Annotated in this window: 46 protein-coding genes (2 of these 46 running past the window's edge); 23 read left to right on the forward strand and 23 right to left on the reverse strand. The window is 65.1% G+C overall.

Translation table 11 applies throughout. From position 1 onward, the window contains the following. Positions 1 to 1,080: the 5' portion of a chromosome partitioning protein ParA gene (locus tag AUL36_RS00690; protein ID WP_153003757.1), read on the reverse strand. It extends 306 nt beyond the left edge of the window; 1,080 of the gene's 1,386 nt are visible here — the first part of the coding sequence; it begins with the start codon at positions 1,078 to 1,080; the stop codon falls past the left edge of the window. A gap of 413 nt (positions 1,081 to 1,493) precedes the next feature. Between AUL36_RS00690 and AUL36_RS00695 the strand changes: the two genes are divergently transcribed. Next, a complete protein-coding gene (locus tag AUL36_RS00695) occupies positions 1,494 to 2,000 on the forward strand; it encodes a BA14K family protein (protein ID WP_153003758.1) in 507 nt (168 codons plus the stop codon). Between the two features lie 132 nt (positions 2,001 to 2,132). Then, positions 2,133 to 2,612, forward strand: a complete 480-nt coding sequence (locus AUL36_RS00700) for a BA14K family protein (protein WP_062216900.1) — start codon at positions 2,133 to 2,135, stop codon at positions 2,610 to 2,612. A 59-nt stretch (positions 2,613 to 2,671) separates the two neighbouring features. Here the strand turns inward: AUL36_RS00700 and AUL36_RS00705 are convergent, their stop codons facing one another. Further along, positions 2,672 to 4,501 (reverse strand): aminopeptidase P family protein, encoded by a 1,830-nt coding sequence (locus tag AUL36_RS00705; protein ID WP_062216903.1) that lies wholly within the window; start codon positions 4,499 to 4,501, stop codon positions 2,672 to 2,674. A 266-nt stretch (positions 4,502 to 4,767) separates the two neighbouring features. Between AUL36_RS00705 and AUL36_RS00710 the strand changes: the two genes are divergently transcribed. Both AUL36_RS00710 and AUL36_RS00715 read left to right on the forward strand, forming a co-directional pair. Next, complete coding sequence (locus AUL36_RS00710) at positions 4,768 to 6,564, forward strand: acyl-CoA dehydrogenase C-terminal domain-containing protein (protein ID WP_062216906.1); 1,797 nt, start codon at positions 4,768 to 4,770, stop codon at positions 6,562 to 6,564. 30 nt (positions 6,565 to 6,594) lie between these two features. Next, a complete protein-coding gene (locus AUL36_RS00715; protein ID WP_062216909.1) occupies positions 6,595 to 7,803 on the forward strand; it encodes an acetyl-CoA C-acetyltransferase in 1,209 nt (402 codons plus the stop codon). Positions 7,804 to 7,851: 48 nt separating this feature from the next. Here the strand turns inward: AUL36_RS00715 and AUL36_RS00720 are convergent, their stop codons facing one another. Then, entirely contained in the window at positions 7,852 to 8,640 is a 789-nt protein-coding gene (locus tag AUL36_RS00720) for an EAL domain-containing protein (protein WP_062216912.1), read from the reverse strand. A gap of 144 nt (positions 8,641 to 8,784) precedes the next feature. Here AUL36_RS00720 and AUL36_RS00725 point away from each other — a divergent pair, with 144 nt between their 5' ends. Further along, entirely contained in the window at positions 8,785 to 10,986 is a 2,202-nt protein-coding gene (locus AUL36_RS00725) for an FAD-dependent oxidoreductase (protein ID WP_062216915.1), read from the forward strand. A gap of 61 nt (positions 10,987 to 11,047) precedes the next feature. Here the strand turns inward: AUL36_RS00725 and AUL36_RS00730 are convergent, their stop codons facing one another. Then, a complete protein-coding gene (locus AUL36_RS00730; protein WP_062216917.1) occupies positions 11,048 to 12,076 on the reverse strand; it encodes a YihY/virulence factor BrkB family protein in 1,029 nt (342 codons plus the stop codon). A gap of 263 nt (positions 12,077 to 12,339) precedes the next feature. Between AUL36_RS00730 and AUL36_RS00735 the strand changes: the two genes are divergently transcribed. Together AUL36_RS00735 and AUL36_RS00740 are read left to right on the forward strand one after the other, a co-directional pair. After that, positions 12,340 to 12,984 (forward strand): S24 family peptidase, encoded by a 645-nt coding sequence (locus tag AUL36_RS00735; protein ID WP_058600677.1) that lies wholly within the window; start codon positions 12,340 to 12,342, stop codon positions 12,982 to 12,984. Positions 12,985 to 13,054: 70 nt separating this feature from the next. Beyond that, positions 13,055 to 13,843, forward strand: coding sequence for a thermonuclease family protein (locus AUL36_RS00740; RefSeq protein WP_156418212.1), 789 nt, complete (start codon positions 13,055 to 13,057; stop codon positions 13,841 to 13,843). 37 nt (positions 13,844 to 13,880) lie between these two features. Here the strand turns inward: AUL36_RS00740 and AUL36_RS00745 are convergent, their stop codons facing one another. Both AUL36_RS00745 and AUL36_RS00750 read right to left on the reverse strand, forming a co-directional pair. After that, positions 13,881 to 15,542, reverse strand: coding sequence for a lysine--tRNA ligase (locus tag AUL36_RS00745; RefSeq protein WP_244496992.1), 1,662 nt, complete (start codon positions 15,540 to 15,542; stop codon positions 13,881 to 13,883). Positions 15,543 to 15,645: 103 nt separating this feature from the next. Continuing rightward, positions 15,646 to 16,413: a transporter substrate-binding domain-containing protein gene (locus AUL36_RS00750; RefSeq protein WP_244493406.1), complete on the reverse strand. Its 768-nt coding sequence runs from the start codon at positions 16,411 to 16,413 to the stop codon at positions 15,646 to 15,648. A gap of 194 nt (positions 16,414 to 16,607) precedes the next feature. Here AUL36_RS00750 and AUL36_RS00755 point away from each other — a divergent pair, with 194 nt between their 5' ends. Next, complete coding sequence (locus AUL36_RS00755) at positions 16,608 to 18,608, forward strand: glycosyltransferase family 2 protein (RefSeq protein ID WP_192843756.1); 2,001 nt, start codon at positions 16,608 to 16,610, stop codon at positions 18,606 to 18,608. Here the strand turns inward: AUL36_RS00755 and AUL36_RS00760 are convergent. Next, the gene (locus AUL36_RS00760; RefSeq protein ID WP_058600681.1) at positions 18,581 to 18,826 is read right to left on the reverse strand and encodes a DUF2188 domain-containing protein; all 246 of its coding nucleotides are present in this window, start codon (positions 18,824 to 18,826) and stop codon (positions 18,581 to 18,583) included. The two genes, AUL36_RS00755 and AUL36_RS00760, sit on opposite strands and share 28 nt — an antisense overlap. Positions 18,827 to 19,312: 486 nt before the next feature. Between AUL36_RS00760 and AUL36_RS00765 the strand changes: the two genes are divergently transcribed. Next, complete coding sequence (locus AUL36_RS00765; protein WP_058600682.1) at positions 19,313 to 19,768, forward strand: NUDIX hydrolase; 456 nt, start codon at positions 19,313 to 19,315, stop codon at positions 19,766 to 19,768. Here AUL36_RS00765 and fdhD read toward each other — a convergent pair. Continuing rightward, positions 19,763 to 20,512, reverse strand: coding sequence for a formate dehydrogenase accessory sulfurtransferase FdhD (gene fdhD, locus AUL36_RS00770; protein ID WP_062217169.1), 750 nt, complete (start codon positions 20,510 to 20,512; stop codon positions 19,763 to 19,765). The genes AUL36_RS00765 and fdhD overlap by 6 nt on opposite strands. 303 nt (positions 20,513 to 20,815) lie before the next feature. Between fdhD and AUL36_RS00775 the strand changes: the two genes are divergently transcribed. From AUL36_RS00775 to ribB, 3 genes are all read left to right on the forward strand, one after another. Then, entirely contained in the window at positions 20,816 to 21,478 is a 663-nt protein-coding gene (locus AUL36_RS00775; RefSeq protein WP_058634370.1) for a TerC family protein, read from the forward strand. Then, positions 21,475 to 21,930, forward strand: a complete 456-nt coding sequence (gene queF / locus AUL36_RS00780) for a preQ(1) synthase (protein WP_062216930.1) — start codon at positions 21,475 to 21,477, stop codon at positions 21,928 to 21,930. The genes AUL36_RS00775 and queF overlap by 4 nt, the downstream gene beginning before the upstream one ends. A 94-nt stretch (positions 21,931 to 22,024) precedes the next feature. Next, complete coding sequence (gene ribB, locus AUL36_RS00785; protein ID WP_062216933.1) at positions 22,025 to 23,155, forward strand: 3,4-dihydroxy-2-butanone-4-phosphate synthase; 1,131 nt, start codon at positions 22,025 to 22,027, stop codon at positions 23,153 to 23,155. Between the two features lie 411 nt (positions 23,156 to 23,566). Here ribB and AUL36_RS00790 read toward each other — a convergent pair whose 3' ends face one another. Then, positions 23,567 to 24,826: a porin gene (locus AUL36_RS00790; RefSeq protein WP_062216943.1), complete on the reverse strand. Its 1,260-nt coding sequence runs from the start codon at positions 24,824 to 24,826 to the stop codon at positions 23,567 to 23,569. Between the two features lie 620 nt (positions 24,827 to 25,446). Between AUL36_RS00790 and AUL36_RS00795 the strand changes: the two genes are divergently transcribed. After that, complete coding sequence (locus tag AUL36_RS00795) at positions 25,447 to 26,541, forward strand: pyridoxal phosphate-dependent aminotransferase (protein ID WP_062216946.1); 1,095 nt, start codon at positions 25,447 to 25,449, stop codon at positions 26,539 to 26,541. A gap of 49 nt (positions 26,542 to 26,590) precedes the next feature. Here the strand turns inward: AUL36_RS00795 and AUL36_RS00800 are convergent, their stop codons facing one another. Continuing rightward, positions 26,591 to 26,854: a hypothetical protein gene (locus AUL36_RS00800; RefSeq protein ID WP_062216949.1), complete on the reverse strand. Its 264-nt coding sequence runs from the start codon at positions 26,852 to 26,854 to the stop codon at positions 26,591 to 26,593. A 777-nt stretch (positions 26,855 to 27,631) separates the two neighbouring features. On the opposite strand from AUL36_RS00800, the gene AUL36_RS00805 reads away from it, so the two are divergent. Further along, positions 27,632 to 28,879, forward strand: a complete 1,248-nt coding sequence (locus tag AUL36_RS00805) for a porin (protein ID WP_062216952.1) — start codon at positions 27,632 to 27,634, stop codon at positions 28,877 to 28,879. 293 nt (positions 28,880 to 29,172) lie between these two features. Beyond that, positions 29,173 to 29,520 carry a DUF2147 domain-containing protein gene (locus tag AUL36_RS00810; protein ID WP_058636468.1) on the forward strand — a complete coding sequence of 116 codons (348 nt, stop codon included), beginning with the start codon at positions 29,173 to 29,175 and terminating at the stop codon, positions 29,518 to 29,520. 357 nt (positions 29,521 to 29,877) lie between these two features. Here AUL36_RS00810 and AUL36_RS00815 read toward each other — a convergent pair whose 3' ends face one another. Next, complete coding sequence (locus tag AUL36_RS00815; protein WP_062216954.1) at positions 29,878 to 30,585, reverse strand: glutathione S-transferase family protein; 708 nt, start codon at positions 30,583 to 30,585, stop codon at positions 29,878 to 29,880. Between the two features lie 184 nt (positions 30,586 to 30,769). Here AUL36_RS00815 and AUL36_RS23595 point away from each other — a divergent pair, with 184 nt between their 5' ends. The 4 genes from AUL36_RS23595 (at position 30,770) to sbmA (ending at position 34,866) form a co-directional block, all read left to right on the forward strand. Further along, positions 30,770 to 30,928, forward strand: a complete 159-nt coding sequence (locus tag AUL36_RS23595; protein WP_156418213.1) for a hypothetical protein — start codon at positions 30,770 to 30,772, stop codon at positions 30,926 to 30,928. Positions 30,929 to 31,004: 76 nt separating this feature from the next. Continuing rightward, the gene (locus AUL36_RS00820) at positions 31,005 to 32,507 is read left to right on the forward strand and encodes an AMP nucleosidase (protein ID WP_062216957.1); all 1,503 of its coding nucleotides are present in this window, start codon (positions 31,005 to 31,007) and stop codon (positions 32,505 to 32,507) included. Between the two features lie 4 nt (positions 32,508 to 32,511). Beyond that, positions 32,512 to 33,528, forward strand: a complete 1,017-nt coding sequence (locus AUL36_RS00825; protein WP_062216960.1) for an endonuclease/exonuclease/phosphatase family protein — start codon at positions 32,512 to 32,514, stop codon at positions 33,526 to 33,528. A 105-nt stretch (positions 33,529 to 33,633) separates the two neighbouring features. Then, positions 33,634 to 34,866 carry a peptide antibiotic transporter SbmA gene (gene sbmA, locus AUL36_RS00830; protein WP_062216963.1) on the forward strand — a complete coding sequence of 411 codons (1,233 nt, stop codon included), beginning with the start codon at positions 33,634 to 33,636 and terminating at the stop codon, positions 34,864 to 34,866. Between the two features lie 19 nt (positions 34,867 to 34,885). On the opposite strand, the gene AUL36_RS00835 is transcribed toward sbmA, so the two are convergent. After that, on the reverse strand, positions 34,886 to 36,550 hold the full coding sequence (locus AUL36_RS00835; protein WP_062216965.1) for an electron transfer flavoprotein-ubiquinone oxidoreductase: 1,665 nt from the start codon (positions 36,548 to 36,550) through the stop codon (positions 34,886 to 34,888). A gap of 194 nt (positions 36,551 to 36,744) precedes the next feature. Between AUL36_RS00835 and AUL36_RS00840 the strand changes: the two genes are divergently transcribed. Together AUL36_RS00840 and AUL36_RS00845 are read left to right on the forward strand one after the other, a co-directional pair. Continuing rightward, positions 36,745 to 37,602, forward strand: a complete 858-nt coding sequence (locus tag AUL36_RS00840) for a uracil-DNA glycosylase (protein ID WP_058636474.1) — start codon at positions 36,745 to 36,747, stop codon at positions 37,600 to 37,602. A gap of 104 nt (positions 37,603 to 37,706) precedes the next feature. Then, positions 37,707 to 38,957, forward strand: coding sequence for an MFS transporter (locus tag AUL36_RS00845; RefSeq protein WP_062216968.1), 1,251 nt, complete (start codon positions 37,707 to 37,709; stop codon positions 38,955 to 38,957). A 61-nt stretch (positions 38,958 to 39,018) separates the two neighbouring features. On the opposite strand, the gene AUL36_RS00850 is transcribed toward AUL36_RS00845, so the two are convergent. Then, positions 39,019 to 39,966, reverse strand: a complete 948-nt coding sequence (locus tag AUL36_RS00850; RefSeq protein WP_058600697.1) for a DMT family transporter — start codon at positions 39,964 to 39,966, stop codon at positions 39,019 to 39,021. A gap of 296 nt (positions 39,967 to 40,262) precedes the next feature. On the opposite strand from AUL36_RS00850, the gene pepN reads away from it, so the two are divergent. Both pepN and AUL36_RS00860 read left to right on the forward strand, forming a co-directional pair. Beyond that, a complete protein-coding gene (gene pepN / locus AUL36_RS00855) occupies positions 40,263 to 42,911 on the forward strand; it encodes an aminopeptidase N (protein ID WP_062216971.1) in 2,649 nt (882 codons plus the stop codon). A 370-nt stretch (positions 42,912 to 43,281) separates the two neighbouring features. After that, the gene (locus AUL36_RS00860) at positions 43,282 to 45,558 is read left to right on the forward strand and encodes a PAS domain-containing sensor histidine kinase (protein WP_062216974.1); all 2,277 of its coding nucleotides are present in this window, start codon (positions 43,282 to 43,284) and stop codon (positions 45,556 to 45,558) included. Positions 45,559 to 45,739: 181 nt separating this feature from the next. Here the strand turns inward: AUL36_RS00860 and AUL36_RS00865 are convergent, their stop codons facing one another. From AUL36_RS00865 to AUL36_RS00910, 10 genes are all read right to left on the reverse strand, one after another. Continuing rightward, positions 45,740 to 48,721, reverse strand: coding sequence for a bifunctional [glutamine synthetase] adenylyltransferase/[glutamine synthetase]-adenylyl-L-tyrosine phosphorylase (locus tag AUL36_RS00865; RefSeq protein ID WP_062216977.1), 2,982 nt, complete (start codon positions 48,719 to 48,721; stop codon positions 45,740 to 45,742). Beyond that, positions 48,705 to 50,123: a sensor histidine kinase gene (locus AUL36_RS00870; protein ID WP_062216979.1), complete on the reverse strand. Its 1,419-nt coding sequence runs from the start codon at positions 50,121 to 50,123 to the stop codon at positions 48,705 to 48,707. The genes AUL36_RS00865 and AUL36_RS00870 overlap by 17 nt, the downstream gene beginning before the upstream one ends. A 38-nt stretch (positions 50,124 to 50,161) precedes the next feature. Continuing rightward, a complete protein-coding gene (locus AUL36_RS00875; RefSeq protein WP_062216982.1) occupies positions 50,162 to 50,878 on the reverse strand; it encodes a response regulator transcription factor in 717 nt (238 codons plus the stop codon). Between the two features lie 108 nt (positions 50,879 to 50,986). Next, positions 50,987 to 52,510: a Do family serine endopeptidase gene (locus AUL36_RS00880; protein WP_058636481.1), complete on the reverse strand. Its 1,524-nt coding sequence runs from the start codon at positions 52,508 to 52,510 to the stop codon at positions 50,987 to 50,989. A 113-nt stretch (positions 52,511 to 52,623) separates the two neighbouring features. Further along, entirely contained in the window at positions 52,624 to 53,142 is a 519-nt protein-coding gene (locus tag AUL36_RS00885; protein ID WP_062216985.1) for a cytochrome c-type biogenesis protein, read from the reverse strand. Positions 53,143 to 53,144: 2 nt separating this feature from the next. Continuing rightward, on the reverse strand, positions 53,145 to 55,124 hold the full coding sequence (locus AUL36_RS00890) for a heme lyase CcmF/NrfE family subunit (protein ID WP_062216989.1): 1,980 nt from the start codon (positions 55,122 to 55,124) through the stop codon (positions 53,145 to 53,147). Continuing rightward, positions 55,121 to 55,624: a cytochrome c maturation protein CcmE gene (gene ccmE / locus AUL36_RS00895; protein WP_062216993.1), complete on the reverse strand. Its 504-nt coding sequence runs from the start codon at positions 55,622 to 55,624 to the stop codon at positions 55,121 to 55,123. The genes AUL36_RS00890 and ccmE overlap by 4 nt, the downstream gene beginning before the upstream one ends. Next, positions 55,621 to 56,766, reverse strand: coding sequence for a c-type cytochrome biogenesis protein CcmI (gene ccmI / locus AUL36_RS00900; protein ID WP_062216996.1), 1,146 nt, complete (start codon positions 56,764 to 56,766; stop codon positions 55,621 to 55,623). The genes ccmE and ccmI overlap by 4 nt, the downstream gene beginning before the upstream one ends. A gap of 114 nt (positions 56,767 to 56,880) precedes the next feature. Next, complete coding sequence (locus tag AUL36_RS00905; protein ID WP_058636485.1) at positions 56,881 to 57,288, reverse strand: hypothetical protein; 408 nt, start codon at positions 57,286 to 57,288, stop codon at positions 56,881 to 56,883. Positions 57,289 to 57,349: 61 nt separating this feature from the next. Further along, positions 57,350 to 57,671, reverse strand: partial view of an ATP-binding protein gene (locus AUL36_RS00910; protein WP_244496993.1) — the 3' end only. Its footprint extends 1,082 nt past the window's final position; 322 of the gene's 1,404 nt are visible here — the last part of the coding sequence; the start codon falls outside the window, past its right edge; the stop codon is at positions 57,350 to 57,352.

Consider the following 57,671-nt stretch of genomic DNA (forward strand, 5'->3'; position numbering starts at 1 on the left):
GGCGCGCGAATTGGCGCTTTCCAGCGCCGCATCCTTGGCGGCCAGCGCCTTCACCAGCATGTCGCAGCGCGCTTCCATTTCGTTGCGGCCTTTGTCGGCCTCCTGCAGAAGCGTCGCCAGACGACCATTGTCCCCGCGCAGGCTTTCGACGCGGCGCTCCTGCGTCGTGCGTTCGGCCGAGGCTTCCTTCACGGCGCGGTCGGCCGAGCGAACCGTTTCCTCGCGTTCGCGCAACTGGTTGCGCACCTGCGCCAGGATCTGGTCGGTCGCGGCGAGACGCGCGTTCAACGTCTCGATCTTCATGGTGGAATTGGCGCGCTCGGTCTTCAGCGCGCCGAGATCGACCTCGTGCTGCGCGACGGCCCGCTGGCGCGCGGCCTGCTCCGAGACGAGTTGGGCTTCCAGCATCGAGATCGACTGGAGGTTCTGGTCGATCTGCTGTTCCAGCTCGTTGAGCCGGCCGGACAGGGACACGAGTTCGGCGGACTGCTCCTCCGCCAGATTCTGGAGACGGCGGTTCTCGCCATCCAGAATCTGCCGGCGCTCCTCCGTGTCGGAGAGCATCCGCTCGGCTTCGTTCAGAGCCTGCTCGGAAATCTGCGCTTCGGCGCGCAGCGTCTTCACTTCGAGGGACAGCGACTGGTTCTGCTCGACCTCGGCCAGAAGCTGGCGCTCCAGCGCGTTGGCATGGGAGGTGCGCTCGCGCAGCGACAGGCGCTGCTCGTCCAGCATCGTCTCGTTTTCGCGCAGCGTCGCTTCCAGGCGGCCGATCCGCGCGGTGGTGGAGGTCAGGTCCGCCATGGCCTGCGAATGGCGGCCGAGCAGATCGTCCACCTCGCGGCGCAGCGACTGGTTGGCGTCCATCTCCTGCGCCAGGAGGGCGTCGAGTTCGAGAACGCGCGCCTTAGCGTGCGACAATTCGCCGGCGATGGTCTCGACAGGTTCGATCAGTTCGGCGAAATCGTCGGTCAGCGTGCGCAGGTCGCCCAGGCGTTCGGCCATCTCGCCGATGCGCACACGCAGCATCTCGTTGCGCTGGCCGATTCCGTCGAGCGGCGGCATCGAAGGCTGAACGGGCATGCGCTGCTCCACAGGAGGCGCCCTCCTGGGCTGCTGCGGTTGCTGCTGAAACGTCGGTTCCACGGCCTCGCTCTCAGGGGCACCCGGCCGCAGCGGGCCGCGCCGGAAGAGAAAGGTCAAAGGTGACGTCATGGAACGGGACCCCGAAGGCAACGGCTTCTGATCGTGTCTTGCCGCCGATGGCGCGGCGGCGCAATTGGATTAGGAAACCGGTAACAACTTTTTCTTAATTTGTCGTTTTTTGATCTCACCGCCGCGAGTTGACACGAGTTCAAGCGCCGGCGCTCCCCCGCGTTGGCGCGGGCGAATTCACGACAATATGATCGACTGACTTCATAACCGGCGGTCGTTCAGGAACCGTTCAGGCGAAAAGCTGTTCCTTGAGCAAATTCATTGCTTTGCCGGAGTGAACCATGCGTATCGTAAGAATGCTAGGTGGCAAGGTGCTGGCTGCGGCCATCGCGCTGACCATGCTCCCCGCCGCCGTGCCGGCCCAAGTTCCTCTCGTTGGCGTTTCCACCGCCAAGGCCGATCCCTATTGGGGCGGTTATGGTCGCCATCATTACCGGGGCGGACCGGGCTACTACGGCGGCCCCCGCTATTACGGCGGGCAGGGATATTACGGCGGTCCCCGTTATTACGAGGGCGGCCCGCGCTATTATCGCCACCGTCACAACAATGGCGGCGCGGCCATCGCGGGGGCGATCCTGGGCCTCGGCGTCGGCGCAGCTATCGCGAGCGCCAACCAGCCGCGTTATGTTGCCCCACGTTATGCGGCGCCCCGCTACGCCGCGCCGGCTTATGGCCCGCGCCCGTGGAGCCGCGACTGGTATCGCTATTGCTCGTCCCGCTACCGCTCCTTCGATCCGGGCTCCGGCACGTTCCAGCCCTATAACGGCCCGCGCCAATTCTGCCGCTGACACCAGCCTGTCCATCTCTTGCACGGCCGCATCCCTCGATGCGGCCGTTTCCGTTTGGAGCGGGAACCTGGCGGAGCCACGGCGCATTTCTCCAGCGACAGTTTGGCGCAAGCTTTGCACGGAAGGCAGCGAATGTTCGGCTCGAAGGGAATGAACGCGGCGTGTCTGGCGCTTGGGCTCTGGGCCTTCGCCCCATCGGTGGCGTCTGCAGGAGAGTTCGTCGGGATCGATCCCTATAATCGTCCCGTCTATGCGCGGGATGCACAATACCCCATCGTTCCGAGCATTGTCACCGGACCCTATTATCGCAAGACGGTCGGCCAGTTCGGTGGGCCGGGCGTCGCGGGGCCGCTCTACTACGCCACCCCCGCCCCGCCGGTTCCCGGCTTCTATCGCCCCGATCCGCTTGTGCAGGCGGGCGCGGTTCTCGGCTTCGATCAGAACGCAGCGCTTGCCAAGGCCGAATATGGCCCGCAGCCGAACGCGGCCAGCAGCCGCCCTGCCCCCTTCAGCGGCGCTTGGTATCGCTATTGCGAGACGCGCTATCGCAGCTTCGACCGCGAGAGCGGCACGTTCCAGCCCAACAACGGGCCACGTCGCCTGTGCCGATAAGGCAGTCATTCAACGCAAGGCAGCCGAAGCACTAGCGCTACGGCTGCCTTGTTGTCGGATCAGACAGGCAAGGGACGCGTCGCCAGTTCCAGCCAGCGGCGATCCTCCTCGTCATCAAGCTGCGGTGCGATGCGGGCCGCGACCTCGGCGTGATAGGCGTTGAGCCAATCGATTTCAGCTTCGCTCAAGAGCGAGCGAACCACGAGACGGCGATCGATCGGCGCGAAGGTCAGCGTCTCGAACCCATGCATGGGCAGATCGCCACCCTCGATCTCGGCCGCCTCCAGCGTCAGAAGCAGGTTCTCGATGCGAATGCCGAAAGCGCCCTCGCGATAATAGCCCGGCTCGTTCGAGACGATCATGCCCGGCTCCAGAACCGCCACGCCGCGCTTCGAGATGGATTGCGGCCCCTCATGCACGGCCAGGAACGAGCCGATGCCGTGGCCCGTGCCATGGGCATAGTCGCAGCCCGCCTTCCACAGCGCGATACGCGCCAGCGGATCGAGGTCCATGCCCCGCGTGCCCTTGGGAAAGCGCGCGGTGGAAATCGCGATCATGCCTTTGAGAACCAGCGTGAACTTCTGGCGCGCCTCGTCCGGCACCACGCCGATGGCGACCGTGCGGGTGATGTCGGTCGTGCCATCCTGATATTGCGCACCGGAATCGATCAGAAAAATCTCGCCATCGCCCAGCGTCCGGTTCGAGTCCCGATTGACGCGGTAATGCGGCAGGGCGGCGTTCGGGCCGGAGGCCGAGATCGTGTCGAACGAGAGATCGCGCAGCGGCATTCCATCGGCCTCGCCGAAGCGCGTGCGGATCGCCTCCAGCTTCTGCGCGGCGTCGATCTCGGTGATCGAGCCGGCCGGCTGGCGATCGAGCCAGGACAGGAACGAGGCGATAGCCGCCCCGTCGCGCAAATGGGCACGGCGCGAGCCCTCGATCTCGACCGCGTTCTTGCGCGCGCGCGGCAGGCGCGCCGGGTCTTCCTTCTCGATCACGCGGCCACCAACCTTGGTGACGATGCGCGACAGACGATCGGCGGCAAGAGCCGGATCGAGCATTACGGCCTTCTCGTCCGCAAAACGGGCGAGTGCGCCTTCGAGCTGGTCGGGCGCTTCGAGATCGGCAAGGCCGGAGAGATAGGCGCTCGCCTCCCCGTCCAGCTTATCCGCGTCGATAAAGAGGGTCGGCCGCCCGTCCGCCGGGATTAGGGCGAAGGAGAGCGGCAAGGGCGTGTGCGAAACGTCACCGCCGCGAATATTGAACACCCAGGCGACCGAGGAGGGATCGGTCAGCACCGTGGCATCGGCCCCGGCCTTGCGCAGCCCCTCGCGGATCGTCTCCAGCTTTTCGGCGCTCTCCAGACCGGAATAGGCGACCGGCTGCAGCGTGACGCGCCCCTTGGGCGGCAACGGGCGATCCTGCCAGATGCGATCGACCGGATTGTGCGGCAGAAGAACCAGAGCGCCGCCGGCCTCTTCCATCGCCTTTTCCAGCGACTTCACCTCAGCCAATGTATGCAGCCAAGGGTCGATACCGATGCGCAGGCCCTTGGCCTTGTCCTTCAGATAGGCCGCGAGCGGCGTCTCCACCGAGCTTTCGGGCGCAAAGACGGAAGCGTCGATCTGCACGCGCACCTGCACGGTGTAGCGTCCGTCCACGAAGACGGCCGCGCTCGCAGGCAGAACCAGCGCGACGCCGGCCGAGCCTGTGAAGCCCGTGATCCAGCGCAGCCGGTCGGAGGATGGCGGGATATATTCGCCCTGATGCTCGTCGGCTCGCGGGATGACGAACCCATCGACGCCCGCTTCGCGGAGCGCCGCGCGCAGGCGCTCGACCCGCGAAGCCGTTTGCGAAGCGTCGGACCTGTCGTCGAAATCCTGGAACATGGGCGTTTGTCCTCGAACGGGCGGGCTTCCTGTCGGCGTGGGTGCCCCACGCCCTGTCGCCCCGTGTGTTCCAAATCCGCAGGCTCCGCTCAAGCGAAAAGAGCGCAGATGGAGGTGCGAGCGAGGCGCTTGCTCAAAGCGGGGCGCTTGCGAGAGCGAGGTGCTTGTCGGGGCAAGACGCTTGCGCGCTCACGCCAAGCTGGCTATGTTCATACTTACGTTTACGCAAACGTCAAATATCGCCATATCCGGGGAGGAGAATTGCGATGCCGGTCTATCACGCGCCCGTGGCCGATACGCTGTTCGTCATGAACGATGTCTTGGGGTTGGAGCGCTACAACAATCTGCCGGCCTTCGCGGAGGTCTCCCCCGATGTGCTGGAGGCGGTGCTGGGTGAGGCCGGGCGCTTTGCCGAGGACGTGTTCTTTCCCTTGAACCAGTCGGGCGACCGCGAGGGCTGCCACCGCGCGGAGGACGGCTCCGTCACCACGCCCAAGGGCTACCGCGAGGCCTATGCGCGCTTTCGCGAAGCGGGCTGGGGCGGGCTTTCGGCGGAAGCGGCCTATGGCGGACAGGGCCTGCCGCATACGCTGGCGGCCGCCGTCAACGAGTTTCTCTCGTCGGCCAACATGGCCTTCGCCATGTATCCCGGCCTGACGCGTGGCGCCATCGCCGCGCTCCAGCTGCATGGCACGGACGAACAGAAGCAGCTCTACCTGCCCAAGATGGTGGACGGCATCTGGACTGGGACGATGAACCTGACGGAGCCCCATTGCGGCACCGATCTGGGGCTTCTGCGCACCAAGGCCGTGCCGGAGGGTGACGGATCCTATCGCATCACCGGGCAGAAGATCTTCATCTCGGCCGGCGAGCATGATCTCTCCGACAATATCATCCATCTCGTGCTCGCCCGCATCGAGGGCTCGCCCGAAGGCGTGAAGGGCATTTCGCTGTTCGTCGTGCCGAAGTTCCTGCCGGATGCTTCGGGCGAGGCCGGCGCGCGCAACTCTCTCTCCTGCGGCTCGATCGAGGAGAAGATGGGCATTCACGCCAATGCCACCTGCGTCATGAACTATGACGGAGCGACGGGCTGGCTCGTCGGCGAGGCCGACAAGGGCCTGCGCGCCATGTTCACGATGATGAACGAGGCGCGGCTCGGCGTCGGCGTGCAGGGTCTCGCCATCTCCGAAATCGCCTATCAGAACGCGGTCGCCTATGCCCGCGAGCGCATCCAGGGCCGCTCGCTGTCCGGCACCAAGGCGCCCGACAAAAAAGCCGATCCGATCATCGTGCATCCCGATGTCAGGCGGATGCTCATGACCATCCGCGCGATCAACGAGGCCGGCCGCGCGCTGATCCTCTGGACCGCCCTGAAAGGCGATCTGTTCCACCTCTCGGACAATGCCAAGGAGCGCGAGGCGGCCGACGACTGGATGGGCCTGATGACGCCTGTCATCAAGGGCGTTCTCACCGACAAGGGCTTCGACAACACGGTGATGGCGCAGCAGGTCTTCGGCGGCCATGGCTATATCGCCGAATGGGGCATGGAGCAGTATGTGCGCGACGCGCGCATCGCCCAGATCTACGAGGGCGCCAACGGCATCCAGGCGCTCGACCTCGTCGGCCGCAAGCTGGCTTTGAACAATGGCCGCGCCATCCAGGCTTTCTTCGCCGAGGTCGGGGCCTTCTGCGAGGCGCACCGCGCCGACGAGCGCATGGCGCCTTTCACCAAGGGCCTCAAGAAAGGGCTGAACGATCTGCAGGCGGCCACGCTCTGGCTCATGGGCAATGCCATGACCAAGCCCGACAATGCGGGCGCAGCCTCGACTGACTATATGCATCTCTTCGGGCTCGTGGCCCTCGGCTACATGTGGGGCCAGATGGCCAAGGCCGCGAACAACAAACTCGCCGGCGGAGAGACGAGCGACACGGCTTTTCTCGAGGCCAAGCTTGCGACGGGCCGCTTCTTCATGGACCGTATCATGCCGGAATCGGCCGCCCATCTTGCCCGCATCTCTTCGGGCTCGACCTCGACCATGGCGCTCGACGCCGCCAGCTTCTGAACCATCTTCCGCGATCGGAAAGAGCCCGACATGTCTGAAGCCTATATCTACGATCATGTTCGCACGCCGCGCGGCCGGGGCAAGAAAGACGGCTCGCTGCACGAGGTGCCGGCCGTGCGCCTTGCCGCCCGCGTTCTGGAGTCGCTGCGCGATCGCAACGGGCTCGACACGGCCAAGGTGGACGACATCATCTTCGGCTGCGTCGATCCGGTGGGCGAAGCCGGCTCGGTGATCCCCAAGGCCGCCGCCTTCGAGGCGGGCTATGATTTCGCCGCGCCCGGCATGCAGATTTCGCGCTTCTGCGCCTCGGGTCTCGACGCGGTCAATTTCGGCGCGTCCAAGATCGCCTTCGGTTCGGACGACATCGTGATCGCGGGCGGCGTCGAGTCCATGTCGCGCGTCGGCATGGGCATGTCGGGCGGCGCCTGGATCATGGACCCGTCCGTCGGCATCCCCGCCTATTTCATGCCGCAGGGCATCTCGGCCGATCTGATCGCCACCAAATACGGCTTCAGCCGGGACGACGTGGATGCCTATGCCGTGGAATCGCAGCGCCGCGCGGCGCAAGCCTGGGCCGATGGGCGCTTCGCCAAGTCCGTCATCCCCGTGCGCGATCAGAACGGACTCGTGATCCTCGATCGCGACGAGCATATGCGCCCGTCCACCGACATGCAGTCGCTGGGCAGCCTCAACGCCTCCTTCGCCGCGCATGGCGAAATGGGCGGGTATGACGCGGTCGCCATTCAGGCCCATCCCGAACTCGAAAGCGTCGATCATGTCCACCATGCCGGCAATTCGTCGGGCATCGTGGACGGGGCGGGCGCGGTGCTTCTGGGCTCCAAACGCGCGGGCGAAACGCTTGGGCTGAAGCCCCGCGCGCGCATCCGCACCTTCGCCAATATCGGCTCCGACCCCGCCTTGATGCTGACCGGGCCGGTGGACGTGACGAAGAAGCTCCTAGAGCGCTCCGGCATGGCGCTCTCCGACATCGATCTGTTCGAGTTGAACGAGGCCTTCGCGGCGGTCGTTCTGCGCTATTGCCAGGCCTTCGAGATCGATCCGGCAATCATGAACGTGAATGGCGGGGCCATCGCCATGGGTCATCCGCTCGGCGCGACGGGCGCGATGATTCTGGGCACGGTGCTGGACGAGCTGGAGCGTCAGGACAAGCAGACCGCGCTCGTCACGCTCTGCATCGGCGCGGGCATGGGCACGGCCACCGTCATCGAGCGCGTGTGAGGCAAGGAGGCCATGGGCTCCCCTCGCCTTCCACCGACAGGCAAGTTCTCAGCAGACCTGCACGCCGAGTTGTGCGGCCATGTCATGGGCGCTGCGCAGGTTGAGCTGGGGCAGCGCTTCAAAGGCGGGGCGGGCGAAGTAATAGCCCTGGAAGAGATGGATGCCGGCCGTCTGGAGAATGGTGAACTCGGCCTCCGTCTCCACGCCCTCGGCCAGAACCTCGATGTCAAGGGCGCGCGCGGCAGCGGCGATGGTGGCCACGACCACCTGCCGGGGGTAGCTCGTATCGATGCCGCGCAGAAGCTTCATGTCGAGCTTGATCAGGTCCGGCTGGAAATCGACCAGAAGCCCGAGCCCTGCATAGCCGGCGCCGAAATCGTCCAGCGCGGTCACGAAGCCCTGCCGGCGATATTCGGCGAGGATGCGCTGGAGATGGCCGGTATCGACGATCTCCTCGCTCTCGGTGAACTCGAACATCAGCGCGTTCAGCGGGAAGGCGTGGCGATGGGCGGCCAGAAGCGTGGCGCGCAGGCAGGCAGCGGGCTCGTAGACAGCATTGGGCAGGAAGTTGATCGACAGGCGAAGGTTCTCGCCTCGAGGAAACAAGCGGGCCGCCAGTTCGATCGCCTTGGTACGGCAGAGTTGGTCGAAGCGATATTTCTGTGTGTCGTTGACCTGGGACAGGATGCTGTAGGCTCCCTCGCCCGCAAGGCCCCGGATCAGCGCCTCATAGCCCCAGACGCGCGACTCGCGCACGTCGAAGATCGGTTGAAAAGCCATCGAGAAGTCGAAGTCCAGCGCTTCGCCCGAACGGCATCCCTCGCATCCGCCGCTCATTCGACGTCCCTTTACTGCTCGCTTCACGGCGACAACTTAACTGTCGGCCTCTTAGCAAAGTCTGAAGTTGTGCCGGCTTGCGCTTAGCCGGCCCCCAAAATTAAATCACCGTTTGTCTTGAATCATCCTTTTCGGGAAGCTGGTATGACCTACAAGAACTTCTCCCTCGGCCCGAACGAAGACGGTCTCGTCACCGTCACCTGGGACATGCCGGATCGCTCGATGAACGTCTTCACCGAAGAGGTGTTGGGCGAGATCGAGGCCATGGCGGACGCCTTCGCCAGTGATGAAAGCGTGAAGGGCGTCGTCCTCACCTCCGGCAAGGCGGGCTCCTTCACCGGTGGCGCCGATCTCAAGATGCTGCGCGGCATGTTCGATACGTTCGAGGCCAAGCGTGCCGAAGATAAGCAGGCCGCCGTCGCGGAACTCTTCCAGCGCTGCGGCGAGATGGGGCGCATCTGGCGCAAGCTGGAAACCTCCGGCAAGCCCTATGTCGCGGCGATCAACGGCACCTGCATGGGCGGCGGCTTCGAACTGGCCCTCGCCTGCCATGGCCGCGTCGCCGCCGACAGCGCCAAGATGGGCCTGCCGGAAGTCAAGGTCGGCATCTTCCCCGGTGCCGGCGGCACGCAGCGCGTGCCTCGCCTCACCGACACCCAGTCTGCCCTCCAGATGCTGCTCAAGGGCGAAACGCTATCGGCCGCCAAGGCCAAGTCGATGAAGCTGATCGACGAGGTCGTGCCGGCCGATCAGCTGGTCGAAAAGGCCAAGGAGATGCTGCGCGCCGGGCTGAAGCCGGTGAAGGCGTGGGACGAGAAGGGCTTCAAGCTGCCCTCCGGCGCCGTCTACTCTCCAGCGGGCGCACAGGTCTGGCCGGCCGTCGCATCGCTCTATCGCAAAGAAACCGCCGACAATTACCCCGGCGCGCGCGCCATCGTGAAATGCGTCTATGAAGGCCTGCTCCTGCCTATCGATCAGGCGCTCAAGGTCGAGCAGCGCTATTTCGCGGAAGTGCTCCAGACCACCGAAGCGGCGATGATGATCCGCTCGCTCTTCGTCTCCATGCAGGCGCTGAACAAGGGCGCGCGTCGCCCGGCCGGCGTGCCCGATCGCACGCCCCAGCGCGTCGGCATTCTGGGCGCCGGCTTCATGGGCGCGGGCATCGCCTATGTCGCGGCGAAAGCCGGGCTCGATGTGGTGCTGATCGACAGGGATCAGGCCGCCGCCGACAAGGGCAAGGCCCATTCCGCCTCGCTGATGGACGGCCTCGTCAAGAAGGGCCGCGCCAAGCCGGCCGAGGCCGAAGCGGTTCTCTCGCGCATCAACGCAACGCCCGACTATGCGGCGCTGGCGGACGCCGATCTCGTGATCGAAGCGGTGTTCGAGGATCGCGCGGTCAAGGGCGAGGTGACGCGCAAGGCCGCCGAGGCCATGAAACCCGACGCGATCTTCGCCTCCAACACCTCCACCCTGCCCATCACCAGCCTCGCCGACGCCTTCCCTGAGGCGACACGTTTCATCGGCATCCATTTCTTCTCGCCGGTCGACAAGATGATGCTGACCGAGATCATTCTCGGCAAGGAAACGGGCGACGAGGCCCTGGCGACGGCGCTCGACTTCGTGCGCGCCATCAAGAAGACTCCCATCGTCGTCAACGACACGCGCGGCTTCTTCGCCAATCGCTGCGTCCTGCGCTACATGACGGAAGCCTACGACATGCTGGTGGAAGGCGTGCCGCCGGCCATGATCGAGAATGCCGCGAAATTCGCCGGGATGCCGGTCGGCCCGCTGGCGCTGAACGACGAGACCGCCGTCGATCTCAGCCATCGCATCATGAAGGCGACCATGCGCGACGAGGGCGAAGATGCCATCGACCCGCGCCATTTCCAGCTGATCGACGCGATGGTGACCGAAGACGGCCGCCTCGGCCGCAAGGCGGGCAAGGGCTTCTACGACTACCCGGAAAAGCCCGCCAAGAAGCATCTCTGGGCCGGACTGAAAGAGAAGTTCCCGCAGCAGGCCCCGGATGCGGTGGACTTCGCCGAACTCAAGCAGCGCTTCCTCGTGACCATGGCGCTGGAAGCGGCCCGCACCATGGAAGAAGGCGTCGTGACCGACCCGCGCGAAGCCGATGTCGGCTCGATTCTGGGCTTCGGCTACGCGCCTTACACGGGCGGCACCATCTCCTATATCGACGGGATGGGCGTGAAGGCCTTCGTGGCGCTGTGCGAGAAGCTCGAAGCCAAGCATGGCGAGCGCTTCCGCCCGACGCCGCTTCTGCGGGAGATGGCCGAGCGAGGCGAAAGCTTCTATTCCCGCTTCGGCGGCGAGGCTCAGGCCGCCTGATCCACCAGAAAAGGGCGGCTCGCATCGGGCCGCCCCATTCCTTATCGAAACAGGCGGGAAATCATCCCGCGCGCTTTTCGCGCGCGAGGCTGCGGCCGATCGTATCGGCCACCCGCGCACCGCGCGCACCGAGCGGCTTTTCGGGTTCGTCCGTCGTGTCGATCGCGGTCTGATGTTCCATCTCGGCGTTGATCTCCGCGCCGATGATGAAGATGGTCGAAGACAGCCAGACCCACATCATGAAGCCGACCACCGCGCCGAGGGAGCCATAGGTCGCGCCGTAATTGGCGAAGTTCTGAAGATACCAGGAGAAGCCCATGGAGGCGGCCAGCCAGATGGCGGCGGTGAGCGTCGCACCGAAGAAGACCCATTTCCAGCGCGCCCGCGCCCGGCTCGGCCCATAGCGATAGACCATGCTGATGCCGCCGACCGCGAGGGCAAAGACGATCGGCCAGCGCGCGGCGGCCACGAGTTCGTCGGTCAAGCTTTCCGCGCCGATTAGGTTCATGATGATCGGCACCACGCCGACCGAGACGAACATGACGATGCCGATGAAGACCGCGCCCATGGTGAACAGAAAGGCGACCGCATTGAGCTTCAGGAAGGAGCGCATTTCCTGCTCGCCATAGGCGACGTTCATCGCCTCGAACAGAGTCTTCACGCCATTGTTGGCGCTCCACAGCGAGAACAGAAGGCCCGAAACGAAGCCGATCGAGAGCGAGGCGGGATCGCGCGTCACGAGATATTCGAGCTGCGAGGTGAGGATTTCGGTGCCCGCGCGCGGCAGGAACTGGCCGATATAGGCGATATGATCGGCAATGGTCTTGGGATCCGCCACGATGCCGTAGAAGGACACGAAGACAGCCAGCGCGGGAAACAGCGCGAGCAGGAGATAGAAGGTCGCGCCCGCCGCGATCAGCATCACCCGATCCTCGAAGAACGAGTACCAGAGCCGCCAGGAAATGTCCTTCCAGCCCTTCCAGGGAATGCCGAGCGGTCCGCTCGCGTCGCGCCCGCGCCCCGGCTCGCTGGCGCGGTGGCGTGTTTCCTCGCTTGTGTTGGGTGCAAAGCGCAAACCCGGCGCAGGCATTGTCGTCTCCCCGAAGCGCGGGCCTGACTTGCACCCGCCAACTCCCTAAAATGCCACATTTCGCCGGGCGGTTCCCGACAAGCCTGTGGGAAACTCGTGTCCGATGGATTGCGACGATCCGCGCGCAAAGCGCGTGGAAAAGCCCGCATACCATCACTTCTAGGTCTCGACACGCTCCACCGCGCCCCGTAAAGAAGGGAAATCTCAAGGATAATATTCCTTGCTTCCTTTCTCCAGCCGCACCGACCTTCGGGACGATCCGCATGTTTTCCCACGAGCGCATCTGGACGGCGATCGACCTTCTGGCCGCCAAGTACAAGCTGACCGCCTCGGGCCTCGCCCGCAAGGCCGGGCTCGACCCCACGACTTTCAACCGCTCCAAGCGCTTTGCCAGCGACGGACGGCCGCGCTGGCCCTCGACGGAATCGATCTCGAAGATCATCGAGGCGACGGGCGTATCCTTTTCCGAGTTCTCGGCCTTTCTCGGCAGCGGCCTGTCGCCCGCGAGCGTGCCGGTGCGCGCGCCGCTGTCGGTTCCGCTGCTCGGCTTTGCGGAAGCGGGCGTCGGCGGCTTCTTCGACGATGCGGGCTTTCCGGTCGGCCAAGGCTGGGACGAGATCGAACTGCCGGGCCAGGACGGAACGCTCTACGCGCTGGAAGTGTCGGGCCAGTCGATGATGCCGCTCTACCGGGAGGGCGATGTGGTGATTGTCTCGCCCACCGCCTCCGTTCGCCGGGGCGACCGCGTCGTCGCCAAGACGCGGGATGGCGAAGTCATGGTCAAGATCCTGCAAAGGCGCACGGCCAAGACGGTGGAACTCGCCTCCGTGAACCCGGACTTCCCCGACCGTCAGTTCGCCGCCGCCGACATCGAATGGATCGCGCGCATTCTCTGGGCCAGCCAGTAAGCGGGACCTTGCTTATTCCAAACGGGTGAAGGCACGCTAATTGAGGTCTTCGGCAAACCGGGGAATGGCCATGCAATCCTTTCGAATCGCGCTGGGGCTTTGCGCGCTTCTTCTGGCTTGGGTGCTGCTTCTGCCCAACCATGCGCTGGGTCCGGTGAAACGGCGGGAGGACATCGCGGACATTCGGCCCGTCGCGCCCGTAACGAAGATCAGCGAGACGACGTCAGCCCACGAAGGCACGCCTGAAAGCATAGTCGGCCCGGTCCGAACGATCGGCCCCGTCGCGGTCGAACTGTCCGGCCCGCTCCAGCGCCTGCCGGCGGTCACATCCGGCGCGGCCGAGCCCGTGGTTGCCGAGGTGCCGGCAGCGGCTTCCGCGCCAGATGCGGTGGCGGAGGGAGAAACCGCAGCCGCCGAAGCCGGCGCTACGCCGGTTGCCGAGCAGAAAGCCGAAGCCGACACGGAGGGAACGCGTCGCTACCCCTTCCCCATCGCGATCGACAGCGGCACGATCCGCTCCGGCGAAAACACGATCCATATTGCCGGGGTCGAGCCCATCGCGCCGGACGCGCGCTGCGCCGACGGACCGCGATCATGGCCCTGCGGCGTCCGGGCTCGCACGGAGTTCCGTGCCTGGCTGCGGGGTCGCACGCTCTCCTGCGACCCCGCCGAGGCCACATCTCCCGAGGCTCCCACCGCCTGCCGGCTGGGAGAAGAGGATGTGGGCGAATGGCTGGTGCGCAATGGCTGGGCGAATGCCGAGCCTGGCAGCCGCTATGCCACCAGCGCCGATCAGGCGCGCAAGGCGGGTCGCGGCATCTGGCAGTTCGAGATCACGCAGCAGGGCGCCTTGCAGTAACCGGCGCGCGCCCAAGCGACCGCGCCGGCAACCCCCTTCAGGCGAGCGGCTGAAGCCGGCCTTCCAGCGCCTCGCGGATCAGCTTGCGCGTTTCCTCAATGCCGTACAGCGCGACGAAGGAGCCGAAGCGCGGCCCGCGCTCCTGGCCGATCAGGATCTGATAGAGCGCCGAGAACCATTCGAGCGAAACGCCGGGGCCGCCGTCGGGGCCTTTCTTCTTGGCGTCCTGATAGCGCTCGATGGGGCGAGCGACGTCGAGCACCGCGTCCTGGATCGCGCCGGCATCGGCGTCGGGCGCCAGCGCCGCCAGCTTCTGCTCCAGCGTTTCGAGAGCGGCGCGCTCCACCCCATCCGGTGCGCGGAAGCGCTTGGTCGGCCGCACGAAATCCTCGAAATAGCGCAGCGCATAGGTCACGAGCCGGTCGAGCTCAGGGTCGGTCTCGGCGGTGACGCCCGGCGCATAGCGCGAGATGAAGCCCCAAAGGGTCTTCGCGTCCGATGCGTTGGAGGCCGAGACGAGGTTCAGAAGCAGCGCGAAGGGCACCGCGATCCCCTTCACCGGAGGCTCGCCCGCGTGAATATGGAAGACCGGGTTCTGAAGGCGGGACTTCGCGTCCTGCCGATCGAAGGCGCTGGCGAAGGCGTAGTAATCCTCCACCGCCTTCGGGATCACGTCGAAATGCAGGCGCTTGGCCGCGCGCGGCTTGTTGAACATGTAGAGCCCAAGGCTCTCAGGCGAAGCATAGGTCAGCCATTCCTCGATCGACAGGCCATTGCCCTTGGACTTGGAAATCTTGGCGCCTTCGGCGTCGAGGAAGAGTTCGTAGACGAAATGCTCAGGCGCTTCGCCGCCCAGGATTTCGCAGATCTTGTCATAGACGCCGGCATTGGTCTGGTGATCCTTGCCGAACATCTCGAAATCGACGCCGAGCGCGGCCCAGCGCATGCCGAAATCCGGCTTCCACTGAAGCTTCACCGCGCCGCCGGTCACCGGCAGGGTCGTCTCGCTGCCATCCTCGTCGAGGAAGGTGACGGTGCCCGCCTTGGCATCGACATGCTTCATCGGCACATAGAGCACCCGGCCGGTCTTGGGCGAGATCGGAAGGAACGGGCTGTAGGTCGCCTGACGCTCAGTCCCGAGCGTCGGCAGCATCACGCCCATGATGTCCTCATAGCGCTCGGCCGCGCGCAGCAGGACCTCATCGAAACGGCCCGAACGATAGTAATCCGTCGCGCTCGCGAACTCGTATTCGAAGCCGAACGTATCGAGAAAGCGGCGGAGCATGGCATTGTTGTGCTCGGCAAAGCTTTCGCCCTCGCCCCCGAACGGGTTCGGCACGTCGGTCAGCGGCTTCTGGAGATAGGGCTCCAGCGCGGCGCGGTCGGGCACGTTTTCCGGGATCTTGCGCATCCCGTCCATGTCGTCGGAGAAGCAGATGAGGCGCGTCGGCACCGCGTCGTCGGTCAGGACGCGGAAGGCGTTGCGCACCATGGTCGTGCGCGCCACTTCGCCGAACGTGCCGATATGAGGCAGACCCGAGGGACCGTAGCCCGTCTCGAACAGGGCCTCCGTCTTGCCCGTGCGCTCCAGGCGCTTCACGATCTTGCGCGCTTCCTCGAAGGGCCAGGCATTGGAGGTCAGGCCCTCCGTACGAATCGTGGCGTCGTGGAAGACGGAAGGCCGCGCGGCGTCGGACATTCGCTCAAGTTCCTTGGGGCTGGTGGGCGGCGCGTCCCGCGCGCCCGGCGTCTCGTGAGGTTCGGTCTATGGGGTGGCCGGGCGCTTCGTCAACAAAGAGGCATCAGAAGGCGCTGATCGGGAAGTAGCGCAGCAGGAGTTCGGACAGGCCGCCCTCCCTTACGATGCGCCCGATGGCATAGTCGAAGGCCGCGGCCAGTTGAGGGTCGTCGGCGCGCACGGCGATCGCCAGACCTTCGCCCAGAAACCGATCGGACAGATAGGGGCCACCCAGAAATTCGCAGCACCCCGCCGCGGCTTCGCTGCCGAGCCAGAAGGACAACGCCACGCCGTCTCCGAACAGTGCCTTCACGCGGCCCGCACGCAGAGCCTCCTGCGCCTTCTCCGCCGATTCGAACGGGACGGCGCGGGCCTTCGGGAAGAAGGATTGCAGCATAGCCGCATGAGCGCCGTTCGCCACGACGCCGACCTCCACATCCGGCAATCCGAGAGCCAGGGGGCCGCCGAGGTCCGAGCCCTTGGGAACCGCAAGCCGCGCAGGGTAGCGGAAGAAGGGCTGAGTGAAGGCGAAGCGCGCGCGATTGTCGGCCGTGATGGCGAGGCCGGCGATCACCGCGTCTCCCTCCCCCGATTCCAGCGCGCCGGCCAGATCGGCAAAGGGACGCGCCTCGATCTGGCAGATCGCGGTGACGTTCAGTTCCTCACAGATGGCGCGGGCGAGATCGACATGGAAGCCGGCGAGTTGCCCTCGGCCATCCAGGAAGTTGAACGGGGGATAATCGACCGAGGTGAGGAATCGGATGCGCGTGCGGGCGGAGAGATCGGGCTCAGGCGCGCGCTGCGCCTGGTCGTGGAAGTTCGGCGTCTGCACGACTTGCGCCCATACCGGCGTTGCCATGCCAAAAGATGCAACCAGAAGAACGCATAGCCGGCGCAGAAAAGCGGGCACTCTCCCGCAGGTTGGTTTCCTCGCGCGCATCATTGCGAAACCATGGGATGGTGTCCTTGTGGGGTTGGCGCGTGTCGGTTGTAGGGTCCGTGGATCGGGATCGTATCGAGTTCCAGATGCGCCGACCCTTCTTCTATGGCGCATCCGGGGGCCTCGGCAAGCCGCGTGGTGTGATCCTCGACGAGGCGGGAGAGGACGCCTCGCAGCAGGATCTCCAGAGGCAGCTGCTCGCTGCATTCCTCGCTCACGCCGGAATCGACGCCCCAACCTTCGAGGCCGCCGCCCTCGCCGCGCGCCGGGTCGGATCAAGCATCGAGGAAGAGCTCGTCGCCCGCCGCACTCTGACGGCGGCGCAACTCGCCGAAGCGCTGTCGCGCACACTCGGCATTCCGGTGGAGCCGATTGAGCCCGGCGTTACCGTGCTACGCGACGCGCATGGCGCATGGCTCAGCGGACCACGCCATCTTAAAGGCTGCGGCTCGGGCTTCGAAGCGCGCTTCCACATCTGCCCAGCTTTGGACGGGCTTGGCTCCCTGGCCCGCAGCATCGCTGCGCTGGGGGCCGACCGCGCGCGGCTGCGCATTACGACGCGCAGCGACATGGCGCGAGCGCGGGCCGAGTTCACGCAGAAGGAGCGATCCGACCGCGCCCGTCTCAGCCTCTCGGCCGACCAGCGCCGCCTGTCCGCGCGGGAGGTGATGACAGGCGCGCAGGCGGCAGTCCTGACGCTTCTCCTCATAGGCTTTGGTCTCGCCTGGGCCACTCTCCCTTGGTTCTGGTTCGGCACGCATCTTCTGTGCAGCCTCTGCGCGCTGGTGCTGACGACCTTCCGCATCGCCGTTCTGTCCGAGACGCTGCCGCTGGACATGCGAAGCGAGGAGCGTGCCGCGCCGGTGGCTCCGCGCCTGTCGCAGGACGAGACCCTGCCGCTCTATTCGGTGCTGGTCGCGCTGCACCGGGAGGCCGCCATGGCACCGTCCGTCGTGCGCGCCATGGCCGCCCTCGACTGGCCGCGCTCGCGTCTGGAAGTGTTCTTCGTCTGCGAGGCGTCGGACCCCGAGACGGTTCACGCCGTCGAGCGCGCCATCGAGAACGAACCGAATTTCTTCGTGATCGCGACGCCGCGCAGCGATCCCCTGACCAAACCCAAGGCGCTGAACTTCACCCTCCCCCTCGCGCAGGGAGAATTCCTCGTGCTTTACGACGCCGAGGATCGCCCCGCGCCCCAGCAGCTGCGCGCTGCCTTCGAGAGCTTTCGCCGAAGCTCCGATGATCTCGCCTGTCTCCAGGCGCCGCTTTCGATCCGCAATGCGGGAGAAGGCTGGTTCGAGACCTTGTTTGCCATGGAATACGACGTCCTGTTCAAGGCGACGCTGCCTTGGCTGGCCGCCCACGATCTGCCGCTGCCGCTCGGCGGCACGTCCAACCATTTCCGGCGCGAGGTTCTTCTGGAACTCGGCGGTTGGGACAGTCACAATGTCGCGGAAGACGCCGATCTCGGCATCAGGCTCGCCCGCGCGGGCTATCGCACCGGCATCATCCATGCGCCGACTTCGGAGTCCGCGACCTCCTGCTGGCGCGACTGGCGCAACCAGCGCACCCGCTGGATCAAGGGCTGGATCCAGACGTGGCTGGTCCATATGCGCGAGCCCCGCCGTCTGCTGCGCGAGATCGGCTGGCGCAATCTCCTGGCCTTCCAGCTCGTGTTCGGCGGCATGATCGCCTCGAGCCTTCTGCATCTCGTCTTCGGGTTGCACCTGACGAGCGCGGTCGTCACCGTCGCCATGGGCGGGGATTTTCCCCTCAGCTTCGGCACGCTGGTGTTTCTGGACGTCAGCAACCTGCTTCTGGCCTATGCCGCCTTCGGTGCCCTTGCCCATCGCGTCACGCCCCGCGCGCAGCGCCATCATCTCTCGCAGCTCTGGTCGCTCTGGTTCTACTGGGCGATGGTGAGCTTTGCCGGGATGCGGGCCATCGTGCAGCTCGTGCGAGCGCCCCATCGCTGGGAGAAGACGCCGCACCAGCCTTTTTCGATGCAGGGTAAGACCGAACCGGGTCCGGTCATACCGCATATCCTCGACAACCCGTCTCAGTCGGCGTCGACCACTTCGGCGTGAGGCCGATCGTCGCCGCGCGCGACCTCCTCGTGCCAAGCGCCTTCGCGGTCCTGATAGACGATGCCTTCCGTTTCGCCCGCCAGTTCCTGACGCGCAGAAGCGTCGCGCGCGGCGGCCAGCGCAGCGTCATGCGAGCGGAACGTTTCCGAGAATACATCGCCCACCTTGTAGGCCCAGCCGCCATCGTGCTCGACCACTTCATAGCGAATGTTTGACATCAGGCCTTCTCCTTCCATCGTCGAGCCAGCGAGCGGTGGATGCGTCCACGCGGCAAAGGGCCCATCACCTGTTGGAAGGAAAGTTGGGACAGCCCGTCGAGAAAGCCAGCCTGCCGGCATTGAATGGGCGTTCAACAGATGGCCAGCGAATGGGTCCAAAGGCCATAGATCGGCGCTCGGCGTGAAGCGCGCTGATCCATGCGAATGTTGATTCACGCGCGATCGTTTGCAAAACGGCAGAACCTATCCTTATATAAGAGACCTCAAGCGCATCTCGATGCGCCGAGTCTTTTTCACAAAGACGGCAACGCCTTAGATGGGCGCCTTTGGCGTCATCCGTCGCGCTTCCCATTTTGGAGCACGACCCGGCAGCCTGTTTCATGTCACCCCGATCGGAGCGCGGCCAACATTATAATGGTCCGCCTTCCAGCTTCGGACAGTTAGAATATGCGTTCATTGAGCGTTAGAAGATCAGGACTGCCACATATGAAAGACCGCAAGCAGATCGGCGCCCTCGCCTATTCGAACGATGCTGAATCCGGCCTGCGCGTTCTTCTGGTCACCTCGCGCGAGACCGGCCGCTGGGTCATTCCCAAGGGCTGGCCGATGAAGTCGAAGCTGCCCCATCAGGCCGCCGCGCAGGAGGCTTTCGAAGAAGCCGGCGTGGAAGGCCATATCGCCAAAAAGGCAGCTGGCACCTATCGCTACCCCAAGACCCTGCGCAATGGCGACGTCGTGTCCTGCCGCGTGAAGGTCTATCCCATGGAGGTGAGCAAGCTCGCCTCGCGCTGGCCCGAGGCGCAAGAGCGTCGGCGGCAATGGTTCAGCACGGAAGACGCGGCCGCCGCCGTGGTGGAGCCCGAACTGGCTCGGCTTCTGCGCTCCATGACGGACCTGATCCGCCCCGCCCAACCCGGCGCACTGGCTGCCAAGGCGTCATAAGGACGGCGCCCCCGCGATCCGCTCCGGGCGGGTCGCGATTTCGAACGTTTCGCCCCGCACCACCACCACGAGCGTCAGCCCGGCCTCCGTCGCGCTTTGCAGGGCCAGCTCGGTCGGCGCCGAAACGGCGGCCAGAAGCTCGCATCGCATCGCGACGGCCTTCTGAATCAGCTCGAGCGAGACGCGGCTGGTCATGACGAGAAAGCCGTCATCGGAGCGCCGCCCTTCGAGGGCGAGCCAACCGGCCACCTTGTCCAAGGCGTTGTGACGCCCGACATCCTCGCGCACCACCTGAACCTCGCCCTCCGCATTGGCGAAGGCCGCTGCGTGAACGGCACGGGTGCGCGCGCCCAGTACCTGCCCCGCGCTCATCTGCGCCATGGCGCGCACGATCGCGGCAGGCTCGATCCGCAATCGGTCGGCCAAGGGGACAAGCCCGGGTCGGGCCTGCTCCAGACTTTCCGCACCGCACAGGCCGCAGCCGACCGGCCCCGTCATCAGGCGGCGGCGCGCGACATAGCGGACCGCAAGCGCCGGCGCCAGCCAGAGCCGGCAATCGTAGCCGCCCTCGACAGGTTCGATGTCGAGGCTTTCGACATCTTCTATGCGTGAGATGATCCGCTCGTTCAGCGCCAGTCCGAACGCGAACTCGCGAAGATCGGCCGGCGTCGCCATCATCACTGCATGGGTCGAGCCATTCACCGAGATCGCCACCGCGCTCTCGGCGGGGACCGCACGCTCCATGGGCACGAAGCCCCCATCCCGCCACGCCAGCAGGGAAATGGTTCGGAAACTTTCGGCCAAGATCAAACCTCCAGCGGTAAGAGACAGTGCAGGAGAACAAGCTCGTCTTCACGAGTTCGTTATCATAACAGGGGCTCGCCTTTGCGTGAGCGAAGTTATGCCCGTGCCCGTCCCGTCAGATCAACGTCATAACAGCTTGGTGGCAAAGCCGACGTCACGCGGGGCTGGCAAATTTGTCATCGACTTTCACGCAGAACTGAACGAAGACCCATGTAGATTCTTCCCAAACCATAAGCAGGTCTCGTGAGCGACTTTCTCTCCGCCGAACTGGCAGCACTTCTTCAGGTGCTCTTCATCGACATCGTGCTGGCGGGCGACAATGCCGTCGTGGTTGGCCTTGCGGCAGCGGGCGTCGATCCCGCCATCCGCAGGAAGGTGATCTTCCTCGGCATCGCCGGCGCGGTGGTCCTGCGCATTCTTTTCGCGCTGGTCGCCGTGCAGCTTCTGGCGATCATCGGCCTGACGCTGGCCGGCGGCATCCTCTTGCTCTGGGTCTGCTGGAAGATGTTCCGCGAAATCCGCGAGAGCGCGAGTGCGGAAGACGAGGCCAATGCGATCGCGGAAGCGGGCAAGACGCACAAGACCTTCGGTCAGGCCCTGTTCCAGATCATCATCGCCGACGTTTCCATGTCGCTCGACAATGTTCTGGCGGTCGCCGGCGCGGCGCGCGACCATCTGACCGTTCTGGTGATCGGCCTTCTGATTTCTGTCGTGCTCATGGGCGCGGCCGCCACATTGATCGCCAATCTTCTCCATAAGTACCGCTGGATCGCCTGGATCGGCCTGGCCGTCATCTTCTTCGTGGCGCTCCGCATGATCTACCACGGCTGGGAAGACGTCGCCTGCCATGTCCAATCGCTGTCGAGCTTCTGCTCCCATCTTCCTGTTGAAGGAACCACACCTTGACCACAGAGCTGACCCAGCTCGGCCGAGACACGCGCCCCGCCGCCAGCCCCGAAGAGGCCGTTCTCGAAACGGTGCCCTTCGCGAGGCGGACCGACCCGGCCGCCGTCGTGCGTTTCACCTGCCCTGAATTCACCTCGCTGTGCCCGGTGACGGGCCAGCCGGATTTCGCGCATATCGTGATCGACTATGTTCCCGATGCGCGACTGGTGGAATCCAAGTCGCTGAAGCTGTTTCTCACCAGCTTCCGCAACCACGGCGCCTTCCACGAGGACTGCACGGTCATGATCGGGCAGCGCATCGTGGAAGCGACCCAGCCGCTCTGGCTTCGAATCGGCGGCTATTGGTATCCGCGCGGCGGCATCCCGATCGACGTGTTCTGGCAGACGGGCGCTCCGCCCGTCGGCATTTTCCTGCCCGACCAAGGCGCGCCAAGCTATCGGGGTCGCGGATAGCGGCCCTGTCGCTGTCACGAAGTATCGAACACACCGTTCCGGTTGATCGCGCCCCCGCCTCGGCTTAATGCCGAGGCAACAGGAGGATGTCGCCATGCAGCTGGATCGAATCGAAGACGCCATCAAGGCCATCGCGGCGGGCGAACTCGTCGTGGTGGTCGATGACACGGATCGCGAGAACGAAGGCGATCTGATCATGGCGGCCGCCAAGGCGACGCCCGAGAAGATGGCCTTCATGATCCGCCACACGAGCGGCATTCTCTGCGTTCCCATGACCGGCGAGCGAGCGGCCCAGCTCAACCTGCCGCCGATGGTCGCCAACAATCTCGATCCGATGCGCACGGCCTTCACCGTGTCGGTGGACTACAAGGTCGGCATGACGACGGGCATCTCGGGCGAGGAGCGCGCCAACACGGCCCGCGCCCTCGTCAATGACAACGCCGTCGGCAGCGACTTCATCCGTCCCGGCCACATGTTCCCGCTGATCGCGCGCGAAGGCGGTGTTCTCACCCGCTCGGGCCATACGGAAGCCGGCGTCGATCTCGCCAAGCTGGCCGGCCTTGCCCCGGCCGGCATTCTGGCGGAGGTCGTGAACGACGACGGCACGGTCAAGCGCCTGCCCGAGTTGCTGGTCTTCGCCAAGGAGCACAATCTTCGCATCGTCTCGATCGAGGATCTCATTTCCTACCGCATCCGGCGCGAAAGCTTCGTGACCAGCGTGCGTGAGGAGGACATGACGATCGGCGGGCTCAAGGGCCGCGTGAAGATCTATCAGACGCCGTTCGACACGATTCAACATGTCGTGGTGGTGTTCGGCGACGTGCGGGGTGAGCGGAACGTTCCGACCCGCATTCACCGCGAACAGCCCGTGGTCGATCTGTTTTCGCGCGGCACGGGTCGCAAATCCTGGGTCGACGCGGCCCTGGAGCCCATTCGCCGCGAGGGCCACGGCATTCTGATGCTCCTGCGCACCGCCAATGTGGACGAGTTCGAGACGGAATCGGACGCGCGGATCGAACCCAACGCGGCGGGCGTTGCCGATGGCGAGAAACATGCGAGCGCACGGGCCCGCACCCAGCGCTGGCGCGAAGTCGGCGTCGGCGCGCAGATCCTGCGTGATCTCGGCGTCCTCTCCATCGGCGTCATGTCGTCCAAGGAGCGGGACTATGTCGGCCTCACGGGCTTCGGCATCGAAGTCGGCGACACGATCCTGTTGGAAGACTGACTCTTCCCAAAAAGGCCGCTTCTGTTCAGCCGGGACGGGCGAAAGCTCGGACCCGGCTTTTTTGTGCCACGTCTGACGATCTAACGGTACCGGATCGTCCCCTCGACCCGCAACGATCCTCTTCCGGCAAAGACCGAAGGGCGCGGTGCGCTGTCGCGACACCAGACGCATGGTCGCACGGGTCCCCTCCCCCGCTTCGAACGCGAGGCGGACGTTCGTGTGGCAGCTCCGGCGGGGCGCCGCCTATCCGCCAAAAGCGCCGATGGCGTCGCACGAAGCAGATCGGATGGTTGGTTCTTCAGAGGGAACGCTGCGGAGGCCTGCCGTTTCGCCCGATCCGTGATGGCTATGTCAAAACGCCAAAAGGCCCGGCTTTCGCCGGGCCTTTCGCCATCCCATCTTTCGATCGGATTAGAAGTCGCGCTGCAGGCGGATGAAGCCCGAGACCTGGTCGAGGTCGCCGACCGGACCGCCGAAATCGACGTTCTTGTAGGAGACTTCGCCGAGCGTCGCGAAGTTGTTGGTGATCTGGTAGCCGACGTTGGCCACAGCCGCCCAGTACTCGCCGTCACGAACCGTGGTCAGACCCGTGCGGGTGTTGAACAGCCGCGCGTCAAAGGTCTTGCCGTACTGGCCGGAGACCGCGATGCCGAGCTTGCCGAACGCCTGCGCGTAGCCAGCACCAGCGGCCCATTCAAGAACGAGCGGAATGCCAGCGTTGGTGAACTGCGAGTTCGAGAGGGTGCTGACCGTGTCGATGCCCGTCAGAGCGGCGTAGATCGTCGGATCGAAGGCGTAGTGACCCTCGATCTTCAGCTGCGACTCGGGAGCGATGAGGTTCTTCAGGAGCACGCCGCCCTTCAGAGCGAAGGCGTCGTTGTTGCCGTCCTGCAGCAGTGTCGGATAGCCCGACGCAGAGAACGGGTAGTTGCCGGCGAGCGAAACGTTCACACCATTGATTGTGACTGTGCCCGGCAAATCATTCTGGTTGTAGGTCTCGTCATAGACGGCCGAGAGGTAAGCACCGCCCCAGGCGCCCGAGTAGACCAGCTTGGCATGGACGTCGGGAACGATGTCGCCGGTGCGGTCGTCTTCGAGGCCGAGCGTGGCCGAGAAGCCGTTCGCCGCGAAGGTGTACGAGATCTGGTTGGTGTTGATGTCACCGACGACGAGGTCGGTGTCGGTCAGCAGGCCGTCTTCCAGACCGCCGACGCCCGAGGTCCAGAGCGAGTCGCGGTAACCGACGAGCAGGCCGCCGAGCTGGACGTAAGCCTGGTCCATCACGTAGCTCGCGCCGAGCGCGGAATCGGGCTGCGAAATGGTGTTGTTCTGGGCCTGGACGCGAGCGAAGGCGCGCAGGGTGCCGAGTTCGGTCTCTTCGCGAGCGTCGAAGTTCAGACGGGCGCGGACCGAGCTACCGGCCTGGTAGTCGTCGCCTTCCAGGTTGCGAGCCGGATCGCCCGCAACATTGTACTGGAAGCGGACGTAACCGCCGATGCTGAGGCAGGTCTCGGTGCCGGGGATGTAGTAGAAGCCCTTGCCGTAGACGTCGCAAACGCGGACGTAGTCGACCGGCTCAGGCTCAGCGACGACGACAGCGTCAGCCGCGCGAGCACCGGTGATGGCCACGAAGGCCGCTGCGGAGCCGAGAAGAAGGCTCTTGATGTTCATGTCCTGACCTCCAGTCAAGTTATGAGATAGGGTTGGGCTTGTGCTTCGAAGGACAGCCTTCCCTGCCCCATACCCTTCAGAAAACTCGGGTCGTCCCCCGCTCTTTCTGTCCCTAAGATGTTTCACGAGGCCGCGATGCGCAATTGCAGAAAGGACACAGTGAGGCTTGGGTGACACGTCCTCGTCACGCTTGTGGCGGGCGAGCAACGGTTTTGTGACGAGCTGCCTTCTTGCTCGCGTCCTTTTCGACACAGACAAACCAGGACCAGCCTCATCACCAACCCCCTATATTTATTGGATTTTTCGCCTTTCGATGCATCAAAGCAGCCGAAGCGGTTGACGCTCAAAAGGCTCCCTGGCGATGCCAGTACCATCTCATGCTCAACTCGAAGTCCGACCGCAAAGAGGGGAGCCCTGCGAAAGGTTCATCCCCATTCGAGGATCGAGAGGACCCTGAGTCCCCCCGAATCGCAGTCGAGACACGCCGGCGCACCTTGAAACGGCGTCCGAATCCTCTGCTTCCCATTCACCGAGTCTGGCCTTTAAGAAGGAGTCTCGCCGCCGCCGAGGACGCCTCCCGCCCCCGTTGTGTCGTCGCCTATAAATAAGGACTCTCCTCTATGCCGTTCACACCGCGCACGCAGGCCCTTCCCGCGACGGTTCCCTTTGTCGGCCCGGAAGCGCTCGAGCGCCGGCTCGGTGTGCGCTTTGCGGCGCGCCTTGGCGCCAATGAAAGTGTGTTCGGCCCTTCGCCTCGCGTCCTCGACGCGATGGGCGAGGCCGCACGGGAAAGCTGGGCCTATGGCGACCCCGAGCATTTCGAACTGAAAGCGGCGCTGGCGGCGCATCATGGGTTGGAAAGCGCTTGCTTCGTCGCGGGCGAGGGCATCGACGGGTTGTTCGGCCTTCTCGCCCAACTGACCCTCGACCCCGGCGATCAGGTCGTCACGTCGCTAGGCGCCTATCCGACCTTCAATTATCATGTGACGGGACATGGCGGGCATCTTGATTTCGTGCCCTATCGCGAAGACCGGGAAGACATCGACGCCTTGATCGAGCGGATGCGGCTGACGGTGCCCAAGCTCGTTTATTTCGCCAACCCGGACAATCCGACCGGGAGCTGGCACGATTCCGCCTCGGTCGAGCGCTTGATGGACGCGGTGCCGCACGGAACGCTTCTGGTTCTCGACGAAGCCTATAGCGATTTGGCGCCCGCCTCCGCGCTGCCCCCGCTCCAGCCGCTGCGGCCGAACGTGTTGCGCTTTCGGACCCTTTCCAAAGCCTATGGCATGGCGGGCGTGCGCGTCGCCTATGCGATCGGCGCGCCGGATGTCGTCAAGCAGTTCGACAAGGTGCGCAATCATTTCGGCCTGTCGCGCATTGCGCAGGCCGGCGCGGTGGCGGCCTTGGCGGACCAAGCCTATCTTCGGCAAACCATCGCGCGCATCGAGGCGGCGCGTGAGCGGCTGGCCGCGATCGCGCGGGATGCGGGCCTTCGCCCCTTACCCTCGGCAACGAATTTCGTCGCGATCGATTGCGGGCGCGATGGCGCCTATGCACGGCATATTCTCGAACTCGTGCTGGCGCAGAATGTCTTCATCCGCATGCCCGGCGTCGCTCCGCTGGATCGCATGATCCGCGTGACAGTCGGACGAGACGAAGACCTCGATTTGTTTGGCACGGCCCTCAGGCACGCGATCGCCCAAGCGGGTTAATCAAAGGCAACTCACGCGAGGGCCGTGCTCAACGCCGTCCAAGCTGGCCTCAATTGCGGGCCAGCCATTCGCGGGCGGCGCGTTGGGCACGCGAGACCTGCACCTTGGTCATCTGGGCGGTCATATCCTGGCGGTGAAAGGCCGCGCCTTCGACACCCATGCGGTCGGCCAGATTGAAATACATATGCGCGGACACGACTTGCGCGGCATCGCCGGCCAGACGCAGGCCCATGGCAAACAACGTGTCACCCAAGGACAGGCTTTCGCCCATCGCCGTACCGAAATTCGCGTCGTGAAGTTCAAAGCGTGCCATCGATCTCTTCCTGTGTTGATCGCCCGACCTCGTGGGTTCGTAGGGGAAGGATGGCAGCGGCGATTGAACGAGCTTCTAAAATACTTGGATAATTCGAATTAAGTTGCTTGGAAGAATCTGAAAACCCTAACGGGTTGCTAGACGCCAGCTCACTGCGGCCTGCCGATGAAGCCGCAGCGGCAGTTCGAGATCCGCGACTTCTCCCCCTTTCAGCTGCAACTTCCCGGTCAGGGACGGGACATCTCCGACGGTCGATCCGGCATGCCGATATCGGCAATCGCAGCCCGGGCGAGATGTGCGATGCGATCGACGCGCTTACCCCCCTTTTCCTGATCGCAACGGCGTTCGGAATGGCTCGAAGAGCGCCATCGTCGTTGACGTCTTGCGACATGGCCTCGAGGCAAGCGGAACCGCACCGAACGCGCTTCCCCGGCAACAGATTTTGTCAGTCAGTATTATAATATAGAATTACGATGCCGCATCGCCAGAACAAAGCTGATAAAGCCGACCCGTTTGCGCTTGCGACAGATGTATGACAAGCGCCGACGATTTTTGACAATAGAACCATTGTCATTCAGCCTTATGTTGTGATGCAAAGCTACAACTCGTCTCTTCGGCTAGCTGTTTTGTGGCTGGATTGCGGTGAAATGAGTCTTCTCCGTAGAAACGTTCATGTTAAACGAATTCGCGAGGGCCTCGTCGCTGCCGCAGGCTTTCGCCAACGAACCGAACGAGCTCGCTAGAAGCTCGATCCGAATGTTGACTGGAGAAAAGAACATGAACATCAAGAGCCTTCTTCTTGGCTCCGCTGCGGCCTTCGTAGCTATCACTGGCGCTCGTGCTGCTGACGCTGTCGTCGTCGCCGAGCCTGAGCCGGTCGATTACGTCCGCGTTTGCGACGTCTACGGCAAGGGCTTCTACTACATCCCCGGCACCGAGACCTGCCTCAGCGTCGGCGGTTACGTCCGTTTCCAGTATAACGTTGCCGGCTCCCCCGCCCGCAACCTGGAAGGCGACAAGTACCAGGCCGGCAGCGCGGTTCGCGCCCGTCTGAACTTCGACGCTCGCGAAGAGACCGAACTCGGCACCCTGCGCGCCTTCGCTCGCGTCCAGGCCACCAACAACACGATCGCTCAGCCCGACTCCGCGCTCGGCGCGAGCTACGTGATGGATCAGGCCTACATCCAGCTCGGCGGCCTGCTCGTCGGTTACCGCGACTCGCTCTGGACCTCGGGCGTCGGCGGTCTGGAAGACGGCCTGCTGACCGACACCGACCTCGTCGTCGGCGACTTCGGCACCAACCAGATCTCGTACACCTTCGCGGCGAACGGCTTCTCGGCCACGCTCGGCCTCGAAGACGACCGCACCGGCGACATCGTTCCCGATGTGCATGCCAAGCTGGTCTACTCGGGCGCCTGGGGCGGTGCTTACCTCTCGGCCGTCTATGACGAGACGTTCAACGCGAACAACGTGAGCGGCATCACGAATACCGTCACGATCAACGGCGTTCCGATCGCTTTGGTCGGCAACTTCCCGACGCTGCTGCGCGACGGCAACAACGACGCCTTCGCTCTGAAGGGCGGCGTCCTCCTCAAGAACCTGATCGCAGCTGACTCGCAGCTGAAGATCGAGGGTCACTACGCCTTCGATCCCACGATCTATGCCGGCATCACCACGGTTAACACGGTCAGCACGCTGTCCAGCAACCAGCTGACCAACGCTGGCACGCCGATCATCCTCGAGTGGGCTGCTGGTGCAGGCTACGCGCAGAAGTTCGGCAAGGTCGGCCTCGCGGTCTCCGGCCAGTACGGCAAGACCTTCGACATGCGCCTCGTGTCCCCGGTCAACGGCCGCACGTTCATCGGCGACGGCGAGTACTGGGCGGCTGTCGGCAACGTCGGCTACGCCATCACCAACAACTTCGCGGCTCTGGCCGAAGTCTCGTACAAGAACGTCGACTTCGCGGCTCCAGTCGGCGACGTTCACCAGACGTCGGGCTTCCTGCGCCTGCAGCGCAACTTCTAATCCGACCAAGTTCCTGCGGGCTCCGGCCCGCAGGTTTCGCCGGCCTGCCGGCACCTACATGACCTGCCCTCCAGCAAGTCGCATCAGGGCCGTTGGAGTTTCGTCCACCCATCGGCCAAGCATGGAGCCGTTCCGCGCAAGTGGAACGGCTTTCGTCGTTGGGATGCGCTTTGCGCCGGCTGCGCCTCACGATGCACCGATTCCCGTTATCGTTTCCTGCGAACGCGCTCCGTTCCCCTTGAAGCCTCACCACTCTGGCTCATCTGAACTCACTGCGTCCTGCAGGATTTTCGATGCCCAAGCTATTCTTCCTCGCCTGTCTCGCCTCGCCCTTCATGGCGCTTCCAGCCATGGCCGAGCCGATTCTCGGCACGTGGCGCCTATCGAATGGGGAAACGGTCACCTATTCACGATGCGGGGCGAGCTTCTGCTCGCGTGTCGAAACCGGACGCTATCAGGGCCGATCCGTGGGACGGATGGATGGCGGAGCACCGACCTATACCGGCACGGTGATCGACCCGCGCGACGGCAAGAGCTACGATGGCCGCGCCGAGGTGAAAGGCGACAAGCTCGTGCTCACGGGCTGCGTTGCTCGCATCTTCTGCCGATCCCAGACCTGGAGCCGTCATCGCGGGGGCTGATAGGCCCCTTTCTTTGGAATGGGGGTGGGGGAACTAGGCCCCACTTCCTTCGTCGTGCGATCAAGCCGTCGAAGGGAGCGCCAGATGGTCGCCCCTCTTCTTCCCATCTCGCGAAAATCGATAAGCAGATGGGTCGCGTGGTGGAACCGGAGTTCGAGACGCCGGCTCGTCGATCAGCCAGCCGCCTGAAATCATGCTGTTGCAACACGCCCCTACTTCAACACGACCCTACGCGGTCGAGCGAAACAGGGACGGCGGCTCGCCCATCGAAACCATCGCCGCGATTCGGTGTCGACTGGCCGTCATGCCGATTGGAAAAACGAGGCAGGTTCGACACCCGCCTCGCGAGCGACGCGCCTATCGCGCCTTCTGACCGAACAGAACGCCTTGCGCTGCCTTGTCCTGCGCCAAGTTGAGCTTTTCGCGCTCCTCCTTACCAACCGCCAAGCCCTGCTCCACCGCAGGCCGCGCCTTCATCCGCTCGAACCACGCCTTCAGATGCGGGAAGTCGTCGAGCGATTGGCCCTGATTGGCATAGGGAACGATCCAGCCGATGCAGGCCATGTCCGCAATGGAATAGTCACCGGCCAGAAAGTCCCGCCCGGCGAGGCGCTTGTTCATGACGCCGTACAGGCGGTTGACCTCGTTCGTGTAGCGATCGATCCCATAGGCGATCTTTTCGGGCGCATATTGCCGGAAGTGATGGGCTTGTCCGGCCATGGGTCCGAGGCCGCCGACCTGCCAGAACAGCCATTCCTCCACCGCGACACGAGCGCGCTCGTCGCCCGGATAGAAGCGGCCGAACTTTCGACCGAGATATTGCAGGATCGCGCCCGACTCGAAAACCGAGATCGGCTCCCCGCCTGGCCCCTCGGGATCGACAATGGCCGGCATCCGATTGTTGGGTGAGATGGCGAGGAACTCGGGCTTGAACTGATCGCCCGCGCCGATGTTGACGAGCTTCAGCTCGTAGGGGACGCCCAGTTCCTCCAGCATGATGGAGATTTTCCAGCCATTGGGGGTCGGCCAGTAATGGAGTTCGATCGGCTTGGTCTGCTGCGTCATAGCGCTGGGGCTCCAACCATGTCTGGGACTCTGATGTAGGAAGCTCAGGGCGTGGCCGACAAGACCTTCTCGTTTCCGGCTGCAGCCGTCCCCGGAGGCTGAGTGTGAACGAAGTCTGAACTCCGCCGCCAGTTCGGGTTCAGCTTCGTCAGGCAGAATCGGCGTCTGATCCTGGGGAGGCACCATGCCCGTTCGTCTTGCCGTGCTATGCAGCCTTCTGGCGCTCTTTGCCTTCGGCTTCTCGGAGCTGGTGGAGTCCAAGCAGCACATTCCCGGCATTGGGGTGGCCAGCGCGGGCTGCCTCGACCGCGGCATGGTCTGCGGCAAACACGCAGCCGACTGATCTCCCTCCCCGGCGGACGCCGATTTTCGGTGAGCGGGCTCATTCCCGTGCCTCGTCCGCTCGGCTATGAGAAGCCATGACCGAGCCACTCACGAGTTCGCCCATGTCGTCCTTCATCATGCCCCCTCGTGGCGAGGCGCGCCCCTTTCTGGATGCCGAACAGGCGGTCGCCGAACTGACGCGCCTTTACCGCCTGTCGGTCGAGTTTCTGTGCGATCGGTTCGACGAGGTGCTTCAAACCGGCGACACCTCGCGCCGCTTCCGCGCCTTCTATCCCGAAGTCTCCCTCCAGACGGTCGGCCATGCCCGGATCGACTCGCGCATGTCCTTCGGCTTCGTGCCGGGGCCTGGGACCTACGCCACGACCGTGACCCGGCCCGACCTGTTCGACCATTATCTGATCGAACAACTGGAACAGCTTTTGAAGAACCACGGCCAGCCGATTCTGGTCGGCCCGTCGCAGACGCCCATTCCGATCCATTTCGCCCTGCCCGAAGGCACCTATGTCGACGGCGTTCTGGCGGAAAAACTCGACAAGCCGCTGCGCGATATTTTCGACGTGCCCGATCTCGCCGCGACCGACGACCGGATCGTCAACGGCAATTTCGAGCCGCAGCCGGGCGAGCCCCTCCCGCTCGCGCCTTTCACGGCGCAGCGCGTCGATTACTCGCTGATGCGTCTGGCGCATTATACCGCCACCAGTCCGCGCCATTTCCAGAACTTCGTGCTGTTCACGAACTACCAGTTCTACGTGGACGAGTTCTGCATCATGGCGCGCCGGCTGATGGATGCGGGCGGGCGCGGCTATGACAGTTTCGTCGAACCGGGCAATATCGTGACCCGCTCGGGCACTGCGGAGCCCGAAAGCGGCGTCGCTCCGGTGCGGATGCCGCAGATGCCAGCCTATCACCTGACGCGGCCGGACGGCAGCGGCATCACCATGGTCAATATCGGCGTCGGCCCAAGCAACGCCAAGACGATCACCGACCACGTGGCCGTGTTGCGGCCCCATGCCTGGCTGATGCTCGGCCATTGCGCCGGCCTTCGCAACACGCAGGCGCTCGGCGACTATGTGCTCGCCCACGCCTATGTGCGCGAAGACCATGTGCTCGACGCGGACTTGCCGGTCTGGGTGCCGATCCCGCCGCTGGCGGAAGTGCAGGTGGCGCTCGAAAAGGCCGTGGCCGATGTCACGGGCCTCGAAGGTTACGACCTGAAGCGCATCATGCGCACGGGAACGGTCGCCACGATCGACAATCGCAACTGGGAGCTTCGCGATCAAACGGGGCCGGTGCAGCGCCTGTCGCAGTCTCGCGCCATCGCGCTCGACATGGAATCGGCCACGATCGCGGCCAACGGATACCGCTTCCGCGTGCCCTATGGCACGCTTCTCTGCGTCTCCGACAAGCCGTTGCATGGCGAGTTGAAGCTGCCGGGCATGGCGACCGAATTCTACAAGCGGCAGGTCTCGCAGCATCTCGAAATCGGCATTCGCACCATGCAGAGCCTCGCCGACATGCCGCACGAGGCGCTGCATTCGCGCAAGCTGCGCTCCTTCTTCGAGACGGCCTTCCAGTAAGATCATGGGCCTTCGACTCTGGGGCCGCAGAGCCCTCACCCTCGCGGCGCTCGCCGGCGGCGCCTGCATCCTTGCGGGCTTCTTCGGCGCGGCCTTTCATCCCTTCGACAGCGTCAGCCATTTCCGGCTCACGCTCGCGCTAGGGCTCGTGCTCGTGGCGCTTGTCGCCATTCCGGCGCGCGCGCGTCTGGCCGGCGCCCTCGCGTTCGGCTTCGCCCTCCTGGGGCTGGCGACAACGCTGCCCATGCTTCTGCCGCAGGATGAGGCGACGGCGCCGACGGGGCAGCCGAGCTACACGCTACTTCAGATGAACCTTCTTTACGATGCCGGCGACAAGGCCGAGGCGATCCGGCGCATTGCCGAAACGCGGCCCGACGTCGTGACGCTCGAAGAGGTGACGGACGAGTGGCGCGCGCTGTTCGAGGTCATCTCGGAGCGCTATCCGTTCCAGACCTATTGCGGCCTCGAAAACGACCGCGACGGCGTCGCCATCCTGTCGCGCCGCCCGTTTCTGGGCGAAGCTCTGTGCCAGCCCCGCAACGGGCGTGTGACCCAAGGTGTGGACCTCAACGGCCGGAACGTTGCCGTCACGGCGCTCCATCTCGACTGGCCTTGGCCGAAGCACCATTGGAAACAGATCACGGAGATGATCCCCAGCCTGCCGGCCGGCGATCGTCCGGCGCTTCTGGGCGGCGATTTCAACGCCGCGCCCTGGAGCGCGGCGGTGCGCGCGGTGGCGAATGCCGCCGGACTTCGCATCGTGGACGGGATCGGGCCGACATGGCTGACCATCCAGTTTCGCGCCTTCTGGCCGCGCTGGCTTGGCCTGCCGATCGACCAGCTCATGGTGTCGCCCGATATCATGGTGGAAGCGGTCGAGACTCTGGCGCGCACGAGTTCGGACCATCTCCCGGTTCTCCTGCGCTTTTCCGTGCGCCCCAGCGAGCCGCCTCCCCCGCGAAGCGCCGCCGAGCCGACCACGGCCGCGCTCGGCACCCCATCGCCGCGCGGCGGGGCCTGACGCGCTCGCGCGAGCCAACATGAATTTCCTGTCATGACAGAAGCTTAACGGGCTCTCGGGCGCGTGATCTGCGAACAATCGGCGCGCCATGGGAGCTTCGCGTCGATGTTCGTATCCTTCTTTCCCCGCCCCCGCCTGTTCTTCGGCTCGGCCCTTCTTTGGACGCTGGCCTGCGCCGCCTTCTGGTATGCGGCCGCGCGCCCGTTCGGGCATCATCTGGGCTTTGGCGAAGGCGGGGAAACCGTGGGCATCTCGGCCTTCTGGTCACCCCTCTTTTTGTGGTTCTACCTTTATTTTGCGGCCTGCGTGTCGCTGTTCGCCAGCGTCTGGCAGCGCTTTGCCCCGCACCCTTGGGCGCGCTGGTCGATTCTCGGCTCGGCGCTCATCCTCTTCCTCACCTACTTCCAGGTGCAGATCTCGGTGGCCGTCAACACGTGGTACGGGCCGTTCTACGACCTCATTCAGGCCGCGCTCTCGCATGAGCATCCGGTCACGACGGGCGACATCTACCGCAGCTTCCTGACCTTCGGTGGGCTGGCGCTCGTCGCCGTCTCGGTCGGCGTTCTGACGAGCTTCTTCGTCAGCCATTACGTGTTCCGCTGGCGGCAAGCGATGAACGAATTCTACATGGCGCATTGGTCGGCGCTGCGCGGTGTGGAAGGCGCTTCGCAGCGCATCCAGGAAGACACGATGCGCTTCGCCACGACCGTGGAAGGGCTGGGTGTCAGCCTGATCCAGGCCGTGCTGACGCTGGTCGCGTTCCTGCCGATCCTGCTCGGTCTGTCCTCGGCGATCCGCTCCTTGCCTCTCGTCGGCGAAGTGCCTCACGCGCTCGTCATCGCGGCGCTGCTCTGGTCCGTGTTCGGGACGAGCTTTCTGGCGCTGGTCGGCGTCAAATTGCCGGGTCTCGAATTCAGCAATCAGAAGGTCGAGGCGGCCTATCGCAAGGAACTCGTCATCGGCGAAGATCGGGCCGACCGTGCCCAGCCGCCAACGGTGCAGGCGCTGTTCGCCGATGTCCGGCAGAACTATTTCCGCCTCTACTTCCACTACATGTATTTCAACGTCGCTCGCATCTTCTACCTGCAGGCGGACGTGATCTTCCCCTATCTCGTTCTGGCCCCCACGATCGCGGCCGGGGCGATCACGCTCGGCGTCATGAATCAGATCCTCAACGCTTTCGAGCAGGTTCGCAGCTCGTTCCAATATCTGGTGACGAGCTGGACCACGATCGTGGAGCTTCTCTCGATCTTCAAGCGTCTGCGCGCCTTCGAGGGCATGATCGGGACGGACACGCTCGTCCCGGCCTTTGGCGAGGCTCTTCCCGCCGCCGAGTGAGGACGGGACGGCCGGCCGATCACATCGTGCCGTAGACCGGCCCCTCGCCGCCTTGCGGCGGCACCCAGGTGATGTTGCCGTTCGGGTCCTTGATGTCGCAGGTCTTGCAGTGGACGCAGTTCTGCGCGTTGATGACGTAGCGCGGATCGGCCGGGTTGGTCTCGTCCCACTCATAGACCGCCGCCGGGCAGTAGCGCTGGCTGAGCCCGGCATAGCGATCGTGCTCCGAACTCTTCTGCAGGCCCATATCCTTCACCCGAAGATGGACCGGCTGGTCTTCCTCGTGATTGGTGTTGGACAGGAAGACCGAGGACGTTCGGTCGAACGTCAGAACGCCATCGGGCTTGGGGTAGACGATCGGCTTGTGCTGATCCGCCGGCTCGGTGGACTCGGCATCCGTCTTGCCATGCGGCATCGTGCCGAAGAAGGACAGGCCGAGAAGCTGGTTGGTCCACATGTCGAGCGCGCCCAGCGCCACACCCAGCCCCGTGCCGAAGCGGGACCAGAGCGGTTTGACGTTGCGCACGCGATAGAGATCCTGCCCGATGGGCGAGGCGCGCCAGCCGTTCTCGTAATCCTTCAGAAGATCGGCCGAGCGCCCGTCCGCGATCGCCTTCGCCGCAGCCTCGGCGGCCTGCATTCCCGACGAGATGGCGTTGTGAACGCCCTTGATGCGCGGGACGTTGACGAGGCCGGCCGAACAGCCGATCAGCGCGCCGCCGGGGAAGACCAGGTTCGGCACCGACTGATAGCCCCCTTCCGTGATCGCGCGCGCGCCATAGGCGAGGCGCTTGCCGCCCTGCAGCAGCTCGGCAATGTCCGGGTGCGTCTTGAAGCGCTGGAATTCCTCGAACGGGCTGAGATAGGGGTTCTTGTAGTTCAGGTGCGTGACGAAGCCGACATAGACCTGATTGTTTTCGAGGTGATACAGAAACGAGCCGCCGCCCGTGGCCATATCCAGCGGCCAGCCGAAGGAATGCTGGATGAGGCCGGGCTTGGCCTTGGCCGGGTCGATCTGCCAGAGCTCCTTGATGCCGAGGCCGAATTTCTGCGGCTCGCGGTTCACGTCCAGCCCATGGTGGCGGATCAGCTGCTTGGCGAGCGAGCCGCGCACGCCCTCCCCGATCAGCACATATTTGCCCATCAGGGCCATGCCGCGCTGGAAATTCGGCCCCGGTTCGCCCGAGCGCTCGATGCCCATGTCGCCGGTGGCGACGCCGATGACGCGGTCCTGATCGTCGGTCAGGAGTTCGCCGGCCGCAAAGCCCGGATAGATTTCGACGCCGAGCCCTTCGGCCTTCTCGGCCAGCCATTTGCAGACGAGGCCGAGCGAGACGACGTAATTGCCGTGATTGCTCATGAGCTTGGGCATCAGGGCATTGGGCAGGCGCACCGCGCCGTGCGAGCCGTAGATGTAGAACCGATCCTCGGTGACGGGCTGGCGAATCGGCGTGTCCTCCTGCCGCCATTCGGGCAGGAGCTTGTCGAGCGAGGAGGGATCGAGCACGCAGCCGGACAGGATATGCGCGCCGACCTCGGAGCCCTTTTCGAGCACGACGACGGAGAGGTCGGGATTGACCTGCTTCAGCCGGATCGCCGCCGACAAACCGGCCGGACCCGCGCCCACGATCACGACGTCGAACTCCATCGATTCCCGCTCGGGCAGGGTTTCGCTCTCCGTCATCAGGACCTCCGCAGCATTTTCGACGTTTTCTGAAATGCTTCTAACGGAATGTTCATGGGTATGTCTTCCCGATGTAGCAAGACACACGGGTTTATGACGCAAGGCACGCCGGGGTCATCCAGCGGTTTGCGGGGCGGGCCCGATCCGGTAAGACGAGGCGCATGACGAGGGCTCAGCCAGACGCAGGGGAACGGATGGGAGAGGCGCTGAGCGCCCTTCTCGACTGGTACGCGCGCGCCGGCATTCAAACGTTCGTCGGCGAAGCGCCGCGCGATCGGTTTGCGGAAACCGAAGCCGAAACCGAGCGGCGCAAAGGAAGCCGCCCGGCCTCCGGCCCTGCCGCCGCACAGACAGCCGCCTCGCCCGGCACCTTCCCCGAGCGACGCAGCACGGTTCTCGCGCCTCCTCCCCGCCCCGCGCCTGCCATCGCGCTGCGCTCCGACGAGGCGCTGGCGACGGAAGCGCGGGAGCAAGCGGCGCGCGCGGGCTCGCTCGCGGAGCTTCAAGTGCTTCTCGCCGATTTCACAGGCTGCGGCCTCAAGGCGACGGCCAAGAATCTCGTGTTTGGCAACGGCTCGGAAACGGCCGATCTGATGTTCGTGGGCGAAGCGCCGGGGCGCGACGAAGATCTGGCGGGCGAGCCCTTCGTGGGGCGCTCGGGCCAGTTGCTCGACCGGATGCTCGGCTCGATCGGGCTGAAGCGCGAGGACGTGCGCGTCACCAACACCGTGCCCTGGCGCCCGCCCGGCAACCGCACACCGACCCCGGCCGAGACCGAGACCTGCCTGCCCTTCACGCTGCGCCATATCGAGCTGGTGAATCCGCGCGTGCTCGTCTGTCTCGGCTCGCCCTCGGCCAAGGCGCTGCTGCGCACCGACGAAGGCATCATGCGGCTTCGCGGGCGCTGGTCCAGCGTGACGCTGCCGAACGGCGCGGCGCTGCCGACCATGGCCATGCTGCACCCCGCCTATCTCCTGCGCCAGCCCAGCCAGAAGCGTCTGGCCTGGCGCGATCTGCTGACGTTGAAACAGGCGCTCGACGCCAAGGGCTGAGGTCTCTATCGACCAGCCGACACGATCCGTCGTCAATTTGGGTGCGCCGCAGCGCGGACTGCGCTACTTCCAGAAAGCCCTACGCTTCAGCCTGGAATTGCCCCATGCGCGCCGACATCCTGCCGATCGTCTCGCTGCTTCTCTCCACCTTCTTCCTGATGGCGGGCGCGGGGCTGCAAGGCATCCTCCTGCCCGTGCGCGCGGCGATCGAAGGCTGGAGCCCTTACGAGATCGGCTTGATGGGGACAGGTTATGCCGTGCTCTTCACGATCGGCTGCGTCGTCATGCCGGCCATCGTGCGCTCGGCCGGGCATGTGCGCACCTTCTCCTCGCTCGCCGCGCTGCTGGCGATCTCGGTTTTGCTGAACGGGCTGATCGTGCACCCCGTCGCCTGGATTCTGGCGCGGGGTCTGGCCGGCTTCGCGCTGGCGGGCGCCTACATGGTCATCGAAAGCTGGCTGAACGAGCGCGTGACCAACGAAACGCGCGGGCGCATCTTCTCGCTCTACATGGTCATCTCCATGGCGGCGATGATCGGCGGCCAGTTCGCCATGCCGATCGCCCGGCCGGAACTCGCGGCCGGCTTCATGATCTGCGCTATTCTCTATGCGCTGGCCGTGATCCCGACGGCGCTGTCGCGCGCCGAAAGCCCCAAACCGCTGACGCAGGTGCGGCTGGATCTTGCCGCGATCTATCGCAACTCGCCGGCCGCCGTGATGGGCGTCTTCGCCTCGGGCATCCTGTCGGGTGCCTGGACCAACATGGCCCCCGTATTCGGCCAGAAGATCGGTCTGTCCACCGCCGAAATCTCGACGCTTCTCGTTTCCACCATGGCGGGCGGCGCGGTTCTGCAAGTACCGCTCGGCCGCCTGTCGGACCGGATCGACCGGCGCGCCGTGATGGTGTTGGCCGGGCTGATCGGCATGGGCGCGGCGGCTTTCGCGCTTGTCGGCTGGTCCGGCAACACGCTCGGCCTCTTCGCCATCGCCTTCGTGATCGGCGGCGTCATCTATCCCGCCTATTCGCTGGCGGTCGCTCATGCCAATGACTTCGCCGAGCCGGCCGATTTCGTGAAGATTTCGGGCGGGCTGCTCATTCTCTACGGGTTCGGCACGATGGGCGGGCCGATGCTGGCGGCCTGGCTGATGGAGCGCGGCGGCCCGACCGGCATCTTCGTGGCGACCGGTGGGGCGCATCTGGCGCTCGCCGCCTATGCGGCCTACCGCATGGCGCGCCGTCAGGCGGTGCCGGCGGAGGATCGCGACGACTTCCAGTCCGTCCCCTTCGCCCGCACGCAGACGCCGGCGTCCTTCGAACTCGACCCGCGCGCGGAAGCGAACGCAGCGGGAGAGTAAGAGGCCGTCCGGAAAGCGCCGCCGAGCTGACCCGGTGGACTTTTCGGACGGGCTCTACGGTTCAACCCTGCGGCGAGGACACGCGGCGCGCCTTGCGCCGTTCGATCCCGAGCCGGTGCTCGCGATAGATGATGAAGACGCCCGAGCCGATGACGATGGCCGCGCCGATCAGCGTCGTCGCCTGGATGGTCTCGCCGAAGAACTGGACGCCGATCGCGATAGCCAGAAGCATGGACGTGTATTCGAAGGGCGCGATGGTGGACGTGTCGGCGTAGCGATAGCAGGCCGTCAGCAGAAGCTGGGCGACACCGCCGCACAGGCCGGAAATCACCAGCGCGGCGAGCTGCGCCGGGTTCGGCCAGACCCAGCCGAAGACAATGGTCGACAGGGCGACGAGGCTGGAGGTCAGCGAGAAATAGACGACGATGGTGGGCGTGCGCTCCTTGCGCACGAGACGGCGCACTTGGATCATCGCGATGGCCGCGAAGGCTGCGCCGCCGATCGAGGCCAGAATGCCATAGGCGCGATCGGGGTCGGCGTGCTCGGCCGTCAGCGTGAAATTGGGCGCGGCCACCACCAGAATGCCGAACAACCCGACCAGCACCGCCGCCCAGCGATAGGCGCGCACCGTTTCCTTCAGGAACAGTGCCGCGAAGATCACCGTCAGCAAGGGCGAGGCATAGGAAATGGCGATCCATTCGGGATAGGGCAGCCGCGACAGCGCGAAGAAGCCGAGCCCCATGGACGTGACGCCGATGATGCCGCGCAGGAAATGGCCCCCGATATCGTCCGTGCGCAGCGCCGTGCGGAATTCGCCGAGATAGGCGAGATAGATCACGACGGGCACCAGCGCAAAAAACGAGCGGAAGAACACGAGCTGGCCCGCCGGAATGGTCTCGCCCAGCGTCTTCAGCGCGGTTTGCATGCCCACGAAGATGATGACGGACAGAACCTTCAGCCCGATGCCGATCATGGGCTGGTGGACGGGCGCGGCGGGGGGAGAACTCATCGGATCATGCTTCGGCTTGTCGCCCGCGAGCCTTGAGACCCATCAAGCGGAGCGGCCGGCCGCCCGCGACGCAAACTGGGCGACGGCCCGGATAAAGGGGTGATAGGCAAGTCGCCCCGGCGCGTCGAGGCGGGAACGTCATATCGCGAGGCAACTTGCGTTCGCCTTCGACACAGTGCGTGAACGCCCAAGCGCGATGCTCCCCAAGCGCGATGTCGGCTGAGCGCCATGTTGGCAAAGAGGCCGATGGGGCGCTATCCCAGCGGGAACGACTCTTCCGAAAGGCGAGACCTCCCATGCTGCGGACCGACGACGGACATATCATTCGCCTCGAAGACTATCGGCCGACCGATTTCGCGATCCATCATGTCGAGATGCTGGTGCGCCTCGTGGAAGGCGCGGCGGAGGTCGTCACCGACATCACGCTGGAACGCCGGCCCGAGACCTCCGAAACCGCGCCGCTCGTGCTGGATGGCGACGAGCTCGTGCTGACCGGCCTCCATCTGAACGGCGAGCCGGTCACGGCCGAGCAGTTCGACGCGAGCCCCGATCAGCTCACGGTGCGCGACCTGCCGGCTCGCGGGCGCTTCGTGCTGCGGGTCGAGACCCGGCTTTCGCCTGAAACCAACACGCAGCTGATGGGCCTCTACCGCTCCAACGGCGTCTGGTGCACGCAATGCGAGGCGGAGGGCTTTCGCCGCCTCACCTATTTCCTGGACCGACCGGACGTGCTCGCGACCTATCGCGTGCGGCTCGAGGCCGATCGCGCGAGCGCGCCGGTGCTCCTGGCCAATGGCAATCCGATGGAGTCGGGCGAACTGGACGGTGGCCGGCATTTCGCCGTCTGGGACGATCCGCATCCCAAGCCCTCCTATCTCTTCGCGCTGGTTGCGGGCGATCTCGACCCGCTGGAGGACCGCTTCACCACCGCCAGCGGACGGGACGTCAAGCTCGTCATCTTCACCGAAAAAGGACTAAGCCACCGGGCGACCTACGCGATGGACGCGCTGAAGCGCTCCATGGTCTGGGACGAGCGGCGCTTCGGGCGCGAATACGATCTCGACGTGTTCAACATCGTCGCCATTTCCGACTTCAACATGGGGGCGATGGAGAACAAGGGTCTTAACGTCTTCAATCACAAATACGTGCTGCTCGACCCAGACACCGCGACCGATGGCGACTATGCCGGTGTCGAAACGGTGATCGCGCACGAATATTTCCACAACTGGACGGGCAATCGCATCACCTGCCGCGACTGGTTCCAGCTCTGCCTGAAAGAGGGCCTGACCGTTTATCGCGACCAGGAATTCTCGGCCGACGAGCGCTCGCGCCCGGTCAAGCGCATCAGTTCCGTCCACGGCTTGAAAGCGCAGCAATTCCCCGAGGACCAGGGGCCGCTTCAGCATCCCGTGCGCCCGACGCGCTACCGTGAGATCAACAATTTCTACACGGCGACCGTCTACGAGAAGGGCGCAGAGCTGGTGCGCATGATCGAAACGATCCTCGGCGCCGAGAATTTCCGCTCCGGCATGGATCTCTATTTCGAGCGCCATGACGGCGAAGCGGCGACGATCGAGGATTTCCTGCGCTGCTTCGGGGAAGCCGGCGACACGGACCTCTCGCAATTCGCCCTTTGGTATCATCAGGCCGGCACGCCGACGCTGACGATCACCGAGCAATATGACGGCGGCCAACTGACGCTGATCCTGGAGCAGGACCTCGCCAAGGGCGCGGCGGGCACCGGCACGCACCCGTTCCATATGCCGATCCGCTTCGGACTGGTGAGCCGAGCAGGCGAGGATCTCGCGATCGAGCCGGTGGCCGGCGAAGCCGAGATCGAGGGCGACGTCATCCACCTGACGACGAGCCGGGCGGAACTCGTGTTCGAGGTCGGTGGCGAGCGCCCGCTGGTTTCGATCCTGCGTGACTTCTCGGCTCCCGTGACCCTGCGCCACGACCAGCCGCGCGAGGCCCGGTTGGCCTTGGCCGCGCTCGACCCCAATCCGTTCGGTCGCTGGCGGGTGTTGACCGATCTCACGGGCGACATGCTGCGCAGCGCGTCGCTGAGCGAGACCGAAGGGCGCGGGGCCACTTATGATCCGGCCGTGATCGAGGCTCTGTGCCGCTCGGCGTCCGACCAAGCGCTGGAGCCCGCCTTGCGGGCGCTGATGGTGACCCTGCCGGGCGAGCCCGAAATCGCGCGTCTGATCGGCAGCGAGATCGACCCGGAAGCCATCCACCGTGCCCGGCGCGGGGCGCTACGGGCTTTAGCGGAGGCCGGTGGGCCTGAGTTCGAGCGGTTGCGCGCGTCGCTATCGGATGGCTCCGCGCCCTTCAGCGCGGATGCGGCCAGCGCAGGCCGGCGCGCCCTTCGCGCCGCGCTCCTGCCGGCGGTCGCTATCGCGCAGACATCGGCGGCGCCTCTCTTTGCGGAGTTTGAACAGGCGAGCAATATGACCGACCGGCTGTCGGCCATCAGTGCGCTGGTGCAGCTATTCCCCGGCAGCGACGAGACGCAGTCCGCCCTCGCCGCCTTTTATCGGCGCTTCGAGAGTGATGCGCTGGTGCTCGACAAGTGGTTCACCCTCCAGGCGACCGCACCGAGCGACGGCAGCGTCGAAGCGATGGAACGGCTGCGCCAGCATCCCAAGTTCACGCTCGGCAACCCGAACCGCGCGCGCGCTCTGATCGGGGGCTTTGCGAGCGGCAACCAGCGCGGGTTCAATCGCGCCGATGGCGCGGGCTATCGCTGGGTGGCCGAGCAACTCGGCGAGCTGGATCGGCTCAACCCGCAGACGGCGGCCCGTCTTGCCACAGCCTTCCGCTCCTGGCGCTCCTTCGACGCGCCCCGCCGCGCGGCGGCCGAGGCCGCCCTGCGCGACCTTGCCAGCCGGAACGACCTGTCGCGCGACCTGTCGGACATTCTGACACGCACGCTCGGCTGATCACCGCAGCACTTTCTCAGAACGCCGCGCCGCCATTGTGCCGTGCGGCGTTTTGCCGTTTTCGTGAACAAAATCAGCGTTCCGGGCCTTGCCGTTTCGATGTTCACGATTTGTTAACTGCGTTCGAAGGAAATCTTGTGAAAACCCTGTGTGCAGCCCGCAACAGCAAGATTTGAGGCTTGCTTCGGCCTCTCTGTTTGAGCTCGCCGACGCTGGACAAGCGAGTCGCGCTCTGTTTGATTGACCCGTGAGTCGGGCTGGCGGAGCCCGGATTCAAGGTCGACGGACGAGGGGTCGTTGAATGATGTCGGACGCTTCCAGCGTACCGGCAGGAGCCGATTCGTCCCGAATTTCGGGGTGGATTCGGATCTTGTCGTTAAAGGTTGCAACCCCTTCTCTTCAGACCCTGCGCGAGCGGCTCGGCGAGTACGAGCCCGTCATGCGCACTCTCATTCCCTATTGCGTGGTCGCGTTTCTGGTCGCCGTCGCACTGGCGAGCATCCTGTCGCTGGTCGAGGCGCGGGATGCCATTCAAGCGCGCGCGGCCAACGAGCTGCGCGTCGTGGCCAGCCTGATGCGCGCCGAAGATGCCGGGCTGGAGTCGGAGACGACGGAACCGCGCCAGCGGGCGGTCCAGCTTCTGTCGGCCGCCTTGCCCCTTTTCCTCAAGGATGACGGGCTCGTCGCCCTGATCACCGACCGGCAGGGTCGCATCCTTGCGGCCACCTTCGGCCAAGAGGAGATGATCGGGCAAAGTCTCGACACCGTCCTGGACGGCAGTCAGCCGCTCAGCGTCTTCGGGGAGCGCGCGGGCGTGATGCCGGTGACGCTCGCGGGCACCAAGGGGCGCGCCACGGCGGCGCATCTGACGGACCAGCTCGGCAGCGCCGTGTTCATTCGTCTCGACAGCCAGCTCTACTCCGAATGGCGCCGCTCCGCTTCGCTGTCGGTCACGCTGTTCTGCCTGACCTGTCTCGTCTTCCTCACCATCCTGCTCGCCTATTACCGGCAGGCCATGCGCGCGGGCGTGGCGGACCGTATGTTGTTCGATCAGCATCGGCGCGTGGAGACCGCCCTGTCGCGCGGCCGATGCGGCCTATGGGACTGGGATCTGGCGCGCGGGCGCATGTATTGGTCCCGCTCCATGTATGAAATCCTCGGCATGACGCCGCGCGAAGACGTGCTGGCCTTTTCCGAGGTCGCCGAGCTCCTCCACCCCGAGGATGGCTCCTTTTTCGAATTCGCCCGGCAGATCGCGTCGGGCTCGGTCGGCCATTTCGAGCGCTCGTTCCGAATGCGCCGCGCCGATGGGCAATTCCTCTGGCTGCGCGCCCGCGCCGAGGTCGTCCGCACGCCGGACAACGAGATTCATCTGATCGGCGTCGCTGTCGATGTCAGCGAGAATCAGCTGCTCGCGCGCATGACCGACGAGGCCAACACGCGCCTCCAAAACGCCATCGAGAATATTTCAGAGACCTTCGTTCTCTGGGATGCGGACGACCGTCTCGTCCTGTGCAACTCGAAATATCAGGAAGTCTTCGGCCTGACCGACGCCGACGTTCAGATCGGCGCGTCCTTCGAGGCGGTTCGCGCCAAAGGGCGCAAGCCGATCGCCGAGCGCAAGCTGACGAGCTCGACCTTCGTGCAGGGCGAGCGGGCCTCGGAAACGCTTCTGGCCGATGGGCGCTGGCTCCAGATTTCGGAACGCACCATGCCCGACGGCAGCCATGTCGCCATCGGCACGGATGTGACGCAGCTCAAGGTTCATCAGGAGCGGCTCAGCGATTCCGAGCGCCGTCTCATGGCGACGATCAACGACCTCTCCGCCTCGCGGCGCGACGCCGAGGCCAAGGCGCGCGAGCTGGCCGAGCTGAACCACAAATACATGATCGAGAAGGATCGCGCCGAAAGCGCCAACCAGGCGAAGACGACCTTCCTCGCCAATATGAGCCACGAGCTGCGCACGCCGCTCAACGCCATCATCGGCTTTTCCGAGATCATGCACGAGGAAAGCTTCGGACCGATCGGCAACGCCAAATACACCGAATATGCGGCCGACATTCACCAGAGCGGTCATTACCTCCTGAAGCTGATCAACGACATTCTGGACATGTCGAAGATCGAAGCCGGGCGCATGGTCCTTTTGAAGGAGCAGGTGGACTTTCCCGCCATTCTCGCGGAAGCCACCAAGATCGTGGAAGTGCAGGCCGGTTCCAAGAACCTCAATCTCAAGGTGGAAAGCCCGGAGCATCTCGTTCTCACCGGGGACCGACGCGCCACCAAGCAGATCCTTCTCAACCTGATCGCCAATGCCGTGAAGTTCACGGGCGCAGGCGGCGAGGTGCGGGTTCGCGCCAGGATGTATCGGGGCCACGTCACGGTGACGATCGCCGACAATGGCATCGGCATTCCACGCGCGGCACTGCGCAGCCTTGGCCGACCGTTCGAGCAGGTGGAAAACGAGCTGACGCGCACCCACAAGGGCACCGGTCTCGGCCTTGCGATCGCGCGCTCGCTGGTCGAGATGCAGGGCGGCTCCATGCGCATCGTCTCGTCCGTCGGCGAGGGAACGGCCGTTTCGATCCGCCTTCCCTGCGATGACGGAAGCCTGGATCACAACTCGCACTCGGTTTCCGTCGCAGCCTGACGCGCACGCGCTCTTCACGAGGGCTTGGAGTCTTCTGCGTCCTATGGTGGCGTGCGTCCGCGTCGGAGCCTGCTGGAAAGCTCCAACGCCTTGCTTCTGATCATTCGACCGAAGCGAAGGCGCGCTCGGTTGCAACCCGAGCGTATCCTCCGGCGAATTTGCGAGCCCGGCGCGCTCCGTTTCAGCTGCGTGGCAGCTTGTCGTCCCCCGCCCCTTCGAAGGGGATCAGCGCACAGAACGCGGCTCGTACCCGCTCCGCCAGATCGGCGATATGGGGCTCGATCCCGCTTTGGTCGGCCAAATCGAGCGAGCGCGCCAGCCGGTCGGCCAGACCAGCCGGCAGATCGGACACGTTGAAGGCCGTGCCGGGGCCAAGCCGGACCAGTTGCACGATGCGCGTGAAATCCGCCATCGCGGCCGGCAAACCATCGGCATCCGCGCGATCGGGAAGACGCCGGGCCAGTTCACGGAGCACCTGTTCCGTTGGCCGGCCGATCAGGTCCAGCGGCACGGTGCCGGTCAGGATGGCCCATTGGGCAATGAATTCGAGGTCGGTCAGACCGCCCGCCAGCCGCTTGAGATCGAGCGTGCCGCGTGGTGGCTTCTGCACGTCCAGCCGCGCGCGCATGTCGGCGACGTCGTAGCGTAGAAGCGGATCCTGCGCGTGGCTCTCGATCGCCTCACGGATGGCTTGGCGGATTTCACCCGCGAAATCAGTCTCACCGGACAGAACGCGTGAGCGCGTCAGCGCCATGCGCTCCCAAGTCCAGGCTTCGCGCTGATACTTGCGGAAGGCGTCGATGTGGGTTGCGAGCGGCCCCTTGTTGCCGGAAGGGCGCAGACGGAAATCGACCTCGTAGAGCACGCCATCGGCCATGGGCGAGGTCAACGCCGCGATGAGACGCTGCGTGAGGCGCGTATAATAGGTCGAGACCGGCAGAGGCCTGTCGCCGTCCGAGGTCTCAGCCGCTGGATCATGGTCATAGAGCAGCATGAGATCGACATCGGAACTCGCGGTCAGCTCGCCGCTGCCGAGCCGACCGAGCCCCAGCACCACGAGACGCCCGCCCGGCACGCGTCCATGGGCGCGACGGAACTCCGCCTCCACCGCCTCCACCAGAACTTCAAGAACGACATCGGCCAAAGCCGTGAAGGCGGCCCCCGCCGCCTCGCCTTCGATGGCGCCGGCCAACAGGCGAATGCCGACGAGAAAGCGCTGTTCGGAGGCAAAGATGCGCAGCCGCGCCAAACGCTCTTCCAGGAACTGGGCATCGCGCAGGAAGGCCGACAGCCGCTGGCGCAGGAGTTCGCGCGTCGGGATCTCTCGGTAGAAGGCCGGATCCAGAAGTGCGTCGAAAACATGCGGGCGCAGCGAGATCGTATCGGCCAGACGCGGCGCGGCGGTGATCGCCAGTGCCAGAAGCTCCAGAAGGCGGGGATTGGACGCGATCAGCGAGAAGAACTGAAGGCCGGACGGCAAGCCTTGCAGGAACCGATCGAACCCGGCCAGCGCGTTATCGGGGTCCTGTCCCTTGCCGAAGGCTTCGAGCAGCGAGGGCAGAACACGCACCAACTGTTCGCGCGCCGCCTCCGAGCGCGTCGCACGGTAGCGCCCGGCGCCCCAGCCCTGCACGATGCGCCCGACATCGGCCGGTCGGCGATAGCCGAGCTGGCTCAGCCAGTGAAGTGCCGCTTCGTCTTCGGCATCGCTGAGGAGCGCCGTCGCCCCTTCCTGCGAGCGAGCGGGCGCATGGTCGGCGAAGAGCGACGAGAACCGCGCCTCGACGGTTTCGAGGCGGCGGGTCAGCGCCTGCGAGAAAGCCTCCAACGTTTCGAAATTACAGAGCTTGGCGATGCGCGTGAGCTCTTCAGTCGTTTCGGGCAGCGTGTGGCTCTGCTCGTCCGCCACCATCTGGATCGCGTGTTCGACGCGGCGCAGGAACCAGTAAGCTTCCGTCAGCTCTTCGGCGGTCGTGCTTTCAATCCACCCCTCCTGCCCCAGACGGGCCAGGGCCTCGTCCGTACGACGCAATCGAAGAGCCGGGTTGCGCCCACCGGCGATCAATTGCTGGGCCTGCGCGAAGAATTCGATCTCGCGGATGCCGCCGCGCCCGAGCTTCACGTTCTGCCCGGCGACCAGGATGCTTTCGAAGCCGCGATGGCGGTCGATCCGCATCTTCATGGCGTGAATGTCGCCGATGGCGACGAAATCGAGATAGCGCCGCCAGACGAAGGGCGCGATATCCCGCATGAAGGCGCTGGCCGCCGCCTCGTCGCCAGCGATGGGCCGCGCCTTGATCATGGCCGCGCGCTCCCAATCGCGACCCGAGCCTTCATAGTAAACCAGAGCGGTCGGTACGGGCACGGCGAGCGGCATGGCGGACGGGTCGGGGCGAAGGCGAAGATCGGTGCGGAAGACGTAGCCGTCCCTGGTGCGCTCGCCGATCATCTTCACGAGGCGGCGCGCGAGGCGCGAGAACAGCTCGACGCTTTCGGGCGGATCGAGCACGGCTTCGGCTTCCGGCTCGAACAAGACGATCAGGTCGATGTCGCTGGAATAGTTCAGCTCTTCGCCGCCAAGCTTGCCCATGCCGAGCACGAACAGGCCAGAGCCCTCCTCTGGCCGCGCCGGGTTCGGTAGGCGCAGGCTACCACGGCGATGGAGATCGGAAAGGCAAAAGCGCAAGGCGCGCGCGACGGCCGCTTCGGCCAGTTGCGACAGGTGGCGCGTCGTCTCCAGCGGCGTCGCCGCGCCGAAGAGATCGTCCAGCGCGATCAGAAACGAGGCCTCGTTGCGCACCTGACGCAGCTCCGCCATCAAGCCGGCTTCGGTCGCGTCATCCGAGAGTGGGGCTTGCAGCGAGGCGATCAACGCCGCGATTCGAGCCTTCGGCTCCTCGTCGAACAGCTGCTCCAGCCAGCGCGGAGAGCGCAGAGCCAGCCCTTCCAAATGCGGCGAGAGGGACAGCGCCGCGCCCAGACGCTCGCGGTTTTTGTCCTGCGCAGCGGCCGACAGCCATGCCGACAAGCGCTCCAGCCCCTCGGCATCAGCTGCCGCCTTGAGATCGCCGAGGTAGGAGAGCGCCTTGTCCACGGACAAAGGCACCAGGGAAAGCGCGCCTTGGAAGCGCGGCGCGAGCTTTCCGTCATCCCTCGTCGGCAATCTGTCCTCCCTCGATCGGTATGTGCAGCCGAACGATAAGCCCTGGCGCGGCATCGTCCAACATCATCGTTCCACCGTGAATGCCGGCGATGGCCTGGACCAGCGAGAGACCGAGACCCGATCCGGGCTTGGTGCGGCTTTCGTCCAGCCGATAGAATCGCTCCAGCACACGGGCCCGTTTGTCCGCCGGAATGCCCGCACCATTGTCGGCCACCGATAAGGAAAAACTTCTCTCCTCGGCCGTCAGCTCCACCCGGATGCGCAGGGCCGCTTCAGCCGGCAGACCGTATTTCAAGGCATTGTCGATGAGATTGGACAGGGCTTGGGCAATCAGCTCGCGGCTGACCTCGGCCATGAGGCTGTCCGGCGCTTCGACCTCCAGCGCCCCGCCCTCGTCCTCTGCCGAAGGCTCGTAGAGCTCCGTCACGTCGCGCACGATGGCGGCGATGTCGACCTGCGTCTTCAAGGCCGGATGCGACCCTGCTTCGACGCGGCTGATCATCAACAACGCGTCGAAGGTGCGGATCATGCCGTCCGCCTCCGCCATCACGCCTTCCAACGCGCCGCGCAGTTCGGGTTCGGACGCGGTGTGCGCCCCGCCAAGAGCCGATTCCACGCGGTTGCGAAGACGCGTCAGCGGCGTCTTCAGATCATGGGCGATATTGTCGGAGACCTGCCGCAGCCCTTCCTGCAGATGCGAGATGCGGGCCAGAAGCACGTTGAGGTTTTCCGACAGGCGGTCGAACTCGTCGCCCGTTCCGGCCACCGGCAGACGCTCGTTCAGATCGCCCGCCATGATGCGGGCGGTAGAGACTGACATATTGTCGAGCCGGTGCAGCGCCGAGCGCCCGACGAGGAACCAGGCGATCAGCGCGCCGACACTCATCAGCCCGAGCGCCAGGATCAGGGCGTTGCGCACCACGAGACGAATGCGGTCGAGTTCGGTCTGGTCGCGGCCGACCAGAACCCGAAGCCCGTTGGGCAGTTGGATGACCTGCGCGATGGCGGAATGGTAGCGATCATCCGGGTCTTCGGTGAAGCGCGCATAGCGAAAGGCATGGCTGACGAAACCAGGATCGTCCAGCACGCCCGCTTCCAGGCTTTCGACATTGCCGGCGAGAATGCGGCCCGTGGCATCCGTCATCAGATAGAGCGATGCGCCGGGCTGGCGCGACCGCCGATCGATGCTGCGCACCAGACCGACCAAACCGGAATTTTGATAGATCCGCCCGAGTTCGTCGATCTCTTCGTTGATCGTGTCGCGGTTCTGCGTCTGAAGGATCGAAGCCGCCGAACCCGTGACGTAAAAAAGCAGAATGGCGGCGAAAACCGCGAAGAGGCAGAGGTAGATCGCCGAAAGGCGGAAGGCCGTGACCCGCCAGAGGTCACGGATGCGGGTCATGGTTCGCATGGGCTGGCCGATACGTGGCTGGGCTGCGCTCACCCCTGCCCCGGCCGCAGGATATAGCCGGAGCCGCGCACCGTATGCAGCAAGGGCTCTCCGACATCGCGCTCGATCTTGGAGCGAAGGCGCGAGATATGAACGTCGATCACGTTGGTCTGCGGGTCGAAATGATAGTCCCAGACATTCTCCAGAAGCATGGTGCGCGTCACCACCTGCCCCGCATGTTTCATGAGATATTCGAGCAGACGAAACTCGCGCGGCTGGAGGATGATCGTCTTGCCGCCGCGCTTCACCTCATGGGACAGCCGGTCGAGTTCGAGGTCGCCGACCTTGTAGGCCGTCTCCACATCCTTGGTCGCCCGGCGACGACCCAGCACCTCGACCCGCGCCAGAAGCTCGGAAAAGGCATAGGGCTTGGAAAGATAATCGTCGCCGCCCGCGCGCAGGCCCGTGACGCGATCGTCCACCTGGCCAAGCGCCGAGAGGATCAACGCCGGCGTCATGTTGCCCTTGTCGCGCAGGGCCGAGATCACCGAAAGCCCGTCCCGCTGCGGCAGCATCCGATCCACGACCAGAACATCGTAGGATTGGGTCTCGGCCATGTGCAGGCCCGTTTCCCCATCGGCCGCGTGATCGGGCACATGACCCGATTCCCGGAAAGCCTTCTGAAGATAGGAGGCGGCTTCGTTGTCGTCTTCGATCAAGAGGATGCGCATGGCATCGGATGTAGGCGAAAGCGCCGGCAGCGTCATCTGTCCCCTCCGTCAGGATCGTGCGATTCAACAAAAAAGGGCGGCGCCTCGTTCGAAAGCGCCGCCCCGACAGCATGGGAAGGGAGGTCAGCGCCTCCCCTCACCGGCTCAGCTGCCGGAGATCGGCAGGGCGACGAAGCGGTTCTGGTCGCCGTTGCGCAGTTGGAATAGAGCCGCCTTGCGGCCGCTGGTCGAGGCGCTCTTGATCGCGGTTTCGACGTCGCGCTGCGACTTCACCTGCGTTCCGTTCACGGCGACGATCGTGTCGCCGGCCGATACACCGCGCGAGGCCGCCTCGGAGTCGGGATCGACTTCGGTCACGACCACACCCTGCCCGTCGTCGGACGGGGTCAGCGTCAGGCCGTAGCCGCGCAGCGAGGACGGGTTCACCGGCACGCCGCCCGAGCCCGAGGTGTTGGAGGCTTCATCCAGCGAGGCGAGATTGCCGAGCTGCACCTTGATCTGCTTGGCGGCATTGTCGCGCCAGACGGTCACGTCGATGGAAGCGCCCGGCTTGAACTCGGCCACGCGGCGGGCCAGTTCGCGGGGGCTGGCGACCGTTTCGCCGTTGACGGCGGTGATCACGTCGCCGGTACGGATGCCGGCCTTGGTGGCGGGCGTCTCGTTGTCCGGCAGCGTCACGATGGCGCCATGCGTGTTGGCAAGGCCCAGCGCCTCGGCGATATCCTTCGTCACCGGCGCGATCTGCACGCCGAGCCAGCCGCGCTGCACGTTGCCGTTTTCACGCAGCGACTGGATCACCGACTGCGCCGTGGATGCGGGAATGGCGAAGCCGATGCCGACCGAACCGCCCGAGGGCGAGAAGATGGCCGTGTTGATGCCAATCACCTGCCCCTGAAGGTTGAAGGCCGGACCGCCCGAATTGCCTCGGTTCACCGGCGCGTCGATCTGGAGGAAGTCGTCGTAAGGGCCTGCGCCGATGTCGCGGCCACGGGCCGAGACGATGCCCGACGTGACCGAGCCACCGAGGCCGAACGGGTTGCCGACGGCCACGACCCAATCGCCGACGCGGACCTTGGAATCATCGGCCCAGCCGACATAGGTAAACTTGGTGTTGGGGGCATCGACCTTCAGCAGCGCCAGATCGGTGCGCTTGTCCGCGCCGACGAGCTTGGCCTGATATTCCGTGCCGTCGTTCAGGACGATCGTGTAGTTCGTGCCACCTTCCACGACGTGGTTGTTGGTGACGATATAGCCGTCATCCGAGATGAAGAAGCCGGACCCTTGTGCCATGCCTTCGCGCGGCGCGCGGCGCGGCGCACGCTGGCCGGGCGCGCCCGGACCGCCGTTCGGATTGCCGAACTCGAAGAAGCGGCGCAGCGGATGGCCTTCGGGCAGGTTCTCGAAAGGCGAGCCCTGCTGTGCGTCACCGCGATCGGCCGCGTCCTCGATCTTTTCCTTCACTCGAACCGAGACGACGGCCGGCGAGACCTTCTCGACCACATCGGCGAAACCCGCGCTCTGGCCCGCCGGATTCACTTGCACGGCCTGCGCATAGGACGGCGTGGTGTTGGCGATGACGCCGCCCGAGAAGGCGAGGCCGGCGACACCGGCAGCCAGCACGGCGGCGGACAGGCGGCGCTTCGTCTTGGTCGTGATCGTATGGGTCATGAACACTCTCGCTGGTTCCGATCTCGGCGGCAGCGGCCATTGCTCGCTGCTTCTATGTCTCGGAAGCTAGTGGATCGAAGATTACGGCAAGTTTTCGAAGGCATGAAAGCTTGTTAACCTCGGAGACCCACTGAGCTTTCGTTTTCGCGCGGCGGCTCGCGGGCGTCCATCCGGTCCAACGCCTCAGCCACCGCGCGCTCCTCCGCCGCACTGAGCGGCGCAGGCCCGGATGTTTCACGTCGGCAAGAGAAAAATAGAAAGGTGCCGCCGGCCAGCAAGAGCAGGACCGGCGTTCCCCAGAGGATCAGCGTTTGCGGCTCGAAACGCGGGCGCAGAAGCACAAACTGGCCGTAGCGCGCCACGAGATAATCCAGCACCTTCTCGTCGCTGTCGCCCGCGAGAAGGCGCTGGCGCACGAGAACCCGCAGATCCTTGGCGAGCGGGGCATCGGAATCGTCGATGGACTGGTTCTGGCAGACCATGCAGCGCAGCTCGGCCGAAAGGGCGCGGGCGCGCGCCTCCATTCGAGCGTCGGGAAGAACTTCATCCGGCTGCACCGCCGGGGCCGATGTGGCAGCGAGGCAGGACAAGACCGCCGCGACCATCAACGCCTTCGAGCGCGAAACGCTCATGCTCACGCCGCCTTCGGCCGCGCTGACGATCGGCGCGCCGGCGCACCGACGCGCAGGCGGCGGTCCGCGAGGGATACGAGGCCGCCGAGCGACATGGCCACGGCACCCAGCCAGATCAGCGTCACAAATGGCTTGTACCAGACGCGCACGACCGTCGCTCCGCCATTGGCCGCCGCATCGCCCAGCGCGATATAGATCTGGCTGAAACCGCGCGTGTGAATGCCGGCTTCCGTCGTCGGCATCTGCCGCGCGGGATAGAGACGCTTGGAGGATTCGATCACGCTGCCGGGCACACCGTCGCGGATCAAGGTGAAGCGGCCGACCTCCTCGTGATAGTTCGGCCCTTCGCGAGGGCTCAGACCCTCGAAGCGCACGATCGCCCCGCCGGCCATCAACGTGTCCCCCGGCGCCATGGTGGTGATCGTCTCGGTGCTGAAAGCGCTGACGGACACGACGCCGAACAGCGTCACGCCGAGCCCGAAATGGGCGATCGCCGTCCCAAAGGCGGAGCGTGGCAAGCCGACGAGGCGACGCAGCGCAAGGCGCGGCCCGGCCTTCGGTAAGCCAGCGCGCGCGGCAAGATCGCACAGGCTGCCGACCAGCAGCCAGACAGCGAGGCCGAAGCCCAACGCCGCCAGAATACGCGTCCCCTGCGTGACGGCCAGAACAATCACCATGGCGACCAGAGCCGCGCCGATGGCGACATAGAGCCGTTGTGCAGCTGCCCAAAGGTCTCCGCGCTTCCACGCGAGCAGCGGGCCGAAGGGAACCGCAAAGAGAAGCGGCACCATGAGTGGTCCGAACGTGGCGTTGAAGAAGGGCGCGCCAACGGAAATCTTGGTGCCGGTCGTGACCTCCAGCGCCAGCGGATAGAGCGTGCCGGTCAGAACCGTCGCCGTCGCCGTCGTCAGGAAGAGGTTGTTGAAGACCAGCGCGCCTTCGCGCGAGATCGGCGCGAACAGCCCGCCGCTTTCGAGCTCGCTCGACCGCCAGGCGAAGAGCGCCAGCGAGCCGCCGATGAAGACGCAGAGGATGGCGAGGATGAACACGCCGCGCTCAGGGTCCACCGCGAAGGCGTGAACCGAGGTCAGGACGCCGGAGCGCACGAGGAAGGTGCCAAGCAGCGACAGGGAGAAGGTCAGGATCGCCAGAAGCACCGTCCAGACCTTCAGCGCCGAGCGCTTTTCCATAACCAGCGCCGAGTGGAGCAGCGCCGTGCCCGAGAGCCAAGGCATGAAGGAGGCGTTCTCGACCGGGTCCCAGAACCACCAGCCACCCCAGCCAAGTTCGTAATAAGCCCAGTAGGAGCCCATGGCGATGCCGGCCGTCAGGAAGACCCAGGCGATCAGCGTCCAGGGCCGCACCCAGCGCGCCCAAGCCGCGTCGATCCGCCCGTCGATCAAGGCGGCGACCGCGAAGGAAAAAGCGATCGAGAAGCCGACATAGCCGAGATAGAGCAGCGGCGGATGAATCGCGAGGCCGATGTCCTGAAGGATCGGGTTGAGATCCTGCCCCTCGAAGGGTGCGGGCACTGCGCGGGTGAAGGGGTTGGACGTCAGCAGAATGAACAGAAGGAAGGCCACCAGAATCCAGGCCTGAACCGACAGGACATTGGCCTTGAGACTCGCCGGCAGGTCCGCGCCGAACGAGGCGACCAACGCGCCAAAAAAGGCAAGGATCAGCACCCAGAGGAGCATCGACCCTTCGTGGTTCCCCCAGACGCCCGACACCTTGTAGAGCATGGGTTTCAGGGAATGGCTGTTCTCGACCACGTTCAGAACCGAGAAGTCCGACGTCACATAGGCAAAGGTCAGCGCGCCGAACGCGAAGGCCAGAAGAGCGAAACAGGCGAGCGACGTGATGCCTCCCGTTTCCATCAGCCGGCTATCCCCCGTGCGGCTGCCGAGAAGCGGTAGGACGGATTGCACCAGCGCCAGCCCGAGAGCCAGGACCAGCGCGAAATGGCCGAGTTCGACGATCACAGGCCCGCTCCGGTCGAGGCCGGCGCACCGGCTTTGGAAGCGGTGGGTCGCTCACTCGCAACCACGGCGCCGTCCTTCCAGAGGCCGCGCGCCTTCATGTCGTCCACGACCTCCTTGGGCATATAGGTCTCGTCATGCTTGGCCAGCACGGTGTCCGCCACGAAGACATGATCGGGGCCGATCGTGCCTTCCGCAACGACGCCCTGCCCTTCCCGGAAGAGATCGGGCAAAAGGCCGGAATAGCGCACGAGCACGCTTTCAACCGTATCGGTCACGCGAAAGCGCACGGCCTGACCGGCGCCCCGCTCCACCGTTCCGCTTTCCACCAGCCCGCCAAGACGGATGCGCTGGCCCTCGACCGGAGGGCGCGTGGCAAGATCGGTCGGGGAATTGAAGAAGGCGACGCTGTCGGACAAGGCCGTCAGCACCAGAGCCAAGGCGGCTCCGACGACGAAAAGGATGCCGAAGATCGAAGTCAGGCGCTTTTGCTTGCGGGTCATCGCGTCGTCGCATCTCCCGAGAGGTTGAGGCCGAGCGACCTGGCAAGAGCGAGAAGCAACTTACCGTCTGCGGTTTCAGGAGGAAAGACGCCGAGCGCCCTGCGACCAGCCGCCTCGGCCTTCGCCTTGTCTCCGAGCACCGCATAGGAGCGGATCAACCGCGTCCAGCCATCCGCATCATCAGGTGCGGCGTCGAGGCGGCTTGCGAGTTGCGCGACCATGCCTTGGATCATGGCTTGGCGGTCGGTATCGCTGAGTTGCCCGGCCACTTCGATGGCGGCGGCATCAGGGCCGGGCGGCGGGTTGCCGAGCTTGGCTTCCGCGTCCCTCAATGCGCCCTGCGCCAGCGCGAGCCAGGGCGCGCCAGCCGGTGAGACATCGATCAGCGAGGCCCACGCGTCCTTGGCTTCGGCGTATCGCCCCGTCTGCGACAGACCGAGAGCGAGATAGAATCGAGCGGCGGGAAGGTTGGGATCGAGCGCCAGCGCGGCTTCGAAGGCTTGGCGCGCCTCCAACGTCACCTCGCCGCCGGCCTTCTGCACCAGAGCCTCGCCCAAGCCGGCCTGCGCAGCAGCGCTCGGCGGCCCCAGCCTCAGAATATTGCGATACGCCGTCGCAGCCTTGTCCGCGTCTCCGAGCCGCAGATAAACCGGCGCCGCGACATTCCAGCCCGTCAGATCGTCCGGCCGCTCGGCCAGGCGTCGCTCCACAGCGGCCATCATGGCGGAAATGTCGGACGGCTGCGCGGGAGGTGCGCGGCCGGCCAAAGGCTGGTCGCTCATATCAGGCGAGCCGGCCCGATCATAAAACAGAAAGGTGCCGACCGGCAGCAGCAGGGCCACCGCGAGCCCGGCGAGGATCGCCAGCCGCCCGTTCCGGTCTCCACCTTCCGATGCGGCAGCCTTCACCGCCTCTTCGGACTTCAAAAGCCGGCGCGCGATCTCGGCCCGTGCTGTTGTGGCCTCGTCAGCGCCGATGGCGCCGCGAGACAGGTCCGCCTCGAGTTCGGCGAGTTGCGCGCGATAGACCTCGGCGTCATGCAGCGGGCGCGGCGAAACCGCCGATCCGTGTGTGCGCAGAAGCGGGCGGATCGTCGCGGCGGTCGCGAGCAGGGTCATGATGGCGGCGACAAACCAGAACAATGGGTCTCTTCCCTCCCCGCCGATCGAAAGAACGACGGACCATGCCGCAACTCGAGCGGACATAGCTGCTCTAGCAAGGGCCGCCGCCGATGCCTATTCACATCGCTCTCAAGATCAGCCGACGGGCGTCCAGCCCTCGGCGCCGGAGCGGCAGGCCGTGCCGACCTGACGCGTCGTCGCGCTGCCTTTGGTGATCACATGCGTATAGCCGCGGCAATCCTGCGAGCCGATCCGATAAAGCTGCGTCGGCACCACCTCGCCGCGATACCCGTCGGCCGACCAGGGCACGGCCTGCCCGACCGCCCCAAACTGCAAGGCCTGATACTGCGCCGCAAGGGCTCCCTGCTCGGCGCGACCCGACAGCGCGACATTGCCAGTCTTGGGCAGGCTGGGGCGCAGCGCCAGCGCGCCGGGCGGCAGCGGCGCTACCGGGGCGCTCGTCAACGCCGCGCCGGACGAGAGGCAACCGCCCAGAAAGAGCGACGCGAGCAGGGCTGCGGAGGTCTGAAATGCACGGCGCATGAACCAGCCTGATACCGACCGGACCAAGCCTGAACGACCCGCTCCGGAAAATCCGAACATTTCAGGAGATCGGCGCATCCCCCGAGCGAGGCAAGGTCAGGCAGGCCCGCAATCCCCCGAATTCGGATCGCTCCAGTTGAAAACCGCCGCGGTATTGCAAAACGGTCTCAGCCACGATCGACAGGCCGAGCCCGCTGCCGGGCACGGTCTCGTCGAGGCGCCGGCCCCGTTTCGTGGCCTCCACGATCTCCTCGGGCGTCAAACCCGGACCATCGTCCGAGACGGTGACGGCAAAACTCGCCGTGTCCGACACCGCCAGCGTCAGTTCGATGCGGCTGCGCCCATATTTCGCGGCATTCTCCAGGAGATTGCCGAGCATCTCC

The sequence above is a fragment of the Aureimonas sp. D3 genome (genome assembly GCF_001463805.1).
GTDB classification, from domain to species: domain Bacteria; phylum Pseudomonadota; class Alphaproteobacteria; order Rhizobiales; family Rhizobiaceae; genus Aureimonas; species Aureimonas ureilytica_A.

What these genes read in the sequence shown, in the direction of transcription:
- AUL36_RS00695 (WP_153003758.1), top strand. Translation starts at nt 1,494, where the DNA reads ATGCGTATCGTAAGAATGCTAGGTGGCAAGGTGCTGGCTGCGGCCATC.
- AUL36_RS00700 (WP_062216900.1), top strand. Translation starts at nt 2,133, where the DNA reads ATGTTCGGCTCGAAGGGAATGAACGCGGCGTGTCTGGCGCTTGGGCTC.
- AUL36_RS00705 (WP_062216903.1), bottom strand. Translation starts at nt 4,501, where the DNA reads ATGTTCCAGGATTTCGACGACAGGTCCGACGCTTCGCAAACGGCTTCG.
- AUL36_RS00710 (WP_062216906.1), top strand. Translation starts at nt 4,768, where the DNA reads ATGCCGGTCTATCACGCGCCCGTGGCCGATACGCTGTTCGTCATGAAC.
- AUL36_RS00715 (WP_062216909.1), top strand. Translation starts at nt 6,595, where the DNA reads ATGTCTGAAGCCTATATCTACGATCATGTTCGCACGCCGCGCGGCCGG.
- AUL36_RS00720 (WP_062216912.1), bottom strand. Translation starts at nt 8,640, where the DNA reads ATGAGCGGCGGATGCGAGGGATGCCGTTCGGGCGAAGCGCTGGACTTC.
- AUL36_RS00725 (WP_062216915.1), top strand. Translation starts at nt 8,785, where the DNA reads ATGACCTACAAGAACTTCTCCCTCGGCCCGAACGAAGACGGTCTCGTC.
- AUL36_RS00730 (WP_062216917.1), bottom strand. Translation starts at nt 12,076, where the DNA reads ATGCCTGCGCCGGGTTTGCGCTTTGCACCCAACACAAGCGAGGAAACA.
- AUL36_RS00735 (WP_058600677.1), top strand. Translation starts at nt 12,340, where the DNA reads ATGTTTTCCCACGAGCGCATCTGGACGGCGATCGACCTTCTGGCCGCC.
- AUL36_RS00740 (WP_156418212.1), top strand. Translation starts at nt 13,055, where the DNA reads ATGCAATCCTTTCGAATCGCGCTGGGGCTTTGCGCGCTTCTTCTGGCT.
- AUL36_RS00745 (WP_244496992.1), bottom strand. Translation starts at nt 15,542, where the DNA reads ATGTCCGACGCCGCGCGGCCTTCCGTCTTCCACGACGCCACGATTCGT.
- AUL36_RS00755 (WP_192843756.1), top strand. Translation starts at nt 16,608, where the DNA reads ATGCGCCGACCCTTCTTCTATGGCGCATCCGGGGGCCTCGGCAAGCCG.
- AUL36_RS00760 (WP_058600681.1), bottom strand. Translation starts at nt 18,826, where the DNA reads ATGTCAAACATTCGCTATGAAGTGGTCGAGCACGATGGCGGCTGGGCC.
- AUL36_RS00765 (WP_058600682.1), top strand. Translation starts at nt 19,313, where the DNA reads ATGAAAGACCGCAAGCAGATCGGCGCCCTCGCCTATTCGAACGATGCT.
- fdhD (WP_062217169.1), bottom strand. Translation starts at nt 20,512, where the DNA reads ATGGAGCGTGCGGTCCCCGCCGAGAGCGCGGTGGCGATCTCGGTGAAT.
- ribB (WP_062216933.1), top strand. Translation starts at nt 22,025, where the DNA reads ATGCAGCTGGATCGAATCGAAGACGCCATCAAGGCCATCGCGGCGGGC.
- AUL36_RS00790 (WP_062216943.1), bottom strand. Translation starts at nt 24,826, where the DNA reads ATGAACATCAAGAGCCTTCTTCTCGGCTCCGCAGCGGCCTTCGTGGCC.
- AUL36_RS00795 (WP_062216946.1), top strand. Translation starts at nt 25,447, where the DNA reads ATGCCGTTCACACCGCGCACGCAGGCCCTTCCCGCGACGGTTCCCTTT.
- AUL36_RS00800 (WP_062216949.1), bottom strand. Translation starts at nt 26,854, where the DNA reads ATGGCACGCTTTGAACTTCACGACGCGAATTTCGGTACGGCGATGGGC.
- AUL36_RS00805 (WP_062216952.1), top strand. Translation starts at nt 27,632, where the DNA reads ATGAACATCAAGAGCCTTCTTCTTGGCTCCGCTGCGGCCTTCGTAGCT.
- AUL36_RS00810 (WP_058636468.1), top strand. Translation starts at nt 29,173, where the DNA reads ATGCCCAAGCTATTCTTCCTCGCCTGTCTCGCCTCGCCCTTCATGGCG.
- AUL36_RS00815 (WP_062216954.1), bottom strand. Translation starts at nt 30,585, where the DNA reads ATGACGCAGCAGACCAAGCCGATCGAACTCCATTACTGGCCGACCCCC.
- AUL36_RS23595 (WP_156418213.1), top strand. Translation starts at nt 30,770, where the DNA reads ATGCCCGTTCGTCTTGCCGTGCTATGCAGCCTTCTGGCGCTCTTTGCC.
- AUL36_RS00820 (WP_062216957.1), top strand. Translation starts at nt 31,005, where the DNA reads ATGACCGAGCCACTCACGAGTTCGCCCATGTCGTCCTTCATCATGCCC.
- AUL36_RS00825 (WP_062216960.1), top strand. Translation starts at nt 32,512, where the DNA reads ATGGGCCTTCGACTCTGGGGCCGCAGAGCCCTCACCCTCGCGGCGCTC.
- sbmA (WP_062216963.1), top strand. Translation starts at nt 33,634, where the DNA reads ATGTTCGTATCCTTCTTTCCCCGCCCCCGCCTGTTCTTCGGCTCGGCC.
- AUL36_RS00835 (WP_062216965.1), bottom strand. Translation starts at nt 36,550, where the DNA reads ATGACGGAGAGCGAAACCCTGCCCGAGCGGGAATCGATGGAGTTCGAC.
- AUL36_RS00840 (WP_058636474.1), top strand. Translation starts at nt 36,745, where the DNA reads ATGGGAGAGGCGCTGAGCGCCCTTCTCGACTGGTACGCGCGCGCCGGC.
- AUL36_RS00845 (WP_062216968.1), top strand. Translation starts at nt 37,707, where the DNA reads ATGCGCGCCGACATCCTGCCGATCGTCTCGCTGCTTCTCTCCACCTTC.
- AUL36_RS00850 (WP_058600697.1), bottom strand. Translation starts at nt 39,966, where the DNA reads ATGAGTTCTCCCCCCGCCGCGCCCGTCCACCAGCCCATGATCGGCATC.
- pepN (WP_062216971.1), top strand. Translation starts at nt 40,263, where the DNA reads ATGCTGCGGACCGACGACGGACATATCATTCGCCTCGAAGACTATCGG.
- AUL36_RS00870 (WP_062216979.1), bottom strand. Translation starts at nt 50,123, where the DNA reads ATGACCCGCATCCGTGACCTCTGGCGGGTCACGGCCTTCCGCCTTTCG.
- AUL36_RS00875 (WP_062216982.1), bottom strand. Translation starts at nt 50,878, where the DNA reads ATGACGCTGCCGGCGCTTTCGCCTACATCCGATGCCATGCGCATCCTC.
- AUL36_RS00880 (WP_058636481.1), bottom strand. Translation starts at nt 52,510, where the DNA reads ATGACCCATACGATCACGACCAAGACGAAGCGCCGCCTGTCCGCCGCC.
- AUL36_RS00885 (WP_062216985.1), bottom strand. Translation starts at nt 53,142, where the DNA reads ATGAGCGTTTCGCGCTCGAAGGCGTTGATGGTCGCGGCGGTCTTGTCC.
- ccmE (WP_062216993.1), bottom strand. Translation starts at nt 55,624, where the DNA reads ATGACCCGCAAGCAAAAGCGCCTGACTTCGATCTTCGGCATCCTTTTC.
- AUL36_RS00905 (WP_058636485.1), bottom strand. Translation starts at nt 57,288, where the DNA reads ATGCGCCGTGCATTTCAGACCTCCGCAGCCCTGCTCGCGTCGCTCTTT.